60 protein-coding genes, 3 tRNA genes and 3 pseudogenes (2 of these 66 only partly in view) are annotated in these 54,348 nt (G+C 67.2%); 33 read left to right on the top strand and 33 right to left on the bottom strand.

What is annotated here, in order from left to right; all coding sequences use genetic code 11:
* From ASF53_RS26655 to ASF53_RS11520, 8 genes are all read right to left on the bottom strand, one after another.
* Positions 1 to 119 carry the 5' end (the start) of a hypothetical protein gene (locus tag ASF53_RS26655; RefSeq protein WP_056198041.1) on the bottom strand. 604 nt of this gene lie to the left of the window's left edge, so 119 of the gene's 723 nt are visible here — the first part of the coding sequence; its start codon is at positions 117 to 119; the stop codon falls past the left edge of the window.
* Positions 116 to 2,338: a phage tail length tape measure family protein gene (locus tag ASF53_RS11550; protein ID WP_162242228.1), complete on the bottom strand. Its 2,223-nt coding sequence runs from the start codon at positions 2,336 to 2,338 to the stop codon at positions 116 to 118. The genes ASF53_RS26655 and ASF53_RS11550 overlap by 4 nt, the downstream gene beginning before the upstream one ends.
* A 278-nt stretch (positions 2,339 to 2,616) precedes the next feature.
* Complete coding sequence (locus ASF53_RS11545; protein WP_056198037.1) at positions 2,617 to 2,976, bottom strand: hypothetical protein; 360 nt, start codon at positions 2,974 to 2,976, stop codon at positions 2,617 to 2,619.
* Positions 2,970 to 3,626 carry a hypothetical protein gene (locus ASF53_RS11540; protein ID WP_156635506.1) on the bottom strand — a complete coding sequence of 219 codons (657 nt, stop codon included), beginning with the start codon at positions 3,624 to 3,626 and terminating at the stop codon, positions 2,970 to 2,972. Before ASF53_RS11540 ends, ASF53_RS11545 begins: the two co-directional genes overlap by 7 nt.
* Positions 3,627 to 3,740: 114 nt before the next feature.
* Entirely contained in the window at positions 3,741 to 4,154 is a 414-nt protein-coding gene (locus ASF53_RS11535; protein ID WP_156635504.1) for a hypothetical protein, read from the bottom strand.
* Between the two features lie 101 nt (positions 4,155 to 4,255).
* Positions 4,256 to 5,308 carry a hypothetical protein gene (locus ASF53_RS11530; RefSeq protein ID WP_056198030.1) on the bottom strand — a complete coding sequence of 351 codons (1,053 nt, stop codon included), beginning with the start codon at positions 5,306 to 5,308 and terminating at the stop codon, positions 4,256 to 4,258.
* Positions 5,309 to 5,354: 46 nt separating this feature from the next.
* Positions 5,355 to 6,215 carry a hypothetical protein gene (locus ASF53_RS11525; RefSeq protein ID WP_056198028.1) on the bottom strand — a complete coding sequence of 287 codons (861 nt, stop codon included), beginning with the start codon at positions 6,213 to 6,215 and terminating at the stop codon, positions 5,355 to 5,357.
* A gap of 11 nt (positions 6,216 to 6,226) precedes the next feature.
* Positions 6,227 to 6,445, bottom strand: a complete 219-nt coding sequence (locus ASF53_RS11520; RefSeq protein WP_056198027.1) for a ribbon-helix-helix protein, CopG family — start codon at positions 6,443 to 6,445, stop codon at positions 6,227 to 6,229.
* Between the two features lie 47 nt (positions 6,446 to 6,492).
* Here ASF53_RS11520 and ASF53_RS25700 point away from each other — a divergent pair, with 47 nt between their 5' ends.
* Both ASF53_RS25700 and ASF53_RS25695 read left to right on the top strand, forming a co-directional pair.
* Positions 6,493 to 6,873: a hypothetical protein gene (locus ASF53_RS25700; RefSeq protein ID WP_156635502.1), complete on the top strand. Its 381-nt coding sequence runs from the start codon at positions 6,493 to 6,495 to the stop codon at positions 6,871 to 6,873.
* Positions 6,874 to 7,200: 327 nt separating this feature from the next.
* Positions 7,201 to 10,929 (top strand): exonuclease SbcCD subunit D C-terminal domain-containing protein, encoded by a 3,729-nt coding sequence (locus tag ASF53_RS25695; protein ID WP_156635500.1) that lies wholly within the window; start codon positions 7,201 to 7,203, stop codon positions 10,927 to 10,929.
* Positions 10,930 to 11,616: 687 nt separating this feature from the next.
* On the opposite strand, the gene ASF53_RS11515 is transcribed toward ASF53_RS25695, so the two are convergent.
* From ASF53_RS11515 to ASF53_RS11440, 17 genes are all read right to left on the bottom strand, one after another.
* Positions 11,617 to 12,117, bottom strand: coding sequence for a hypothetical protein (locus tag ASF53_RS11515; RefSeq protein WP_056198024.1), 501 nt, complete (start codon positions 12,115 to 12,117; stop codon positions 11,617 to 11,619).
* Entirely contained in the window at positions 12,114 to 12,362 is a 249-nt protein-coding gene (locus ASF53_RS11510) for a DUF6074 family protein (protein ID WP_056198023.1), read from the bottom strand. The genes ASF53_RS11515 and ASF53_RS11510 overlap by 4 nt, the downstream gene beginning before the upstream one ends.
* 169 nt (positions 12,363 to 12,531) lie before the next feature.
* Complete coding sequence (locus ASF53_RS11505; protein WP_056198021.1) at positions 12,532 to 12,801, bottom strand: hypothetical protein; 270 nt, start codon at positions 12,799 to 12,801, stop codon at positions 12,532 to 12,534.
* 25 nt (positions 12,802 to 12,826) lie between these two features.
* Positions 12,827 to 12,967 carry a hypothetical protein gene (locus ASF53_RS25690; protein WP_156635498.1) on the bottom strand — a complete coding sequence of 47 codons (141 nt, stop codon included), beginning with the start codon at positions 12,965 to 12,967 and terminating at the stop codon, positions 12,827 to 12,829.
* Between the two features lie 377 nt (positions 12,968 to 13,344).
* The gene (locus tag ASF53_RS11500) at positions 13,345 to 13,545 is read right to left on the bottom strand and encodes a hypothetical protein (protein ID WP_056198019.1); all 201 of its coding nucleotides are present in this window, start codon (positions 13,543 to 13,545) and stop codon (positions 13,345 to 13,347) included.
* Positions 13,538 to 13,756, bottom strand: coding sequence for a hypothetical protein (locus ASF53_RS11495; protein ID WP_056198017.1), 219 nt, complete (start codon positions 13,754 to 13,756; stop codon positions 13,538 to 13,540). Before ASF53_RS11495 ends, ASF53_RS11500 begins: the two co-directional genes overlap by 8 nt.
* Before the next feature lie 177 nt (positions 13,757 to 13,933).
* The gene (locus tag ASF53_RS11490) at positions 13,934 to 15,187 is read right to left on the bottom strand and encodes a phage portal protein (protein WP_353652176.1); all 1,254 of its coding nucleotides are present in this window, start codon (positions 15,185 to 15,187) and stop codon (positions 13,934 to 13,936) included.
* Positions 15,188 to 15,189: 2 nt separating this feature from the next.
* The gene (locus tag ASF53_RS11485) at positions 15,190 to 15,378 is read right to left on the bottom strand and encodes a hypothetical protein (RefSeq protein ID WP_156635497.1); all 189 of its coding nucleotides are present in this window, start codon (positions 15,376 to 15,378) and stop codon (positions 15,190 to 15,192) included.
* A gap of 90 nt (positions 15,379 to 15,468) precedes the next feature.
* Complete coding sequence (locus ASF53_RS11480) at positions 15,469 to 15,696, bottom strand: hypothetical protein (protein ID WP_056198015.1); 228 nt, start codon at positions 15,694 to 15,696, stop codon at positions 15,469 to 15,471.
* A gap of 15 nt (positions 15,697 to 15,711) precedes the next feature.
* Positions 15,712 to 15,788 (bottom strand) — tRNA-Met (locus tag ASF53_RS11475).
* A 152-nt stretch (positions 15,789 to 15,940) separates the two neighbouring features.
* Complete coding sequence (nusG, locus tag ASF53_RS11470; protein WP_056198014.1) at positions 15,941 to 16,648, bottom strand: transcription termination/antitermination protein NusG; 708 nt, start codon at positions 16,646 to 16,648, stop codon at positions 15,941 to 15,943.
* 28 nt (positions 16,649 to 16,676) lie between these two features.
* Positions 16,677 to 17,018 (bottom strand): hypothetical protein, encoded by a 342-nt coding sequence (locus ASF53_RS11465; protein ID WP_056198013.1) that lies wholly within the window; start codon positions 17,016 to 17,018, stop codon positions 16,677 to 16,679.
* Positions 17,015 to 17,962 (bottom strand): DUF1376 domain-containing protein, encoded by a 948-nt coding sequence (locus ASF53_RS11460; protein WP_056198012.1) that lies wholly within the window; start codon positions 17,960 to 17,962, stop codon positions 17,015 to 17,017. Before ASF53_RS11460 ends, ASF53_RS11465 begins: the two co-directional genes overlap by 4 nt.
* A 25-nt stretch (positions 17,963 to 17,987) precedes the next feature.
* On the bottom strand, positions 17,988 to 18,449 hold the full coding sequence (locus tag ASF53_RS11455; protein WP_156635495.1) for a DnaB-like helicase C-terminal domain-containing protein: 462 nt from the start codon (positions 18,447 to 18,449) through the stop codon (positions 17,988 to 17,990).
* A 32-nt stretch (positions 18,450 to 18,481) separates the two neighbouring features.
* Positions 18,482 to 20,413, bottom strand: coding sequence for a DnaB-like helicase N-terminal domain-containing protein (locus ASF53_RS11450; protein ID WP_056198010.1), 1,932 nt, complete (start codon positions 20,411 to 20,413; stop codon positions 18,482 to 18,484).
* A complete protein-coding gene (locus ASF53_RS25685; protein WP_056198008.1) occupies positions 20,413 to 20,628 on the bottom strand; it encodes a hypothetical protein in 216 nt (71 codons plus the stop codon). Before ASF53_RS25685 ends, ASF53_RS11450 begins: the two co-directional genes overlap by 1 nt.
* Before the next feature lie 168 nt (positions 20,629 to 20,796).
* A complete protein-coding gene (locus ASF53_RS11440; RefSeq protein WP_156635493.1) occupies positions 20,797 to 21,228 on the bottom strand; it encodes a hypothetical protein in 432 nt (143 codons plus the stop codon).
* Between the two features lie 290 nt (positions 21,229 to 21,518).
* Here ASF53_RS11440 and ASF53_RS25680 point away from each other — a divergent pair, with 290 nt between their 5' ends.
* The 4 genes from ASF53_RS25680 (at position 21,519) to ASF53_RS11420 (ending at position 22,726) form a co-directional block, all read left to right on the top strand.
* Positions 21,519 to 21,851, top strand: a complete 333-nt coding sequence (locus ASF53_RS25680) for a hypothetical protein (RefSeq protein WP_156635491.1) — start codon at positions 21,519 to 21,521, stop codon at positions 21,849 to 21,851.
* A 12-nt stretch (positions 21,852 to 21,863) separates the two neighbouring features.
* Positions 21,864 to 22,124 (top strand): hypothetical protein, encoded by a 261-nt coding sequence (locus tag ASF53_RS11425; RefSeq protein WP_056198001.1) that lies wholly within the window; start codon positions 21,864 to 21,866, stop codon positions 22,122 to 22,124.
* 102 nt (positions 22,125 to 22,226) lie between these two features.
* The gene (locus tag ASF53_RS25675) at positions 22,227 to 22,499 is read left to right on the top strand and encodes a hypothetical protein (protein ID WP_156635490.1); all 273 of its coding nucleotides are present in this window, start codon (positions 22,227 to 22,229) and stop codon (positions 22,497 to 22,499) included.
* Complete coding sequence (locus ASF53_RS11420) at positions 22,496 to 22,726, top strand: hypothetical protein (protein WP_056197999.1); 231 nt, start codon at positions 22,496 to 22,498, stop codon at positions 22,724 to 22,726. The genes ASF53_RS25675 and ASF53_RS11420 overlap by 4 nt, the downstream gene beginning before the upstream one ends.
* Before the next feature lie 68 nt (positions 22,727 to 22,794).
* Here ASF53_RS11420 and ASF53_RS27010 read toward each other — a convergent pair whose 3' ends face one another.
* The gene (locus tag ASF53_RS27010) at positions 22,795 to 23,040 is read right to left on the bottom strand and encodes a helix-turn-helix transcriptional regulator (RefSeq protein WP_156635488.1); all 246 of its coding nucleotides are present in this window, start codon (positions 23,038 to 23,040) and stop codon (positions 22,795 to 22,797) included.
* On the opposite strand from ASF53_RS27010, the pseudogene ASF53_RS27005 reads away from it, so the two are divergent.
* Together ASF53_RS27005 and ASF53_RS24935 are read left to right on the top strand one after the other, a co-directional pair.
* A pseudogene (locus tag ASF53_RS27005) lies at positions 23,035 to 23,274 on the top strand (helix-turn-helix domain-containing protein); the annotation flags it as partial. The gene ASF53_RS27010 and the pseudogene ASF53_RS27005 overlap by 6 nt on opposite strands.
* 42 nt (positions 23,275 to 23,316) lie before the next feature.
* On the top strand, positions 23,317 to 23,838 hold the full coding sequence (locus ASF53_RS24935; protein ID WP_286134338.1) for a hypothetical protein: 522 nt from the start codon (positions 23,317 to 23,319) through the stop codon (positions 23,836 to 23,838).
* 190 nt (positions 23,839 to 24,028) lie between these two features.
* Here the strand turns inward: ASF53_RS24935 and ASF53_RS11415 are convergent, their stop codons facing one another.
* Entirely contained in the window at positions 24,029 to 24,931 is a 903-nt protein-coding gene (locus ASF53_RS11415; RefSeq protein WP_056197996.1) for an LAPAL motif-containing putative phage structural protein, read from the bottom strand.
* 149 nt (positions 24,932 to 25,080) lie between these two features.
* On the opposite strand from ASF53_RS11415, the gene ASF53_RS11410 reads away from it, so the two are divergent.
* Positions 25,081 to 25,428, top strand: coding sequence for a hypothetical protein (locus ASF53_RS11410; RefSeq protein WP_056197995.1), 348 nt, complete (start codon positions 25,081 to 25,083; stop codon positions 25,426 to 25,428).
* Positions 25,429 to 25,454: 26 nt separating this feature from the next.
* On the opposite strand, the gene ASF53_RS11405 is transcribed toward ASF53_RS11410, so the two are convergent.
* Both ASF53_RS11405 and ASF53_RS11400 read right to left on the bottom strand, forming a co-directional pair.
* Positions 25,455 to 25,790, bottom strand: a complete 336-nt coding sequence (locus tag ASF53_RS11405) for a BrnA antitoxin family protein (protein WP_056197992.1) — start codon at positions 25,788 to 25,790, stop codon at positions 25,455 to 25,457.
* Entirely contained in the window at positions 25,750 to 26,043 is a 294-nt protein-coding gene (locus ASF53_RS11400; RefSeq protein WP_502690586.1) for a BrnT family toxin, read from the bottom strand. The genes ASF53_RS11405 and ASF53_RS11400 overlap by 41 nt, the downstream gene beginning before the upstream one ends.
* 227 nt (positions 26,044 to 26,270) lie before the next feature.
* On the opposite strand from ASF53_RS11400, the gene ASF53_RS11395 reads away from it, so the two are divergent.
* The 5 genes from ASF53_RS11395 to ASF53_RS11375 are packed head-to-tail and all read left to right on the top strand — an operon-like array spanning position 26,271 to position 29,265.
* The gene (locus tag ASF53_RS11395) at positions 26,271 to 27,788 is read left to right on the top strand and encodes a hypothetical protein (RefSeq protein ID WP_056197991.1); all 1,518 of its coding nucleotides are present in this window, start codon (positions 26,271 to 26,273) and stop codon (positions 27,786 to 27,788) included.
* On the top strand, positions 27,785 to 28,234 hold the full coding sequence (locus ASF53_RS11390; protein ID WP_056197989.1) for a hypothetical protein: 450 nt from the start codon (positions 27,785 to 27,787) through the stop codon (positions 28,232 to 28,234). Before ASF53_RS11395 ends, ASF53_RS11390 begins: the two co-directional genes overlap by 4 nt.
* A 23-nt stretch (positions 28,235 to 28,257) precedes the next feature.
* The gene (locus ASF53_RS11385; RefSeq protein ID WP_056197987.1) at positions 28,258 to 28,536 is read left to right on the top strand and encodes a hypothetical protein; all 279 of its coding nucleotides are present in this window, start codon (positions 28,258 to 28,260) and stop codon (positions 28,534 to 28,536) included.
* Positions 28,533 to 29,084: a hypothetical protein gene (locus ASF53_RS11380; RefSeq protein WP_056197983.1), complete on the top strand. Its 552-nt coding sequence runs from the start codon at positions 28,533 to 28,535 to the stop codon at positions 29,082 to 29,084. The genes ASF53_RS11385 and ASF53_RS11380 overlap by 4 nt, the downstream gene beginning before the upstream one ends.
* A complete protein-coding gene (locus ASF53_RS11375) occupies positions 29,074 to 29,265 on the top strand; it encodes a hypothetical protein (protein WP_056197981.1) in 192 nt (63 codons plus the stop codon). Before ASF53_RS11380 ends, ASF53_RS11375 begins: the two co-directional genes overlap by 11 nt.
* A 119-nt stretch (positions 29,266 to 29,384) precedes the next feature.
* Here ASF53_RS11375 and ASF53_RS26650 read toward each other — a convergent pair whose 3' ends face one another.
* The gene (locus tag ASF53_RS26650; RefSeq protein WP_286134337.1) at positions 29,385 to 29,912 is read right to left on the bottom strand and encodes a hypothetical protein; all 528 of its coding nucleotides are present in this window, start codon (positions 29,910 to 29,912) and stop codon (positions 29,385 to 29,387) included.
* Between ASF53_RS26650 and ASF53_RS26645 the strand changes: the two are divergent.
* A pseudogene (locus ASF53_RS26645) lies at positions 29,856 to 30,176 on the top strand (site-specific integrase); the annotation flags it as partial. The gene ASF53_RS26650 and the pseudogene ASF53_RS26645 overlap by 57 nt on opposite strands.
* A 193-nt stretch (positions 30,177 to 30,369) precedes the next feature.
* Here the strand turns inward: ASF53_RS26645 and ASF53_RS11365 are convergent.
* Positions 30,370 to 30,445 (bottom strand) — tRNA-Asn (locus tag ASF53_RS11365).
* Between the two features lie 243 nt (positions 30,446 to 30,688).
* Here ASF53_RS11365 and ASF53_RS11360 point away from each other — a divergent pair.
* The 14 genes and pseudogenes from ASF53_RS11360 to ASF53_RS11295 all read left to right on the top strand — a co-directional run bounded on the left by ASF53_RS11360 (position 30,689) and on the right by ASF53_RS11295 (position 46,468).
* Positions 30,689 to 30,762 (top strand) — tRNA-Cys (locus tag ASF53_RS11360).
* Positions 30,763 to 30,929: 167 nt separating this feature from the next.
* Complete coding sequence (locus tag ASF53_RS11355) at positions 30,930 to 31,580, top strand: protein-L-isoaspartate O-methyltransferase family protein (RefSeq protein ID WP_056197979.1); 651 nt, start codon at positions 30,930 to 30,932, stop codon at positions 31,578 to 31,580.
* 446 nt (positions 31,581 to 32,026) lie between these two features.
* On the top strand, positions 32,027 to 33,532 hold the full coding sequence (locus tag ASF53_RS11350) for a TolC family outer membrane protein (RefSeq protein WP_286134336.1): 1,506 nt from the start codon (positions 32,027 to 32,029) through the stop codon (positions 33,530 to 33,532).
* Positions 33,533 to 33,658: 126 nt separating this feature from the next.
* The gene (locus tag ASF53_RS11345; RefSeq protein ID WP_200943215.1) at positions 33,659 to 34,261 is read left to right on the top strand and encodes a PopZ family protein; all 603 of its coding nucleotides are present in this window, start codon (positions 33,659 to 33,661) and stop codon (positions 34,259 to 34,261) included.
* 131 nt (positions 34,262 to 34,392) lie between these two features.
* Positions 34,393 to 37,113, top strand: a complete 2,721-nt coding sequence (locus tag ASF53_RS11340) for a valine--tRNA ligase (protein WP_056197973.1) — start codon at positions 34,393 to 34,395, stop codon at positions 37,111 to 37,113.
* Complete coding sequence (locus tag ASF53_RS11335; protein WP_056197971.1) at positions 37,110 to 37,847, top strand: DUF2459 domain-containing protein; 738 nt, start codon at positions 37,110 to 37,112, stop codon at positions 37,845 to 37,847. The genes ASF53_RS11340 and ASF53_RS11335 overlap by 4 nt, the downstream gene beginning before the upstream one ends.
* Positions 37,848 to 37,961: 114 nt before the next feature.
* Positions 37,962 to 38,657, top strand: a pseudogene (locus ASF53_RS11330) (trypsin-like peptidase domain-containing protein); the annotation flags it as partial.
* Between the two features lies 1 nt (position 38,658).
* The coding region (locus ASF53_RS11325; protein ID WP_156635529.1) for a PDZ domain-containing protein at positions 38,659 to 39,607 on the top strand (949 nt) is incomplete at its 5' end.
* Between the two features lie 436 nt (positions 39,608 to 40,043).
* Positions 40,044 to 41,975: a methyl-accepting chemotaxis protein gene (locus ASF53_RS11320; RefSeq protein WP_056197969.1), complete on the top strand. Its 1,932-nt coding sequence runs from the start codon at positions 40,044 to 40,046 to the stop codon at positions 41,973 to 41,975.
* 94 nt (positions 41,976 to 42,069) lie between these two features.
* The gene (locus ASF53_RS11315; RefSeq protein ID WP_286134335.1) at positions 42,070 to 42,894 is read left to right on the top strand and encodes a hypothetical protein; all 825 of its coding nucleotides are present in this window, start codon (positions 42,070 to 42,072) and stop codon (positions 42,892 to 42,894) included.
* A gap of 82 nt (positions 42,895 to 42,976) precedes the next feature.
* The gene (locus ASF53_RS11310; RefSeq protein WP_056197964.1) at positions 42,977 to 43,855 is read left to right on the top strand and encodes an aldo/keto reductase; all 879 of its coding nucleotides are present in this window, start codon (positions 42,977 to 42,979) and stop codon (positions 43,853 to 43,855) included.
* Positions 43,856 to 43,955: 100 nt separating this feature from the next.
* Positions 43,956 to 44,417: a hypothetical protein gene (locus ASF53_RS11305; protein WP_056198457.1), complete on the top strand. Its 462-nt coding sequence runs from the start codon at positions 43,956 to 43,958 to the stop codon at positions 44,415 to 44,417.
* Between the two features lie 139 nt (positions 44,418 to 44,556).
* Positions 44,557 to 45,636, top strand: a complete 1,080-nt coding sequence (locus ASF53_RS11300) for a tartrate dehydrogenase (RefSeq protein WP_056197961.1) — start codon at positions 44,557 to 44,559, stop codon at positions 45,634 to 45,636.
* 7 nt (positions 45,637 to 45,643) lie between these two features.
* Positions 45,644 to 46,468 (top strand): 3-oxoadipate:acetyl-CoA acetyltransferase, encoded by an 825-nt coding sequence (locus ASF53_RS11295; protein ID WP_056197959.1) that lies wholly within the window; start codon positions 45,644 to 45,646, stop codon positions 46,466 to 46,468.
* Between the two features lie 61 nt (positions 46,469 to 46,529).
* On the opposite strand, the gene ASF53_RS11290 is transcribed toward ASF53_RS11295, so the two are convergent.
* A complete protein-coding gene (locus tag ASF53_RS11290) occupies positions 46,530 to 47,885 on the bottom strand; it encodes an MFS family transporter (protein WP_056197957.1) in 1,356 nt (451 codons plus the stop codon).
* 453 nt (positions 47,886 to 48,338) lie between these two features.
* Between ASF53_RS11290 and ASF53_RS11285 the strand changes: the two genes are divergently transcribed.
* Both ASF53_RS11285 and lexA read left to right on the top strand, forming a co-directional pair.
* Positions 48,339 to 49,133: a DUF1236 domain-containing protein gene (locus ASF53_RS11285; protein ID WP_056197955.1), complete on the top strand. Its 795-nt coding sequence runs from the start codon at positions 48,339 to 48,341 to the stop codon at positions 49,131 to 49,133.
* 164 nt (positions 49,134 to 49,297) lie between these two features.
* Positions 49,298 to 50,020, top strand: coding sequence for a transcriptional repressor LexA (gene lexA, locus ASF53_RS11280; RefSeq protein ID WP_056197952.1), 723 nt, complete (start codon positions 49,298 to 49,300; stop codon positions 50,018 to 50,020).
* Here the strand turns inward: lexA and ASF53_RS11275 are convergent.
* A complete protein-coding gene (locus tag ASF53_RS11275) occupies positions 50,014 to 52,272 on the bottom strand; it encodes a ComEC/Rec2 family competence protein (protein ID WP_056197949.1) in 2,259 nt (752 codons plus the stop codon). The genes lexA and ASF53_RS11275 overlap by 7 nt on opposite strands.
* A 171-nt stretch (positions 52,273 to 52,443) precedes the next feature.
* On the opposite strand from ASF53_RS11275, the gene gltX reads away from it, so the two are divergent.
* Both gltX and gltA read left to right on the top strand, forming a co-directional pair.
* Positions 52,444 to 53,868, top strand: a complete 1,425-nt coding sequence (gene gltX, locus ASF53_RS11270) for a glutamate--tRNA ligase (RefSeq protein ID WP_056197947.1) — start codon at positions 52,444 to 52,446, stop codon at positions 53,866 to 53,868.
* 478 nt (positions 53,869 to 54,346) lie between these two features.
* Positions 54,347 to 54,348 carry a 2-nt sliver of a citrate synthase gene (gltA, locus tag ASF53_RS11265; RefSeq protein ID WP_056197945.1) on the top strand. It continues 1,288 nt past the right edge of the window, so a 2-nt sliver of its 1,290-nt coding sequence is all that appears in the window; its start codon straddles the right edge of the window (only 2 of its three bases are visible, at positions 54,347 to 54,348); the stop codon falls past the right edge of the window.

Genomic DNA, 54,348 nt, shown 5'->3' with positions numbered 1-54,348 from the left:
TCCGGCATCAGCACCAGCTTGGAGACCACGGCCGTCAAGGCGCCGTCACGGCCGTACAAGGCGCCGTCCGACGCGGCGACGATGCCGTCCGGCATCCGGGCCATGAAGATCGCCGTCATGCCGGCAACTCCCCACAGCCCTGCGGCGTGCCGCACACGCCACCCGGCGGCATCGACATGCCGACGATGCCGCCATCGGCGTGGCCAAACGGGCCAGTTTTAAAGAAATCGAGCACGGAGGCGGCCGAGCCGCCGCTCGCGCCGGCGCCGGTTGCGCCGAAAAGGCTCGCCAGAAGCCCACCGCCCGTCCCGCGCTTGCCGAACAGCGAGTCCGTCAGGCTGTCGGCCGCGATGTCGAGCACACGCTGCTTCATCCGGTCAAAGCTGTTGTTCAGGATGTCGGCAACGCTCCGGGCCTCGCCGAGGTCCCGCACCAGCGAGCGCACGCCGTCCGAACCGACGTTGCGGAAGTCGTCCACGTCGCGCATGCGCTCGCGGATCTCCTCGTTCCGCTTGGCTGCCTCGCCGGCCCGGTTGGCGTATTCGGTGATCTCCCGCGTCAGCTCGGGCGTCGCGTCCCGGCCGGCGCGCTGGGCGGCGGTCAGTAGCTCCTGCTGGACGCGGAAGCGCTCCACCTCTGCCGCCCCCATGCCGAAGGTCGTCGCCTGCTCCGCGATGCGGCGGGTGCGGTCCTCTGTCGAGCGGATGGCGCGGTCATAGTCGTCCTTGCTCTCGCGCTCCGACTTCCCTCGACCGCCCTTCTTCGACTCCTCCTCGATCCGCGCGAGCACCCCGGCCCGGCTGATCTGCTCTCCGGCATCGAGGGCCGTCAGGGGTTTGCCAGCGAGATCGAACGCCTTCTGCCGTTCGGCCACAGCCGACTTTTGCTCCGCGGTCGTGGCCTTCAGCGCGTCGAGGCGAAGCTGATCCTGGCGGCGGGCAAGCTCGGTGCTGGAAATCAGCTTGCCGTTGGCGTCCGTCATCGTGTCGATGGCGTTCTTGTACGCATCCTTGGCGCGCTCGACTGCGCTCTCATCGAAGAGCTTCGACCGAGCGGCCGGGTCCTTCAGAGCCGCGTCCAGATCGCTGTACTTTTTCCTGATCTCGCTGAGCTGCGCGGCCCGAGGGTCGAGAGCCTTAGCAAGGGCGCCCGCGGTGGCCGATGCCGACTTAGCCGCCTCCTCGGCAGCGTCGCGGGTAGCCTTCTGGGCCTCGTCAGTCAGCCGCTTCCGGGCCGTCGCGAGCTGCTTCGTCAGCTCCTCGGTCTCGAAGCCGAGTGGATCGTTGATCCGGCGGCTGCGGTCGGCCAGCCGAGCCTCCAATCGCTTCACTTCCTTCGCCGCGCCTTCGGGCACGGCGCCGAGCGAGACGCCCGCGATGCGCTTCGCGATCTCCCAATACCCGGCGGCGGCGGTGGCGGCCGTGTTCCAGGCCGCGGCCCATCCGGTCGTGGCCGTCGCGTTGGCGTCGATCGATGCCTTAAGCGCGTCGGCGAGGGTCTGCTGCGCGGCGCTCTTGTCCCCCTGCTCAAGTTGCGTCGCGATCAACTGGCGGGTGCGGTCATCGAGGGCGCCGATCTTACCCGACAGCTCCTCCGCGCCGCGCGCCGGGTCAGCGAACATGCGGGCGAGTTCGGCGGTCGCGGCCGGCACCTCCTGTCCGGTGATGCGGGCATATTCGGAGGTCGCTCGGGTGAGGTCCCCGATCACGGGGAGCGCAATCTGGCCGGTCGAGGCGTAGCCGGCGACGATCTCGCGCGCGGTCGAGGCCGAGACCTTGCCCGCCTCCGCATTCGCGCGGGCGAGCACGTCGAGCTGCGCGGCGCTGGCGCCGGTGGCGCGGCCGATGCCCTGCGTCGCCTTCTCCAGGGCTTCGCGCTCGTCGCCGGCCTGCTTGCCCGCGAGCAGAAAGGCCGCGCCCAGGCCAGCCACGGCCGCAGCGCCGACGCTCATGGGGGTCACGAGGGCCATCGCGCTCTCGCCAAGCGCTTTCAAGCCGCCCTTCAGCCCACCGTCACCGCCCGCGAGACCCTGTAGGATCTGCGGCCCCTGCTGAAACGCGACAGTGCCGATGCCCGCGCCAGAGCCGAGCGAGGCCACGACGTCGCCGCCCTGATACATCAGGTCTCGGCGCTGATAGTCGCTGAGCCCGCGGCGCGGTCCCGCCGGGTCGTTGTCGTTGCCGGTGCCATAGCGGCGCTCGGCCATGTCCCGCAGTCGCGTGGCGTAGGCGGTCGAGAACGATCCCGCCGCCTCACCTCGGCCGATCGCGGCGACGTCGCGCTCGAGTTGGCGGGTGTTCCGATACTCCTCGTCCAGGCGTGCGCGGACGCGCTCCACCTCGCGCAGAGTGGCCGGGCTCGGCGAGGGGCCGGAGGATGTGGGGACGGCGCCGGCCGCCGCGCCCTGTGCCTGCCTTGCAGCAGCGGCGGCTTCCTGCGCTTTCCGGGTGAGCCGGTCGGTGGCCGCGGTCGCCTGATCCGCCGCCGATGTGACGGAGCGGAACGCGGCCTCTCCCGAGCGCCCGGTCTCGTCCAGGGCCTGCTTGATCTCGGCCTTGCCTTCGACGCTCAGGCGGATGGCGATGTTCGCGGGCATGGGGCGGCCCTCCTATCGGCTCAGTCGGTCGGGCCGCACAGGGCGGGGGCGAACACGAGTGTTTCAAAGCGGTCGTAGAGGGCGGGGTGCGCCATAGCGGCGTCGATCGCCTCGGGCGACACGGGCAGCGGCTCGCCGGCCTCGTCGCCGATGCCCTCCCAGGCGACGACGACACGCCTGGCACAGCCGCGCACCATGGCCTCGCCTGCGGTCACCGACACGGCCGGGTCCGGCGCTTCCAACTCGGCGTTGGCGAGATAGATGCCGCGGGCCGCCTCGCGAGCGTGGAGCATGTCGAGCGCCGAGACTGTGCGCACCTCCATGCGGACACCGGGAAGCATCTCGATCCATTCGGTACCGGTGGGCGACAGTCTCAGCATGGTGCGGGCTTCTCACTGGTCTTCGGTTGCAGGGAGGGGAGCGCGTCAATCGCCGCGTCCCAGGCATCGTGGTCCACCACCTCGCCGGCCTCGTCCGCCAGGGCCGCCCAATCGGGATGGACGATGCGGCGATCAACCATGGCCTCGAAGGGCGAGACGCCGGGCCCGTCCGGCAGGCCGATCAAGCGGTCCGCGAGCGCCCAGAGGTGGATGCAGACAGCGGAGTCGAGGATCGCGGCAACCTGCATGGTGGCGCCGGCCTCGATCGCCACCTTGGCGGCGATGGCTCCGGCGTTGCCAACGAGCTCGGCCAACGCCGTGATCTCGACCACCTCGTCAGACCATTCCTCGATCGGCGGCGGCGGGGCCGGGCGCGGCACGGTGACGGGGCGAGCGGGCTTACCAGCCGGCCCGTTGGCCTTCGGGGTCGCTCGCGCCGGTCGATGCGTGGTGCCGCCACGGTAGTTCGCCGGACGCTGATCGAGGCCCCACTCGCTTGCCTCGACATCGACCTTGCCGTCCGCCGTCATCACGAGGTAGCCGGCCTGCTTCCAATCCGTGACGGCGTTCCGCGACACGCCGCGGCGGCGAGCGAAGGCCGCTTGGCTCAGAAATCGAGGCTCAGACTGGCCGGTCGCGTCGATTGTCACCCTGTCACCCTGTCATCTTGTAATCTGTCACCGGGTTCCACGACCCTGGCGCTAGGAAAGCTGGGGGCCCCGACCACCCGTATAGGTTTGGGGGTGCCAGGGTCCCCCGGGCGGTCACGCCGCCCCTCGCGGGGTGAGGCCCATCCGACGGATCTCACGCTCCATGCTGGCCATTGCGGTGGAGGCGGTGCCCTGCGCCGCGGGTGCGAGCCCCTGACGGGCGAGCTCGCGTTGCATGCTGGCGAAGAGCCGAGCGCGCATGTCGTCCGCGAGTAGGGTGGGCGGGCAGGCGCTCATGGCGGGCGCGGGAGAAGACGAAGGGACCGGCGTCGACGGACGAGGCGGTGCAGCCGGCGGCGGAGAGCCGGAGCCGGATGACCGGCTTGCCTCGTATGCCGCGATGCTGGAGGTAAGGCTGTCGAAGGCGCGCTGCTCGTCGTCGGTGAAGGAGCGGCTGCGCATGATGACCCGCTCCTGATCGAGGCGGGCGAGAGCGCTGCGGTATTCGTCGTCGGTACGGATGGTCATCGAAGCCTCGCTGAAGAAGGGGGACACCCGGAGCGCATGCCTGGCGAACCGCGCCCCGGGTGCCGTCGCCGGATGGCCGATCAACATCCGGCGATCTCTGATCAGGCGGCCTGCCGATCCTGCTCGGCCAGCCATGCGGCGCGGCGGCGGGCGGTCTCCCCCTCGACCCAGGCGCCCAGGTCGAACCCGAGGTCCGGCAGGTCGTTGATGTTCAGATTGTTCGACTGCGCTCGACGCCGCTCTCTCAAAGACGCGATGTTGTGCGGCTCGACCTTGGACGCGAAGCCGGCCGTGATCGCCTGCTGCGCGACCGGCGCCGGGATGGTCGACACGACCGAGTTGACGATCTCGGGTAGGTATCCCTCCTTGCGCGTGTAGCGGAACGCCGTGAGGACGAAGATCTCCTCCAGCGGCACCGAGGGGGCGAAGTCGGGCTCGGGGCGCTTGAACCGCGGCAGGTCCGTAGAAGCTTCACCAGCACGGACACGGGCCGCCAGCTCGCGCATCGGGTCAGTGAGTAGAGGCTTGGCGGGGGTCTCGCCGTGTGTCGCCTCGATGGGCTTGGCGCTGAGCCAGCCGAACCGCTCCCGGCGACCCGCCTCTGACACTTCCAGGCCAGGCAGCGTCGTCGCGATCATGTGGCCGGTCAGGTAGGCCGCGAGAGTTTCGGGGGCCTCCTGGTCGCGACGTCCCGGGTACTCGGTCTTGGCGAAATGCGGGGAGGCCGTGACGGTGATGGCTCCCGCGAGCGCTGCCTGCGCTGCTGCCAGGGCGGTCACGGCCTGACGGACCCGCTCGGCCGCAGCGTCGATCGCCTTGCCGTCACGCTCCAGGGCGGCGGCGGCGGCCTCGCGCTCGCCAGCAATGCGAGCGTCCTCGATCTTGTCCTCGGTGGCGCTGATCCGGCGCTCGACCTCGGCCAGGGCGTCAGCGATGCCGGCGGCCGTGCCCTCCACGTCGCGGCAGGCGCGTTCGGCATCGGCGGTGGCGGCGGTGTCGCTGCCCTCGATCAGCACCTCGCGGCGGCGGGCGACGGCCTCCTCCAATTCGACCGCGAGAGCGGTCTGCCGAGCCCGAAGGTTGTCGCGGGTGGTGAAGAGGCCGGACAGCTCGGCTTCGAGTGTGGCGGTGGCGGCGGGCTTCGGCTTCGGCATGGGGATCTCCTTGGCTTTTGAGGCGGGTGGGCGACGCCAGCGGCGGCTAGAAGATGCGGCGCACATGAGGCCGGTCGTCGGCCTTCAGCATGAGGTCGCAGCCCTCCCACGGCGCTGGCTGGCCGACGCGGGCCGGCGGCAGGTTGGTCCGCTTGGCGAGGCAGCCGAGATAGACGCCTGAGTCATGCTGAGCTGGGCGTGTGCGGGTCCGCATCTCGCGGCGGCGAGTCGGCCGATCGGGTGTTCCGTCGGGACCGGTGAGCGACATGCCGGGCGAATAGGGGGCATTAGTCTCCCGGCCCTGCTCATCGAAGTAGACGGCGTAACGCTCTTCCCGCTCGGGCTCGATGATGGCGGGATCACGCTGCCGCGCCACACGATCCGGGCCGTCGATGCCGGCAGCGGTCGCGAGCTCGTCCGCCCGCTTCCAGTCTGCCAAGAAGGCGGCGATGATGCCGGCCGGTGCCTCGTACTCCTCGGCCAACCTCGCGAGGATGCGCTCGACCTCGGTCCGCGCCTCGGCCTGTTGCCGGGCCCGCGCCTCTGCGGCTTCTCGCTCCTCGGCCTGTGCGACAGCCTGAACGAGAGCCGGGCGCTTGAGGTCGAAGCGCTCGATCGCGCGGCGGACCCGCTGCATCTCCGCGTCGTGCGCCTCGGCCTCCGCGTCGTCGTCCGTCAGGAGAACGGCGTTGCGTCCCACCTCCATCTCTACGATGCGGGTTGCGTTCCGCTCCCGCTCGGTATCGAGGGCGGCCAGATCCTCGCGAAGCTGAATGCTCGACTTGCCACCGGTGACGAGGATTGCCGGTGGCAGCGCGACGGTCAGTTCCGGGCGAGCGACCGGAGGACCGTCCCCGACCGGCTGCGCTTCGGGGACACCCGCTCTGGCGAGATTTGACTTCGGCATAGTGGCTCCGCTCAGCGCAGGGCGATGCGGCCCGCCGGGAAGGCGGGTCGATGAAGATTGGGAAGGGGGCGAATGTGCGTGCCGTCCATGAGGAGACGGCCCTGCAACGCACCACGCAGGTAATCGGCGACGCTGATGCCGCGAGCGGCGGCTGTCCGACGGATGGCGTCAGCCATATCCTCGGTCACGGCGGCGCTGACGCGCTCAGCAAGGGTGATGTGGAGCGTCATGCCCGCGAGGTTGGCGCATTTCAGCGCCCGGCGGGACTGTACAAAACATGACGAAAAACATGACAAACATGACAAACGGCGCCGGCAAGACGGATTCCGACCGCGTAACCCTCGCCCCCTATCCTCCAATCCGAGCGCCGTCGAAGTACACCGCCGCAGCGGAGGTGAAGCTGCCGGCTGACCAACGAGGAGCAAAGAGCGTGACCAAGGATGAGGCCGAACGGACTATTCGCCATCTCTGTAGAGTATATGCCAAAAATAACGGCATCATTGTGCCATCGCCAAATTACATAAGCTGGCACGATTTCAAGAACTTGCTATCCGATCATGAATATTCGCATTACCTCAAATTCCGCTGCCGCCTCGGAGCGGATGAGACGGCCGAAAACTGGTTCGACGAGGAGTTCAAGCAGGCGGGTGGGCAGTAGCCGGCCTACACCGCTCACACATCGTCGATCGATCTTGGATTGGCGGACGCGGCAAGACCGGCCACCCCTTCCTCTTGATCTCCCCAAGCGTCCCGACGTCGCGTGCGAGCTCGGCATCATGCGCAACGCGCGTACCAAGGCAACTTCTGTGACCTAAGCTTTTCCAAGCCTTTGGTTGAACTGGAGCGGTGCGACGCGTGTTATGGTTGCATGCGCTAAGACTGTACGGCAGGCATCAATCAAACTATCGCGTTCATCATGTTCGATGCCACTTCCGACGACATAGCGCGCCTCAACGACGTCGACCTACGTGAGCTCGTCGCGCGATTGTGTGAGGCCGAGCTGGCAAGCCGAGACCTATCGCCCGTCCACGTCACATGGGGCGGCAGTCAGACCGCCGCGGATGGCGGCTTAGACGTACGCGTTGCATTGCCGGCGGGCACGAGCATCGATGGCTTCATTCCTAGAACTTCCACCGGCTTCCAAGTCAAAACGCCAGATATGCCGAGAGCCGCTATCATAGCCGAGATGCGCCCAACGGGTGTGGTCCGGCCGGTAATTCAGGAACTCGCTGACGAGGCCGGCGCTTACATCATTGTCAGCTCGCAGGGTTCAACGGCGGATCGGGCTCTTCGAAACCGACAAAGCGCGTTGCAGGAAGCGGTGGCAGATGTTCCCAATGCCAGTCAGCTGCGCACAGACTTCTATGACCGCACTCGCTTGGCAACCTGGGTCCGGCGCCATCCTGGGCTGATCACCTGGGTAAAAGAGAAGATCGGTCAGGCACTCGTAGGCTGGCGCCCCTACGGCCCCTGGAGCGGTGCGGCAGAGGCCGTTGAGGCTGAGTACCTCACCGATGAGAAGCTGCGTCTGCACATAGGCAAACACCGTGACACGCCCGGCCGGCCGGTCGCCGAGGCGATTGATGACTTGCGTGACGAACTCACTTTGCCCGGCAAGATGGTGCGCTTAGTCGGCCTCTCTGGCGTAGGGAAGACACGCCTCGTTCAAGCATTATTCGATCCCCGTATCGGGACACGCCCAATTGACCCGTCGCTCGCCGTTTATACCAACCTTTCAGACAATCCAGATCCACAGCCAACGGGCCTCGCTTCAGACCTAATTGCAAGCCGCACGCGCGCAGTAATTGTCGTCGATAACTGTCCGCCAGACCTTCATAGAAGGCTGTCAGAACTATGCAGCGCTTCCGCGAGTACGGTGAGCGTCGTTACGGTCGAGTACGATGTACGCGATGATCAGCCAGAGGGGACACAGGTTGTCACTCTCGACACAGCTTCACCAGATCTAATCGAAAAACTCATCCGACGTCGCTACTCACACCTCTCAGAAGTTGACGCCCGGACCATTGCCGAGGCGTCTGGAGGAAACGCCCGCATCGCAATAGCCCTTGCCGGGACAGTCGAGAGTTCGGAAACCGTCGCTGGTCTGTCTGATGATGATCTTTTCCAGCGCCTCTTTCGTCAGCGGCATGAGCCAGACAACGTCTTGCTCCGTGCTGCCCAAGCTTGCTCGCTGGTGTACTCCTTTCAAGGTGTAGACGTTGTTGGAGACGATGCAGAGTTACCGCAGCTGGCAATGCTTGCCGACCTCAAGCCGTCGGAGCTTTATCGGCAGATCAGCGAACTGATCCGGCGAGACTTAGTTCAGCAGCGTAGCTCATGGCGGGCGGTGCTGCCGCACGCGGTTGCTAATCGTCTTGCAGCGCGCGCTCTTGAGGAAACCCCTTATGATCTGATCGACAAATTGCTTGTGACTGGCGGAACGCCTCGCCTTGCTCGATCATTTTCCCGGCGACTTTCATTCCTTCACGAGCATCATCAAGCAATTGCCGTTGTGAGTCGATGGCTCGCCGAAGATGGTCTGCTAGGTGATGTAGCTAGCTTGAATACACTCGGACAAGAAATGTTCGAGAATGTCGCCCCAGTCCAACCTACAGCAGCGCTTTCTGCCCTTGCCCGTGTTGATACCGGTGACGTCACGGCCTCCGCTGTAGTATGGCGGAGATACCAATCATTATTGCACTCTCTGGCTTACGACCGAGATTTGTTTGATCTGAGTGCCGATTTGCTAGCGCGAGCAGTGATACACGGCGATCGAGATCATGATACGAAAAGTATTTCAGATACATTTGCTTCGCTGTTCACGATCTATCTCTCAGGGACGCACGCGACTGTTGACCAGAGGGTGAGTGTGTTAGAGCGCCTGCTCCAAACAGGCAAGTCTAAACAGCAATCACTTGCCCTATCTGCTCTGCGAGAGATGTTAAAAACCACGCATTTCAGCTCATGTCACCGCTTCAATTTTGGAGCCCGTCCAAGAAACTACGGATTTAGACCTAAAACGAGGGAAGACATACGGTATTGGTACGGGGCGGCGATATCGCTGATCGAGCGCTTCGCATCAACCGAAAACCCACTCAGCCAAGAACTGCGGGACCTGCTGGCAGTGAACTTCCGTGGTCTATGGTCCTCGGCTGGCATGTTTGATGAACTTGAAAATTTGGCTCGCCGGATCGCAGCAGATGGATTCTGGCGCGAAGGATGGGCGGCGTGCCGCCAGACGATGAGTTTCGACAAAGATCAACTTAGTCCGGCCGCTTATTCCCGATTGTCCAATCTAGAAGATCAGTTAAAACCTTCTAATATTGTAGAACGAGTTCGCGCCGTTGTGCTTGGAGATAGATTTGGGGGTCTAGATCTTGAAGATTTCGACGATACCGCCGACTACATGAGCCGGCACGAACGACGAGAGGCATTAGCCCGCGAGCTTGGCGCAGCGGTCGCGATAGATAATGCGGCGTTTGCAGCCCTACTTCCCGGCCTTCTACGAGGCGGGGTTAGGACGTGGTCATTCGGTTGCGGGCTTGCGAGCGCTGCCGCCGATCATATTGCGATGTGGGCTAGCTTCGTTAGTGGTCTTGATCACGTTCCTCTGGAGCAACGCGATGTGCAAATACTTAAAGGTTACATCTTCGAAATCTGGAATTGCGATCAGTGCTTGGCTCACGAGCTTCTAGAACGGGCACTTTGTCACCCTGCTTTAATGCCATTTGTTCCGTTTCTGCATACAGCCATTCGGATCGATAGCCAGGCTCTCAGCCGACTAAAGCGGATTTTGGGCGAAAGTGCTGTTCCAGTCGGAATGTATCGTTGCCTCGCATTCGCGCAAGCAGTAGATCATCTGGACGGCGGCGATTTTAGAGACCTGATCTTGTTGATAGCTGATAAGCCTGAAGGGTTCGATGTCGCGTTGAAAATTCTTTATATGCGTTTATTTTCAGATCGCTCGGCCGCTAGACACCATGATCCGAAAGTCGTCCAAGCTGGCGCTGAAATGTTGCGTCGCTTAGTATTTCGAAGAAACAACCAACGCGAGGCATACGAGCTTGCTGAGGTTGCCGAGGCTTGTCTCAGCGGAAATGATGGGGCGTCTCTCGCTGCTGATGTTGTGCGCAGGTTGAGACAGGCCGTTTCAGATTATGAAACTTATGAATTTGACAATTCCGATCTTCTGAGGGGCCTTATACGCGCTCAGCCAATAGCTGTTCTTGATGCGCTTTTTGAGGAAAGCGCAGGCGACGACAGGAATAGTATAAGAATTTTCGGCCGGATTCATGAGCATCAGTCGAATCCTGCAGACGAAATCTCGCAGGCCGACTTGATTGGGTGGTGTCGCGTAGAGCAGCAAAGACGCTTCCCAATCGCAGCTTCCTTCGTCACATTTGCATCTCATCCTGACGGAGACAAGCCTCTTGCATGGTCGCCTCAAGCGACTTCTCTGCTGGTGCATTCTCCAAATCCAATGGATGTCCTGAATGTATTCATCCGCCGCTTTAGGCCTAGCAGCTGGAGCGGCTCACTTGCTGCACTCATTGAAGCGAACTCGCTCTTACTCGACATGCTTCCTGCCATTGCTCAATCAAAGGAACTCGATGACTTAGTTTCCGTTGCCAAGAGGCGGCTTGCGGAAGAGGTTGCTGCGGAGCGGCGGCGTGAGACGGCTGAGGATAGGGAGCGAGACGAACGTTTCGAATAATCAACTCCGCTAGTCGGTCGCATCGCCGCCGTAGGTCAGCGGCACCAGCGCCCCAGCGCGGAGCGGGTTGCTTTCAGGCATAGCCAGATCCTCGTCTCGGTGCGTCGGTGGGTGTGTCGCAGGTGCGTCGGCGCCGTTGCGCGCGGCCGGCATTCTCGGGCCGCCTCAGGCGCTTGGCTGGGCCCGAGGTGCGTCGATTTCCAGACGGGGCCGCGTCACGCGCTGTCACACCTGTCACGCGTTACGAAGCGTGACGGGCCCGTCCCCGAATGTCCTCGGGACAAGCGGCGTGTCCTCGGGACAGCGGGGGGACGCGGAAACCGAACGGGTATCCCGGAGGAAACCGATCGCTTTGCTTGCCTCGTGCCTTTCCAGGGACTTGAGGGCGCCGCCCGGCTACCGCCGTTTCGGTGCCTATGAAGCGGCGCTTGGTCCAGGCCCTTACGGATCAGAGGCTTGGCCCGACGGCTTCCCGCAAAACATCGGATTTCCCGAGATTTCCACGACCGCGCCCACGATGGCGCACCCTCGTTGCGAACCTCGACGTTGGGCGTCGCGGTTTCGGCTCAAGCTGAGCCAAAACGCTGCGAGACCGAGCCATCGAAATTCAGAAAGCCGGGCCGCCGGTGGGCCTGTACAAGGCCGCATTTGGGCCTGTTGGTGGGGTTCGTAAGGCCGCCGGTGGGCCTACAGGGTAAGGCCGTATTTGGGCCTACTATCTATATCTCCGAGTTGGTGCCCCTTGGTGGTGCGGGCTCGGGGTGCCTGCGCAGCCTTGGCGACAGCGGCGATCGCGGCCTCATCCGTTCCGATTGCCCGCCATTCGTGCGTCGGCTCCGGGCTGCGGTCGCGGCCGTTGAGGTAGGTGAGCCGGTAGAGGCTCGGACGGCGGAACTCGGCGGCCGACGGGCGACCGGCCTGCGTGACTTCGAGGAACCCGAGAGCGACGCACTCGCGGATCGCGCTGGGGATCGACGTGCGACGCATTCCGTCGGATGTGAAGTCGGCATAGGTGCAGGCGAGAGCCCCGTTGGCCGCGCCGCCGTGCTCCATGTGCTCAAGCTCGAGCCGGGCCAGGATGCGCCGCCCTTCGTCCGATAGAGCCCTCCACGCGGGCGAGCGGCGGAGTTCCAGGGGGTGGGCCACGAAGGCGCCGACGATCGCGCCTTTGCGCGTGGCCCGGCTCATGCTGCGCCCCCGCAGGTGACGAGGTGGCGCGCGATCTCGCACCGGATGGCAGTTTCCAGGGCCGCGACCTGGCGCGCGACCTCGGCGGCCTCGATGCCCTTCTTCGTCAGCGTGTCGCCCTGCAGGCGCAGGAGGTAGGCAAGGTGCTTCTCGGCCTCACGCTTCGGCATGTCGGCGAGCCGGGCACCCTGCTTGCGGATCAACCCGCGGCGGCGCGCGAGGGGATAGGCGAGGATCTGGGACACGGGCTCTCCTCTGTCCGCAGATGTCACGTGACGACACGTGACTTCACGTGACGCGGCGACCGATCGCCGATCGTCAGATTTGGCCGCTGGCGGGCGTTTTCGTCTTCGACGGCGCTCGGTGGCTCCGAGACTCGCGGCGCCCTGTGGCTGCGCCCGTGAGGGGACCGGGCTACGGCAACAGGTCGGCGGCGGCATCGAGGTCCGCGTCGAACCACGCCGCAAGCTCGCAATCCATGGCCCGGTCTATGTCGTCGTCCGTCGCAACCGCGATGGTGGCGCGGGCGCCGTCCTGGCACCGGACCACGGTGAGGATACGGGGGAAGCCGAGGCGGACCAGCCGGAAGGCCGCGGCCTCCTCCGGTGTTGCCGGCCGGATGCGGTGCGTGTCTTCGGGATGCGCGCCGAACCACAGCGCATCGACGGAACCCAGAGTTGGCATAGGATCTCCGCAGGGTTGTCGCAGCTCAAGCGCTCAGCGCGGCGCGCGGGACGTACCAGTGGCCGCGCACCTTGAAGCCGGCGCCGCGGCGGGCGCGTTGGCGCGCGCTGTCCTTCGAGATCGCCCAGGCTTGCGCCGCGACGGCCAAAGGTACGGCGTCAAACACGTTGGGCGCCGGTTCTGGCTCCTCGCCTGTCAGGGCGGCACGAAGGGCCTGCGCGGCCCGCTCGGCTGCATCCAGTGCCGCAAGGCAGGCTGCGCGCTGTTCAGGGGACACGGGAGGCCGGCAGTATGCCGCCAAGGGCCAGAAACCCAGCCGTCGCCACCTCCGTGAGATGCGGGTGCTCTGTCCGGTCTGCGAAGCGGATCGATCCGGACTTGCGCTCGCATCGAGGAAGAACTGCCTGAGGTCGCCCTAGGCCGTCGATCCGCAAGACGCACCCCGTCACGCGAAGGGGACCGATGACGCACGCAAACCGAGCCACGATGCCCGCGCCCCGATCGCCTTCACCCTCGGCGAGACTAAGGCCGGTTATACGGATCTCAGCCATGGGCCCGCCCCTCCGCAATGTCATCGGCGCGCTGGATCTCGATCGCGATCCGAAAGCCGCGCTCGATCTCGTTGGCCGAGATCTCGGGCCAGCGGGTGATGATTGTCTCGACCCACACCTCAGGGCCGTCTTCCTGTTGGATGCCCTCACCCTTGATGAGCATCTGCGCGACGGCTGCGGAAAGATCAGCCATTGGCCTTGTCCTCCCGGCCGGCGGCCTCGCGCTCGGCGAGCCACACGTTGAGGGTCGACTCGCGTGAGCAGATCGTGCCTTCGAGCCGGAAGGCTGGGATGAGGCCGGTATCGATCCGGTGACGACACTGGCGCTCCCGCATCCTCAGAAAGGCAGCGATTGCCGGGACGCCGTAGAGCAGGTCGGATTGGGGCTTCGAGGGTTCAGACATGGCGCAGAGTTCCTGTTGCATCCTTGTCGCAATTTTGTTGCGCGGAGCGGCGGGAAAGGGACGGATGGCTCCCCCTAACGGGTTGGAAGGATTGGTAATTTTCGGAAATGGGTGGCGCCTATAAAAAACCCGCCTTCCGAGCGTGGAAGGCGGGGTAAGTCATTGATTTATAATGATTTATTTGGAGGGCTGGAACACGACGAGGTGATGCTGCCACATCTCAACTGAGCGGCGGAACGAGTTCAGCGCTGCGCGCAGGGTCCGGTCGTTCAGCTGGCCGTAGTCGCCGCTCAGCTCCTCGTAGAGCAGGCCCGCGGCCACCGCGACGCCACGGAGCGCGGTGCGCAGGTAGGCGTCGAAGTTCGGCCCGCTGTCCGGCGGTTCCGCGAAGGTGACATCCTCGTTGTCGGCCAGCACCTGCAAGGTGCCGGGCTTGAGGTCTAGCGGCGCTGCGCCTTCGTCATCCGGGGCGTCGGTTCCGAGCGGCCCGCCGCCGATTGCGCCGTCGGCCCCATCGTCGAGGACGCGCTTGATGAAGCCGACGAAGCGGGCGGCGTTCTTCTTCCGGACAAGCTCAGCGTCGAGGTAGCCGTCGAGGTCGTAGAGGGTGCGCAGGGCCCGGGCGAGCCAGGGCTCCCCGCGGTCCTGCCCGGGCCGCATCGCCCGGTAGAGATGGCAGACGTCGGCTGCCGGGACGAGGGTCGTGTCGAAGCTGTCAGCGTTGAACGCACCGTCGCCGGGGTGCTCCCGGTAGAGGTGGTACCCGATGCGGCGCCCGATCGCGTCGTACTGGATGCCCTGCCGGATCCGGTTCGAGGGCTCGGTCTTGAGGTGCGGGCAGTGGTCGCCCTCGATCGCCTGAAGCTGCAGCGGCACTGTGAAGCCGTCGGAGGCGCGCCGGGTGCGCAGCCGGACGAAGGTCTCGCCGCCCTCGATCATGCCGCGGGCGGCGATCGCCTGCATGCCGTAGAAGTCGTGCGCGCCGGTTGAGTCGGCCTCGTCCGTCCAGGCCAGCCACAGGCGCTGGATCTCGGCACGGAAGGCCGCATCCTCGCGCTTGATCCGCTTCGCCTCTTCCGGCTCAAGTCCGTCGGTCGGACGCTTGGCGATGGAACGGGGCGTAATGCCGGTGCCGATGATGTTCGAGACGAGCTTGTCGACGGCCGCGCCAGCGTAGGGGTTCTTGCGAGCCTGATCGCGCGACTTCCGGCGCAATTCGTCGAGCGCGTAGGTGATCGCCGAGTTCGGCCCCCACGAGCCGACGTGCCAGGAGCGCGAGCGCCGCCCGACACCGCCGGCAACGTCGTAGGGCCCGGCCTCGGCCAGAGCGCCGCTGCCCTCACCTGACAAGCCCATCGCCAGCGGCACCGGGGCACTGCTGCCCTTCAGGGTGACGCCGACGTTGCGGTAGCCGGTGCCGTATCCGCGCACACCTACCACCCGCTGCGGCCCGTCATCACGACCTGCCGCGTGCGGCGGCGGGGGATGCCACCACCCACCTGCGCGTCGAGGGCGTTGATCTGCTGGTTCAGGTCGCCGAGTGCGAGGCGCATCTCGGCATAGCTCCGATACGTCACGCGGCCAGTGCCGTCGGCGCCCTCATGGGCGCTGTTACCTGTCACCGCGTTACCGGGTTCCACGACCCTGGCGCTAGGAAAGCTGGGGGCCCCGACCACCCGTATAGGTTTGGGGGTGCCAGGGTCCCCCGGGGCTCAGCCGGACCGCCCCATCCCAAACGACGACGAGGGGCCAGCCAAGCCGCGACGCAGTCGGGCGCGGCGCCCTTCGAAGTCGGCCCGCTCCTCGTCCACCTGCCGTTTGACCTCGTCGGCGACGCGCCAAACGCGGCGGATAGCGAACGTCATGAGGCCGATGATGATGAGCGCCGAGACAGTGGCAATGGCGATGATGGCCGCGGCACACATCGTCATGATCAGCACCTGCTCTCGGGATAATGGTTGCGGCGGTCGGATTCGAACCGACGACCTTCAGGGTATGAACCTGACGAGCTACCGGACTGCCCTACGCCGTGTCGTGAAAGTTGAGGGCCAATCGTGCCCTTATAGGGCACGGTCTACAGGACCAGCCTACAAAGTGGAGAAGCGGTCTCGCCCGTCCCCGTAGCGGCTCCATTCAATCCCGCCGAGGGGAGAATTAAGCGGCTACTGCGCGTCTGCTCACATATTACACGAGGCGGACCTCGGCAAGACCAAGCTCGATGGGTGTGCACCGTCCAAAGATGCTTACCCCAAGTTTCAGCCGGTCGCCGGGCAAGATTTTCTCGACCACGGCCGGAAAGCTCGCGAAGGGACCGGTGAGCACCACGACGTTCGCCCCCTCGCTCACACCCATCGGCGCTACGATCTCACCCTTGGCGACCGCGTCGGCGAAGCGCTGAAGCGCCTCCGGATCAAGCCGGGCAGGGCGCAGGACCATGCCGGAGACATTCCCCTCGGGTCCGCCTTCCTCCTCAAGCCGCGAGACGATTTCGGCCACGCCCTGCTGCTGACGGGCCTCGTCGAGGTGGACCTCATCGCGCACCCCAATGAAGATCGTGCGCGGCAGCAACTGCGCGCTGTGGACGACCCTGCGCCCTCGGATCACGATCACCCTGTCTGTGCGGGGCTGGAACACCGTTACTTCGGCCTTGGCCAACTCCTTCGTCGCTCGCTCACCCATGCGGGGCAGCAGGCGGGCGATGTGCCAGTGGCGGGCGGGATCGATGACCAGAGGGGCAGAGCCGCGCACCGGGTCGCTGGCGCTGCCCTTCGTCTCGGACTGTGCCGCCGCCTGTGCCGTGCGGTGCCGCTGAGTCACCTTGGCCGCGGCTCGGCGCTGCCGCCGTGTCCGCTCCTTCTCGCGCTTGCCGCGCCGTCTGTGTAGGTTGCCCATGTGGGTTCCTCCCCAATCCTGGGTGCGGTCACTGCATCAATGCGAAGCAGCCGACTGCCTCGCACTGCGCGTGGATGTGTCCGTTGGTGGCGTCCTTCGCCCACCGAACCCGGCCGGCGCACTCCGGGCAGGTCTCGTCGCCCTCAGAGGCCGGGTCCTGTGCAATCCGGGCCACCATGGCGACGGTGCCGTCATCCGGGCGGATCTCGACCCTCAGGCCCTCTGCGAGACCGCGCAGCGCCTCAACGGCGGCACGCTGGCGCAGAGCATCGGCATCGTCCCGCAGTTCGAGCGCCAGGGCGGCGATCAGCGCCATGTCGGCGGCGTGGCGCATGCCGGCATGGAAGGCGGCGAGATCGTGCTTGGTCATCGGTTGCCTCCTGCCACCATAGCGAGCTGCCGCGGCGCGCCGGCCGCGGGGATGCTGAACTCGTCGAGGATGCGTTGCGGCACCAGCGTCCGCGGGTCGTCGGGCGGCGCGGTGCGCTGGGCGAGCAGCCACTGCCCGCCGGTCCGGCGCCAGCCCTGGACGTGCCGTCTCCAATCGTCGTCGGTCAGGCCGGCGAGGTAGGCGCTGTGGTCCGGGGGCTGGCCGCTCAGCGGGCCGGCCTGCCCCGTCGGCGGCTCGAACCGGTCCTGGTTCAGCCATGTCGAGGCCTGGGCGACGAACTCGGTCCCGATCTTGCCGATCTCGGCGAGGTGGGCAGCGTAGCGGCCCACGCCGACCATCATCGCCGCAGGGGTCGCCCCTCGTCCGATCGCCGCAGCATAGGCCTTCAGGGCCGTTTTTCGAGGATTGTCGCCTCGTCGTCGAGGATAGGCTGCCCAGAACTCGGCGAAGCCTTCCGGCTCCGTCCCCTTGGGGACTACAGGGGTATCTTCTCTTCTCTTCTCTTTTAGGCTTCGATCTTTATGAAGCGGCACTTCGCTAGGTTCGTTGTTTTGCAACAGGTTAGCAGTGCCATTCTCCAAGTCAGCCGGATTTTTTCTGCGCTGGCCTGAGATTTTTCCGCCTTTTCCTGCGTTTTCCCGGTTTTTTTGGACGGAATCGAGTTCGCGGGCGGCTCGAGAGTTGCTGATCCGGCCGCCCTCCACGACGAGCTTACCGGCCCTCACGAGCTCGTCGAGATGGCGCAGGAACAGCTTGAGCGTCTGGTTGCAGCGCCCGGCCAAACCTCGCTCGTTCAGCGCGATCGGGCCCTCGTTCAGCATGATGAGCTGCACGATGACGTGGTAGGCGCGGTAGGCGCCGTCGCTCAGCGCCTCGGTCCCGTCCATCCACGCCGGGATGTCGTGCTTGTAGAAGCCGACCATCAGCAGGCCCTCATACGTGCGCCGCTCACAGGTACGCCTCCGCCAGCACGTTGCAGGCGAGATCGGCGAAGCACTCGATGCGGGTTGTCGGTCCGCCGCGCTGTTTCAGGATCTCGATCTCAAGGATGTTCTGCGCCCGCGCGAGACGGTTGATCTCATCGTCGGTCAGGTTCGGCTTGTTCTGCAGGTAGTAGGCCTCGCGGAAGATCCCGAGCACCACGTCCGCATCCTGCTCGATCGAACCCGAGTCGCGCAGATCCGACAGCACCGGGCGCTTATCCTCGCGCCGCTCCACATCACGGCTGAGCTGCGATAGGCCGAGCACCGGCACGCTAAGCTCCTTCGCGAGGCCCTTCAGCCCCGAGGAGATCTCGGTCATCTCCTGCACCCGGTTGCCCGAGTAGCGCTTCGAGGGGCGGATCAGGCCGATGTGATCGACGATGAGCGCCGCGAGCGGCTGCCCCTGCCGCTCAGCCGTCAGCCGCATCTGCCGCGCCCTGGAAGCGATCTGCGACAGCGTCACACCGGCCTGTGGCTGATCCAGAGCGGGATGCGGGCGGCTTCCTTCTGCGCCTCCTCGAGCCGCCACAGGGCCTCGTCGGACAGGCCCTTGGCCTCGGCGATGCCGCGATAGGTGATCGGCTCCCGCGCACGGGGGTCGTAGGCCAGCGCCGACAGGACGCGCTCGGACAGCTCGTCGGCCTCCATCTCCAGCGAGAACATGCCGATGGCGCCGCCAGAGCGGGCCGCGGCCAGTGCGATGTGAAGGGCGACAGTGGTGTTGTGGGTGACGATGTGATCGTCGGTGACGTAGAGTCGACTTGGGTGGGATACCGAGATGCACCGGCAGGCCTCGACGCCGTCGGGCTCGATCGACGCTATCGTCAGTGATCGGAACCACGATCGTTCGCGGAGGCGTTCGGCCTTACGCTCAAGCGTGAAGATCCCCGCGACCATCGGGCCTGATATGCAGACCACATGCGCGTCAAGCTTCCGAGAGCGGCCCTTGTCGATCGAGCCGACGAACGCAGCCTTGGACGAGTATTTGGCCCACAGGCCAAGGGACCGAGCCAGTTCGATAACGTCGTTCGCGAGACCGGCCGAAGCTGACGAGTATCGAGCCGACCCCTGTTTTTCGACCCACCCATCGGTGTCCAGAAGCCCTTGCAGGAGAGCGAGACGCTCCTCCCGGCCCGCATCCATGTACGAACGCGGAACGCGCTTCTCCTCGGACCTACAGCCCATCGCTCCGAGTGAGACCAGGGCGCCTTTGAACAGATTGCGCCGCGCGTCGCCGGTGACGCCGTACTCATCGTGCGCATGGTGGCTGAGCCCATGCCCCGGCGGTAGGAGATCCGCAACACGGTCACGGATCGCGGTCTCGTGCAGGTGCAGGATTACGCTGTCGCCCGTCAGGGTGCCGTGCCCAAGAGCGACGCCAAGCAGCCAGGGGTGAATCGGAAGATCCGCGTGCTGTCCAATTTCGCCAGAATGCGTCGGGATGGACAGGCGGTTGCGGTAGCGGGCCTTATCCAGCATCTCGATCAGCCGCGACGTGTCGATGACCCGAGGACGCGACCATTCGCGATACGACACCTCCCATAGGTGCTCCGCGCAGCAGCGCGTCTCGCGACCATCGGAGAAGGCCACGCGGTAGACGAGCTTCCGCCCTTGCTCGTAAGCGCCGGTGACCTGCGACGCCTGCCCATCGACGGAGCTGATCGTATCGCCGACCGCGAGGTCGCCCATCAGGCGCCAACCCTGCGGGGTATGGACCCGGGACGTCAGTGGCTGAGCCTTGCCCATGGCCGGGCGACCGGCAAGCACGATGAATTGGCCCGGCCGCATGCCGAGGGTCACAGCATCGAGCTTCGGAACTCCGTAGGGGACGCCGCGGCGTTTCTTGCCCTGCCGGGTCTCGGCGACGCGGGCGAGCACGCCGGCCGTGCTCTTACCGAGCGTGATGCGACGCACGTGCTCGGCGAGGCCGGCGCTCGCGACCTCGTCCAGGGCTTCGATCATGTAGGCAGCGTGGGCAGCTGGATCGCGCACCGAGCCGTCCGTCATGGCGGCGACGGCATCCTGAGCGGTTGCCAGCACCTTCCGCATGCGGGCTGCCTGTGCGATGGCGCGGGCGTAGCCCGGCGCGTTGATGACGGTGGTCGCCTCCGTCACCAGTCGCCCGAGATATCCGCCGACGGTGGTGCCCCCGAGATCAGCATTCCCGAGGACGGCGAGCATCATCCTGCGGTCGATCGGTTCCCCGGCATCGCGGCGGGCGCACATCGCCTCGAAGATCTGGCCGTTGACTGCCTCGACAAAGTCCTCGGGCTGGACGTGCTGACGGGCCGTGTCGATCGCGTCGCCGTTGAGGAGGATCGCGCCGAGCAGCGCTTGCTCGGAATCGAGCGCGTGCGGCGGCAGTGCTTCGGTAGGGGGCGGGCCGAACATCAGGTGCGCCGCTCGAACGGCGTGACGGTTCCGCCGAGCCAGCGGATCTGTTCGGCGGTCATGCCCAACTCGACGAAGGCACGCCATGCGCTCGCCGCCTCGCGAGCATCCTCAAACCGGAGCGTTTCGTCGGCACGGTTCTTGGCGGTGACGAAGCGGTCGAAAGCTTCGGCTTCGCGCCGGTCGCGTTCGGCGGCGAGATCCACGATGCCCATGCTGGTGTCCTTCGCAGGCAAAGGGGGAGCGTCGGCGCGGTGCGGGATTGCATCGCGGCCTGGGTTCGGTCGGCGCGCCGGTCGTGGCGCGGTTCGGTCAGGGCCGGGTGAGGGCGCTACGGCCCCGGAGCGGATCCAGGGTCGTGGTGGGAATCGGTGCCGGCCACCTCAGGCTTCTCCCCGAGCCAGGGCGCGATCTTCAGCGCCAGCCACGCGGACCCGGCCATGATCCACCGCGCGAGCAGGGTCCGCTGGCGGAACGCCCAGGGCCGCGTCGCAGGCGGCGATCCGCGAGATGACGGCGCTGTACTCATCACGTGCCAACTCCAACTCACGGGCATCCCGCGCCGCGATCCGCAGGCGGTCCATTTCGTCGGCGCGGATCGACCGCGCCTCGCTGTGCCAGATCCCGCGCACGCGCCGGTCGCCGAGGCCGGTGACCCGTGCGACGCGCGACAGGGCCGCCTTCACGTTCTCGCCCATCCGCAGCGGACCGGCGATGATCTCGACGAGTTCGCGAGCCTCGGCTCGTGCCGTCAGCATGGTCGTTCCTCCGGGCTTGGGTGATTTACCCAAGGTCTCGGGTGACTTGCCCAACATCTCGGGTGCCTCCTGTGGTCGAGTGTCCGTCGAGCACAGGGAGAGGAGACCGGCAGGTGGATCTGAGAGAAGGCAGCGAACCCCCGACCGACCGCAGCGTCTTGGCGGGCGGAAGCGATCGGCAGGGGAGCGGTGCCAGGGAAACGGAAGCTCACCGGGGTGTCTCCGCGAGAGCGGGTGCGCGTCGGGGGCTGGCCGGGACGAGATCGACCGCGCGGACCTCGCCCGAGGTCACCGCCTCGATCCGGGCTGCGAGACCGATGCTGGGCCCGCGCGTCCGGAAGCGAAGCTTGCGCACCGCCTCGGCAGACACCCCGCCGATGCGCTCGGCCATCGCGGAATCGGTGACGCCCTCGCGGCGCATCCAGAGTTTCAGCGAGACCATCGGTTCAGCCCTCGCTTCGGCGGGTGCGGTGCCGGGAGACCTGCCGCCGGTGCGGCTGGCCGAGGCCCTGGCGATCCTGACCGTGGATCTCGTCGGCGTGCTGCCGATCCTCGACCGCGACGCGGTGCTGGAACGGCTCGCCAACCGCCTCGACGAGCACGGGCGCAGCCCCGGCGGCACGGAGGCGGCCGCCATACTCGGCGCGGTCAGCCGCGCCCTGATCCGATTGGGTGCCTGAGGGGAGGGCGGAATGGCCGAGACCGACGAGATGTTCACGATCGATCTGGAAGGCATCGAGCGCGAGATCGACATGGGCGAGCACGGGCCGTGCGAGACCTTCGACGTGCGCTTCTCCTGCACCCGGCCGGACTGCTCCCTGGAGGTGCGGGTGACCTTCGACGTGAAGGACGTGCCGACGCTGGAGGTCGTGCCGCGGGCCATGGCGGAGATGCGCCGGGCCTTCGCCGCCCTGGCGGAGCAGAGCGCGGGCTGGGGCCCGAGCGCTACCTGAGATTTGACGGGGATGGGCAGTCGCGGACCGGGCGTCACGATGGACACCCGATCCGCGCCGCTTCAGCATCGGTGTTGCAACACGACCGATGGAGCTCTGAAGATGACACTGGATGAAGCTGCGACGCGTGGCGGACTGATTGCGTCTCGCGCGATCCTCTCCGCAATTCTGGTCGAGATCCACGATACCAGCGGTGCAGCAGCTGTGCGCCGGATCCGATTGGCCGCCGAAGCGCATTGCGAGGAAGCCCGTCAAAGCATGTTCTCCGATGCGGTGACGATCGATGATCGCGACATGGCCAAGGAGTCTTCGTCCGTGGCGGACGGATTTCTCGACGGCGCTTTCGCCGCTGCATACGCGGCCGAGTTCGATTGAGAACCGAGGTCGATCACCTGACCGCTTTCCAGGCTGACTGCCGGCCGTCCGCCGGAGGCGCGGATTTCGTCCATTTGGCCCGCGCGTCGACGCACAAGGGCACGACCGCGATCGGCTTCCGCGGTTCGCGCGGCATCGATCCGCGCATCGATCCGCCGGTCGAGCCAGCGCAGGAAGGGGGAGAGGATGCGCGCGATCACCCGATGCCCGCGCATCATGGAGGATGAGGGGGGTCGACTGGTCCGATCGGGATTGCTCGTGGCGATCTGATGCGGATGGGAACGAAGATGACGGCTCATAGGCAGTCCCTTGTGGCGAGTTCCAGCGAGGGGCCCGGAGGCGCTTCAAAGAACCAAACGTCACTCCATTCCAGATCACGTTCGAAGGCCGCGTTCCGTATGGCCACCATCTGTTCGCGAGTTGGGTTCAAGGCCCCTGCCTCCCAGCGAGACACGGTGGCCTGAGTCGCGCCCGCGAGTGACGCGAACTGCGTCTGCGTGAGGCGGAAGACGTGCTTCCGTATGCGGGCCAGTGGATGCATGCCCGGAATATATTCGAATGCGAATTATTCCGCAAGGGCATAAAATGCTGGCGTTTGCACAGTACGAACCCTCATATTATTCCGGTAGGTATGTCAGACCTCAGCCGCAAAATCCGCGAGGCACGTAAGCGCCAGGGCCTTAATCAGGTCGAGTTCGCACGTGCCATCGGAGTAACGCAGAGCACAATTTCGAAATGGGAAAGCGGCGCGCAGCGGCCTGACGTCGATGCCGCAATCAAGCTGTCGATTTGGGCCAATGAGCCAGCTGGGTCATTCATGTTCGAAGGGGATGAGCACCCCTTCGTTATATCTGACCTGGACACATTCGTTGATGTTATTGGTTGCGCCGAGGGCGATAAGTGGCTCGAAAAAATCGAATGGGACGAGAACGACCACTTTAAAGTCCAGCTGCCAACTCCTAAAACAATGGACTTCAGTGACTTAAGGGGCTGGCTGGTCAAGGATGAAGGCATATCAAAGCTTTATCCTAGAGATAGCGTAGTTTTCTGCAGGCCAGAGAGTAATCCAGATCTGATAGGAAACTTTGATCGAGTGCTTGTAGTTAGAGAAAATGACAATGGTCTCTTCGAGATAACAATCCGAGAAATTGCTAAATACAAAGACATTGTTATAAATCTTCGCTCTCATGCTAGAGACCCCGATCAGATCCGAAGCTTCGACCTTAAACCGCTACGTCTCGGCCCCGGCATTAAATCAATGCGCATCGTGGGGGTTGTCGTAGCTAGCTTTGCTTTGGAGCCGTACCGAGACCCTGCGCCATCACCGGGCTGGGAGTGATCATTCTGATTCGAATAAAATTCGTTGACGGTCATTCCAATTCGAATATATTCCAGTCCATCGCCCCTCGCGGTGGAGCCCTCCCGTGCTCGAGAACCTGCTTCCCTTCCTGCCGATCCTCGCCTGCGCCAGCCTCTGGCTGATCGGCCATCACGTCTGTGGTCGGGCTTGAGCGATGGGCGGCTCAAAATCAGAGTTCGAGGCGCGTTTGCTGGGGGCGGGAGCCCGCCGGGCGATGCTCCCGGACCTTCACGATGGCGTAGTCGGCGCGCAGCCCCTTCGCCGTCTGCCGTGCGGTCTCACGGACATCGCACACCAGCAGATCGCCTTTGGCGAAAGCGATCTCGCTGTTCTCAATGCGGGCGATGAAGTCGGCGTCTTCGACATCAACCAGGGTCGCCCGGCCGTGACCGTCGGAAAGCCGCCACTTCTTACCGGACTTGAACGACAGATCGATGATCGAGAAGACCTTGGTGTGGTGGGTCTCGAACTCGCTCTCTTCGACCACGGGCGGAGCCAGGAACACTCCTGCCGTCTCCCGAGTAATTTCCTCTTCGACGCCACTTCCCTCCAGCACGATCCTGTCGATGCCCGGCTTGTCCAGGGGCTCGACGGCTACACGCTCCAGCGCGGTGCGGAAGGCCGGGTCGAAGGCAACGCGTGCGGATGCCTCATCAGCCTCGATGGTCTCGCCATCGAACTCAATCATGATGGTCGAGCCTCGGCGCTCCAGCCGTCGAGGTCTGCGCCCACGGATGCGTCGGATCAACGCGATGGCGCCGGTCCCACCGCCACCTACCAAGCCGATGATGGTGATGAGCTTCAGCACAGCATCGACATCAGAACCGGTGACGAAATCGCGTACGACCGCCCAGGCTCCGTGCGCCTGCACGGTCAGATCGACATAGAACGAGCCATCGCCGACCGTGCGGACCTTCACGGCCACATCAAGGGCGTCGCCGTTCACGACGCGATTTGCCGCCTTCACCATTTGCCCCAGCGCAATCAACGCCGGTGCGAGGTCCGCGACGTCGATCTCATGCTCCGCGAGGGCAGGACCGTCGAATTTCAGGCGGAAGGACGGAGCGGTCATCTGATGTGTTCGCGAAATGTTCCGGCGCGAGTCAGGAATATCGCGCGTGCCGACCATTCCACAAGGAGGCTGGGGAGTCGCCTGCGTTTTCCGAGATCTGCCCTGTGAAACTGAACCTACCGAGTGCGAGCGAAGACGGAGGAGACCCCATGAGCAATGTCGTCCAAATCCACGCCGAGCCGGAACCGGACCGCGCCGAACGCCTCATCGACGCAGCGGCCCAGGGCGGCGTCGGGGTCAACGTCCACTTCAGCCCTGTGACCGGAACGAGTCTGTTGTTCAGTCTGGAGGACGGCACGCCTCCGGCCGCCCTGGCGCTGGACGCCGTGGCCGAGATCTCGACCCGCTTCAAGACGAACGCGGCCTTCCGCGAGGCGGTGGAGCGCTACGGCTTCCAGATCGGTGCGGCCGTCCACGCGGTGACCGACCCGGCGTGGCAGACCCGCGATCTGACGCCGGAAGAGACCGCCGCGCTGTATGCCGGGGAGGGGGCTTGAGCGATGGCCGCGACCGAACCCACCGCTCACCCCAGCGTGCCGGCCTTCTCCCGCTCGACCGCTTCGAGCAGCACCGCGTTGATCCGGGTCTGCCAGCCCGGCCCGCCGGCGCGGAAATGCGCCAGCACGGTCGGCGAGAGCCGCAGCGACACGGGCTCCTTGGCGTCGGGCTTGGCCGGGCGCCCGCGCCGCACCAGCTTGCCGCCCACGAGGAAGTCGGCCCGGTCCATCATCTCGTCGGTGAGCTCGGGCAGTTCCTCGTATTCCTCGGCCGTGATGACGTGCGCATCGACCTTGGCGAAGTCGGTCTTTCCGACGGCGTCAGCGGAGAAGCGGGGCGTAGCGGGCCTGTTCGCGGTCATTGGCCTTCCTCATCGAGAAGACGTGGCGATCCGCGCCACGCGGGGTCCAGCCGACGATCACCATGCGCCCGCGCAGGAGGCCGACCGTGATGATGCGGGTCTCGCCGTAATCCGCCCGGGTGTCCTCGAACTCGAAGACCGGGCCGGCGAACACCGCTTCGGCGGCGCGGAAATCGAGGCCGCGCTCGGCCAGCGTCTTGTCCCGCTTGGCCGGGTCGAACGTGATTGCCATCGGCAGGTAGGATGGCAGCACCGCCTGCGCCCGTCAATAAACGTAGATACAGAAATTCCGGCAGTCGCTGACGCGGTACGGACACCCGTCGTCGCAAGATGCACCGACACGAGCTTTCCGGCCGGCTCCCGCCGTTCCGGCCTGAGGACGGCCATGCCCTGAGCGTGCCGCCCTGAACGCAAGCGGCCTCCGCCGGTCTGACCACCAGCGGAGGCCATAGCCCCACCCCACGCACATTGGTGAACGTCATGATGCAGGACCATTCCCGCAATCGCACCCCCATGCCCACTGCGCAACCGCCGGCCGGCGCCGCGCTGCCCGAGCCCGGGCCCGGGCCCGCCCGCGCCGAAGCGGGTATCGCGCAGATGCTGACGAGCGCGCCGTCTCCTGCTCCTCATTCGAAAATCTCGGACGACCTTCGTGCGGCGCTCGACGAGCTCGCCGCAGCCGCCGCGGCGGGCTGGGCCGAAACGAGCGACGATGACGAGGCCTTCGACGTTCACGAGGCTCGCCAGGATGCGGCCGATGACGTGCTCCTCGCCACCCCGTGCCGCTCGCTCGCCGATGTCGGTGCGAAGCTGACATGCCTTATCCCGCGCATTCGTCCGGACCTGCTCAACAAAAGGCATGCCGAGCACTTGGAGGCGATGCGCCTGGACATCGATCGGATGCTGGTGCCTGCGGTGTTCGATGGTGTGGGCGGGATCGATCCCATCTTCGCTGCCCTCGCGACCTACCGCGAGGCTGCGGCGGCCATGGACGCCCTCTCGGACCTGATCCGGGGCAGGCGCCCGTCAGCGGATGAGTTCGCAGAGGAGAACCGGCTGAGTGCGAAGCAGTGCCGCCTTCGCGATGCGGCACTCGCGACAGTCCCGACCACGCCGGCCGGGCGCGCCGCCCTCGCTCAGTTCGTGCGCGACGAAATGGACGCATCCGGCACGGCCGATGGTGGACCGCCGGACGACGATCACCCGATTTGGCGAGATGGGCTGCGGGCGCTTCTCGCGGCGCAGGATGCGGAGATCCGCACCGCCTCCGCAGCAGCGCATCCCGACGCCGCGCTTCTGGCTCAAGGGTCGATCATCGCCGGGATGACCAAGCGCCGCGACGATCTCTACCCTGCCGTGTGCGATTTGGAGTTGGCCGCGCATCACGCGGTCGGCCAACCGCCTGAGATCGACGCCCCGGAGATCCGGGACTGGGGCATGCGCCTGAGAGCCGAGAAGACACGCAACGGCCACGGTGCGGCAGACGCAGCTTGGAGCGAAGCCGACAGCGAATTGCTGGCCAACCTAATTGGTCTGGCCGAGATCCGAGCCACCACCATGGACGGCCTGACCTTCAAAGCCCGCCTCGCCCACGAGCACGAGGTCGAGGAGATCGCGAATGGCATCGTTGCCGATCTGATCGCGATGGCAGAGGCGGGTGAAGGGCGACAGATCAAGCCATCGCTCTCTGACCAGATCATCGCCTGCTGGCGCGAATGGGCGACCCAGCCCGATGGGGATGAGACCGACCAGGGGACGGCGAACTTCGAGCGCCTAAGCGCCCAGCGGTTCGCCCTGTGCGATGCGGCCGAATCCCTTCCGGCCACGCTCAGCAACGCGCCGACCAAGGCACTTGCCCTGGCGTGGGTGGAATACGTCGATCTCTGGCAGAACGGCACAGCCCGTGAAGCCTACAGCATCGACGGCCGGCTCGCCCTCGACATCGACACCGCCATCTGCGGTCGCCTGAAGACGCGCTACTCGGGAGAGGCGGCATGAGCGCGCGTCTCATCGAACGTCCGGTCATCGGCGTCAACGTGATGGTGCTGCGCGACGGGCGCACCGTTGCTTTAGAAGCCATCGCCACCGCCGCCGAGGGGCAGGCCATCCTCGACGATCTGGATGGAGCAATTCTCGGCATCGAGGATCAGCTCGCCTTCGACGACGGCCGCAACGGCCCCGACTGGCGTAAGCGGGCGGAGATCGCCCTGAAGGTGAAGCGCCGCCAGCGGCCGGCTCTGCAACAGCGCATCGGCGAGCTACGGCGGGCTGAGAAACAGGCAGCTCGAACCTGTGCCTCAACGTCCCACAAGGATGCGCAGCGGAAGGCCTTCATCGATGCGGCCGAGGAACTGCTGCCACGCGAGACCTTCGTCGAACTGTGGGCGCGGGCGGCCGAGCGGGAGCCGGTGGTCTTCGTGGATGCGGTTGGGGGTGGAGCATGAGCCGCGCTGCGCGAAGGCCGCCTGTGGTGATCGTAGACCCGTACATCGACACGCTCGGTCAAAGCTGGCCCCGAGAAAAGCTCGACCGCTTGCTGGGCGACCCTACGGTCATGCGCCTCGTCGAGGTGGCGATCCAGGCAGGGTACGCGTCCGATCGCTCGGAGTGGTATCCCGCGCGCACCCTCTCATGGGCCCGCGCTCGCTACCGCCGTGAAGAGTCGGCCGGGCTTCTCTGCGTCTTGGCCCTTCGCTTCCGTGCGATCGGCCTCGACCCCTTCAATGCAGGGGGATTCGCGGAATGATCCCGCCCGACGTCTCCGACAAGCTGACGAAGCTGATCCCGCTGTTGGGCAGCGACAACGACGGCGAAGCGCTGGGCGCCGCCCGCGCGATTGGCCGGACTCTCCAGGCTGCGGGGCTGGATTTCCACGCGCTGGCCGATCGTGTCCGTCCCGGCGCGGCCGAGGTGCCCCGCATCGTCTACCGCGACGTGCCCTACGCCACGCCCCACTACAACTATGCCGACTCCTTCCGGCAGGCACGGCCGCCGGTGAGCCCGCACGAGCCCGCCGACGCTCTGACACGAAGCTTCGGCTTACCGATCTACTGCGAGGAGCGCTTGTCCCCTTGGTGGGACGTCGGCTCGCACTGCCTCACGCTCAATCGCACGATCCCGAAGAAGTACGGTGGCCGCTTCCTGCGCGAGTTCGAGGTGGCAATCATCAGGGACATCGTCCGGGGTGTTCGCACCCCGACCAACGCCCAGGCGTCGTGGCTGGAGACGGTGGTCGCCCGCTGTCATCAGGCGCGCGATGCTCAGCGCCGAGCGGAGACGTCGCATGCCCCGTAGGCCCGCCGCCATAACGCAGGCCGACGTCGCCCGGGCGATCCGCGCCGTTCAAGCGGCCGGCTTGCCGGTTCATCGCGTCGTGGTGCGAGCCGACGGCGTGGCGGTCGAGACGGTACCCGGTCCGGAGGTAGATCGCGCCGGGCCGAAGCTTGCGGGCGAGCGGAAGGTCGTGATCCTATGACACCGATGCCGCGCCCCCGCCCGCCGTACCTCAATCGCGAGACCACCCGCCACGGCACGGTCGTCTGGTACGTTCGCCGCGGCGAAGGTCCGCGGATCCGCATCAGGGGCGAGTACGGCTCACCCGCCTTCCGAGCGGCCTACGATGCCGCCGTTCGCGGGCAGCCGACGCCTCAGGCCAAGCCGGGCACCGTCGGCACCGTCGCATGGCTTGTCGAGCGATACCTGACCTCCCGGCAGTGGAGCGAGGAGCTGTCGGCGGCGACACGGGCGCAGCGCCACGGTCTGCTCAAGGCCATGGTCGAGATCGCCGGCCAGGAACGCGCCGACGCGATCACCCGTCGGGCGATCCAAGAGGGGATGGATCGCCGCAAGGCCAAGCCGCACGGGGCCAACAACTGGCTCAAGACCATGCGGGGCCTGTTCGCCTGGGCGGTCGATGCGGAGATGGTGCCGGCCGACCCGACGCGCGGCGTGAAGCTGATGAGCGGGGCGAATGACCGCAACGGCTTCCACACCTGGACCGAGGAAGAGGTCGCGCGCTTTGAGACGCACTGGCCCGTCGGGACGCGCGAGCGTCTTGCGCTCGACATCCTGCTCTACACCGGCCTGCGCCGGGGCGATGCGGCGCGGCTCGGTCGGCCACACGTCCGCAACGGCATTGCACGCATCGTCACGGAGAAGACCAACCAGGAGGTGACGATCCGCATCCTGCCACCGCTGGCCGATTCGATCGCCGCGAGCCCGACGGGGGATCTCACATTCCTCGCGGGCGAACGCGGCCGCCCGATGACGAAGGAGAGCTTCGGCAACTGGTTCCGGGACGCATGCGTCGCCGCCGGGGTACCGGGGCGGGCACACGGCCTTCGCAAAGCGGGGGCACGCCGCGCAGCCGAGAGCGGCGCGACGGAAGCCGAATTGAACGCGTGGTTCGGGTGGGCGGACGGCAGCCGGGAGAGCGCGACCTACGTGCGCGGCGCCAACCGGGCGAAGCTTGCGGAGCGGATCGCCGGGCGCTGGAACGACGACGCTATCCCCGCACCTTCCGACCCGGTGCGGGGTTCGGCGCCAAAAGCGCTGCATTCACAGAAGCTTGGAAAGTTGTTGGCTCCCCGAGCAGGACTCGAACCTGCGACAAAGCGATTAACAGTCGCTTGCTCTACCAACTGAGCTATCGGGGATCACCGGGCCGCCTCAGCGGCGGTGGCGGGTCATTAGCCTTCGCCGGTTTCGGACGCAAGGGTCCTCTCGCTGCTTTTTGCGCGTTCTGAGCCGACGAGGCACTTTTTCCACCGGCTGGCGGTGCAGCGGCGGTGTTTGTGTCGATCGAGCGACAAGACCGTTGCCGAGCGGGTCAAGCCTCTGCTAGAGACGCCTCGCTCCGGACCGGCCGCTCGGTCCGCAGTGTCGCGCATTCGCGACGAGGCCTCGTGGCGGAGTGGTTACGCAGAGGACTGCAAATCCTTGCACCCCGGTTCGATTCCGGGCGAGGCCTCCAAACTTCCCGATACCCCTGACAATCTGCTCGTTTCTGGTCATGCAAGGCGCTCGTGCGAGCCTTGCAATTCGAGGAACGATCCACGACAACCCGACCCGCTCGGGCCGGCCCCGCTCGACGGGCGGGCGGAGAAACGGTCTGGCGCGGCGGCGAGGGATGGACGGCTCATGCTCGATTATGCTCAGGCACGGCGCCTCATGGTCGATTGTCAGCTCCGAACCTTCGATGTGAACGACGTCGCGGTGCTCGACGCCTTCGACACCGTGCCCCGCGAGCGCTTCGTCCCGCCGGGTCGCGAGGATTTCGCCTATATCGACCAGACGCTGACCTTCGATGCGGGCGAGGACGGGATCCGCGCGATGCCGGCCCCGATGTTGCTGGCGCGCCTGATTCAGGCCCTTAAGATCCGCCCCGGCACCCGCGCCCTCGATGTCGGCACCGGCTACGGCTACGCCGCGGCCATCCTCCGGCAGCTCGGCGCCGAGGTCGTCGCCCTGGAATCCGCCCCGGACCTTGTCGGGGCCGCCCGCGATCGCCTCGGCGACAGCGTCGACCTCATCCAGGGCGCCCTGACCGCTCCGGTTAAGGGCGGGCCTTTCGACGCCATCCTCGTCGAGGGGCGGGTCGAGGTTCGGCCCCAAGCCCTGCTCGATCAATTGCGCGATGACGGGCGCTTGGTCTGCGTGCTCGGTCCGCACCGCAACGCCAAGGCGACCCTGTTCGTACGGGCCGGCGATGCCTTCGGGGCCCGCCCGCTCTTCGATGCCTCGCTGCCGGCCATCAAGAGCTTCGCGGCCGAGCCCGGCTTCGCGTTCTGAAGCGGGCTCTCAAAGCTCCCGGCCACCGATCGTTTTCCTTCGGTCACGGCGGTGCAGCGGGCGTTTCGTGAGAGTTACCGAGGCTCACTGAGCCTGCGCCGGGGCCGTCTGTCGGCCCCTGGCACCCTCGCCATCCGGGCGCATCGCGCCCGGCCGAAAACCCCCATCCATTCCCTCTCGTACCAACTGCCGTGCCCGCTACGGCGACCGCCGCAAGCGGCGCGAAAGCATGCTTTCGTGCCCGCCCATGACCATGATGGATTAGTCCGTTGGGGTGTCGCTTTTTTGAGGCACCCGCCGGCAATCCGACGACGCAGTGCGGTAAGCCCTGTCGTCGGCGGCGCAAGCTCGGCTACTCTCGGGCACGAGGCGGGCTAGCCATTCCATCGCATGGGTGTGCATGCGGCACCCCAGTCGCGACCCTCACGGTGCGGGTCGTCCGGTCGATGTCCCTCGGGACACTGGCCGGGACGACGAACCGGGGTGGACACGGCGGTGCGGCGGGACGGCATATCGAGAAACCGCAAGGGCTGATCGACGTGAATGAACGGAACCCTGCGGCGCGGTCCGCGCTTCGGCTGGCTGGCGCCGTCGTCTCGGCACTCGCCGTCGCAAGTCCGGCTGCTGCCGAGACCCTCGAGAGCGCGCTGTCCCGCGCCTATCAGGCCAACCCGGCGCTGAACGCGGCGCGGGCGAACCTGCGCGCCACCGACGAGGATGTGAATCGCTTCCAGTCCGGCTACCGGCCGAACGCCGCGCTCTCGGCGGATATCGGACTTCAGCAATTCGAGGGATCGATCGGCGGCATCACCAACGCCGCGGGCGGAAACGGCCCGACGCGGTTGACGACGCGCCCCGGCGGCGCCGGCCTGACCATCAACCAGAACGTCTTCGACGGCTTTCAGACCGATAACCGGGTGCGCGCGGCCGAATCGACCGTGCTCAGCACGCGGGAAGGCCTGCGCCAGACCGAGATGAACACGCTGTTCAACGCCGCTCAGGCCTACATGAACGTCCTGAGCGACACGGCGACGTTGGAGCTTCAGCGCAACAACGTCGAGGTGCTCGAAGAGCAGCTTCGCCAGACCCGCGACCGCTTCAATGTCGGCGAGGTGACCCGAACCGACGTCGCCCAGGCCGAAGCGCGTCTGGCCGGCGCCCGCTCTCAGGTGAGCGCGGCGGAGGCGGCCCTGCGTGCCTCGATCGGCATCTTCCGCCAGATCGTCGGCGTCGAACCCCGCCAGCTCGCCCCCGGACGCCCGCTCGACCGCTACGTGCCGGCCTCGCTCGATCAGGCGATTCTCATCGGCCTGAAGGAGCACCCGCAGATCCTCGCCTCGCTGCACGCCGTGGACGTGGCGGAGTTGCAGGTGAAGGTGAACGAGGGCGCGCTCTATCCGCAGGCGCAGATCACCGGTGCGGTGCAGCAGCGGTACGATCAGCAGTTCCCCGGCGATAACGGCGTCACCGCCTCGATCGTCGGACGGGTCAACATTCCGCTCTATCAGGGTGGCGCCGAATACGCCGCGATCCGGCAGGCGAAAGAGAATGCCGGGCGCGCCCGCCTCGTCGCCGACCAGGACCGCGACACCATCCGCGCCTCGATCGTGCGGACCTGGGGCAATCTCGAAGCCTCGAAGGCGCAGGTGATCGCCTCGCAGGCGCAGGTTCAGGCCAACGAGGTGGCGCTGAACGGCGTGCGTGAGGAGGCGCGCGTCGGCCAGCGCACGACCCTCGACGTGCTGAACGCGCAGCAGGAATTGCTCTCCGCGCGCGTCGCCCTGATCCGCGCCCAGCGCGATCGCGTGGTGAACTCCTACGATGTCGTCCAGGCCGTCGGCCGGCTCACCGTCCGCTTCACCAGCCTGCCGGTCACCCCGTACAGCGCCCGCGAACATCTCGATCAGGTGCGCGACCTCTGGTTCGGCCTGCGCACCCCCGACGGGCGCTGACGGCCTCGCCGCGGGCGACGTTTTCCTGTTGGCCGGCGGCGGAGCGTGGTTGATGCCGGGCGAGGCGATGAAATAGTTCATTAACCAAGTCATCGTCTTGTCCAATCGTCACCGAGTATCGTCCCGATGAGCGCAGCGAGCCCTAAGGTTCAGGACAAGACCCAGGAACCCTCCATGGAGGAGATCCTGGCTTCGATCCGCCGCATCATTGCCGACGACCAAGCGCCCAAGCCTGCCGAAGCCGAGGCGCCGCCCGCGCCGGCCCCCGCACCGCCGCCGCCGGACGACGACGTGCTCGATCTCGCCGAGGTCGCGGAGCCGGTGCGCAAGCCGGAGCCCGTCGCCTTCGACATTCCCGAGATCGATTTCCGGATGCCGGATTTCGACCCGGAACCGGAGCCGGATTTCGAGCCCCCGGCGGCCGCCAAGCCCGACCCCTTCGACTTTGCCCCCGAGCCGCCGCCCGCCCCGCGTGTGACCGAGCGGGTCCGCGCGGCGGTCGAGAACGAGGTGACGGAGCGGCTCGTCTCTTCCAGCACCGGCGAGAGCGTCGGGCAGAACTTCCAGCTTCTGGCCCATACGGTGCTGTCGCAGAACGCCCGCACGCTGGAGGATCTCGTCAAGGATATGCTGCGGCCGATGCTCAAGAGCTGGCTCGACGAGAACCTTCCGCACATGGTCGAGCGGCTGGTGCGCCTCGAGATCGAGCGGGTCGCCCGCGGGCGGTGAGCCGTGCGGCCGTCGATCAGGGGGTGATTGCCCTGGGCACGCATGGGCCGACGGTTGACGACGGCCCCGCGGCGGGCCGATAGCGGCGGCGACATCTTCCAGAACGCCGTCTCGAAAAGCCCGCCCCGCCCATGATGGACAAGACCTTCGACCCCGCCGCCGTCGAGGCGCGCGTCTCCGCGGCCTGGGAAGAGGGCGAGGCCTTCCGCGCCGGCCGCCCCGAGCGGGCCGGCGCCGAGCCCTTCAGCATCGTGATCCCGCCGCCGAACGTGACGGGCTCGCTGCATATGGGCCACGCCCTCAACAACACGATCCAGGACATCCTCGTCCGCTTCGAGCGGATGCGGGGCAAGGACGTGCTGTGGCAGCCCGGCACGGATCACGCCGGCATCGCCACGCAGATGGTGGTCGAGCGCAGGCTCATGGAGACGCAGCAGCCGGGCCGCCGGGAGCTCGGACGCGAGGAATTCCTGCGCCGGGTCTGGGCCTGGAAGGAAGAATCCGGCGGCACGATCATCGGCCAGCTCAAGCGGCTCGGCGCCTCCTGCGACTGGTCGCGCGAGCGCTTCACCATGGATGAGGGCCTGAGCCGCGCCGTGCTCAAGACGTTCGTCGACCTGCACGCCCAAGGGCTGATCTACCGCGACAAGCGCCTCGTGAACTGGGACCCGAAGTTCCAGACCGCGATCTCGGATCTCGAAGTCCAGCAGATCGAGGTGAAGGGCCATCTCTGGCACTTCGACTACCCCGTCGTGGACGAGGCCGGCACGCCCACCGGCGCGATCATCACCGTGGCGACCACCCGCCCCGAAACGATGCTCGGCGACACGGCGGTCGCCGTCCATCCGGATGACGAGCGCTACCGCGACCTCGTCGGCAAGCGCCTTCGCCTGCCGCTGGTCAACCGGCTGATCCCGATCGTCGCCGACGCCTATTCTGATCCGGAGAAGGGCACCGGCGCGGTCAAGATCACCCCGGCCCACGACTTCAACGACTTCGAGGTCGGGCGCCGCACCGGTTGCCGCCCGATCAACGTGCTCGATGCCGAGGCGCGGATTCAGATCGCCGGCAATGCCGATTTCCTCGACGGCGCCGAGCCGGAGGAGGCCGCACTGGCGCTCGACGGCCTCGACCGGTTCGAGGCGCGCAAAGCCGTCGTCGCCCTGATGGAGGAGCGCGGCCTGCTGCGTCTGGTCGAGCCCAACACCCATGCGGTGCCGCATGGCGACCGCTCGGGCGTGGTGATCGAGCCCTACCTTACCGACCAGTGGTACGTGAACGTCAAGCCGCTGGCCGAGCGCGCCCTCCAGGCGGTGCGCGACGGGCAGACCCGCTTCGTCCCGGACAATTACGAAAAGATCTTCTTCCAGTGGCTGGAGAACATCGAGCCGTGGTGCGTCTCGCGCCAGCTCTGGTGGGGCCACCAGATCCCGGTCTGGTACGATGCGGAGGGCGGCATCTTCGTCGCCGAGAGCGAGGCGGAGGCGCTCGCGCAGGCCAAGGCCAAGCACGGCACCGAGGTCGCCCTGACCCGCGACCCCGACGTGCTCGACACGTGGTTCTCGTCCGCGCTCTGGCCGTTCTCGACGCTCGGCTGGCCGGACAAGACGCCGGAGCTGGCCCGCTTCTACCCCACCAACACCCTGGTGACGGGCAAGGACATCATCTTCTTCTGGGTCGCCCGGATGATGATGATGGGCCTGCACCTCACCGATCAGGCGCCGTTCGAGACCGTCTACCTGCACACCCTCGTCCGCGACGAGAAGGGTGCGAAGATGTCGAAGTCGAAGGGCAACGTGGTCGATCCGGTCGATCTGATCGACCGCTTCGGTGCCGACGCGCTGCGCTTCACCCTCGCCGCGCTGGCCGCCCCCGGCCGCGACATCAAGCTCGGGCCGCAGCGGGTCGAGGGCTACCGCAACTTCGCGACCAAGCTCTGGAACGCGGCGCGCTTTGCCGAGATGAACGGCTGCGAACTGAAGGCCGATTTTCGGCCCGAGGCTGTGCGCGAGACCCTCAACGCCTGGGCGCTCACGGAGGCCGCCAAGGCGGTGGCGGAGGTGGCGCAGGGCATCACGGTCTACCGCTTCAACGATGCGGCGGCCGCGGCCTACCGCTTCGTCTGGAACGTGTTCTGCGACTGGTATCTGGAACTCGCCAAGCCCGTGCTTCAGGGCGAGGGCGTCGATCCGGCCGCACGCGCCGAGACGCAGGCGACCATCGCCTTCCTGATCGACCAGATCGCCAAGCTGCTGCACCCGTTCATGCCCTTCCTCACGGAGGAGCTGTGGGCGATCAAGGGGCAGGTGCTGCCGACACCGCGCGGCCTGCTCGCGCTCGAATCCTGGCCCGAGCTCTCGGCCTATACGAACAAGCAAGCCGAGGAAGAGATCGGCTGGCTGGTCGATCTGATCTCCGAGGTCCGCTCGGCCCGCTCGGAGACCAACGTGCCCGCCGGCGCCCAGGTGCCGCTGGTGCTGGTGGGCGCCGACGCGGGCGTCCGCGCTCGGGTCGAGCGCTGGAGCGAGACGCTGACCCGCCTCGCCCGCCTCTCCGAGATCGGTTTTGCCGACGCCGCACCGAAGAACGCTGTCCAGCTCCTCGTGCGCGGCAGCGTGGCAGCCCTTCCGCTCGAGGGCATCGTCGATCTGGCGGCCGAGGTCGCGCGGCTGAAAAAGGAGGCGGGCAAGGCGCGAGCGGAGATCGGCAAGATCGACGGCAAGCTCGGCAATGCCGACTTCCTCGCCCGCGCGCCCGAAGAGGTGGTGGACGAGCAGCGCGAGCGCCGCGACGCGGAAGCGGCCCGGCTCGTCAAGATCGAGGAAGCGTTGGTCCGGCTCAGCGAGGCATGAGAACGCTGCGGCGGCTGGCTCTGGCGCTTGCCGGGTTGGCCGCCGCGCTTCTCGCGCTCACGTTTTGGACGGCCCGGCCCGGCGATCCGAGCCTCTACCCGCCCTCCGAGCCGGATAGGCAGATTGTGCTCCTCGTCAGCCACGGCTGGCATTCCGGCCTCGTCCTGCCGCGCGACAGCCTGACGGGGGAGGGGGCGGGCACCGCCCTGCGCAATCTCGCCACGCGCTTTCGCGCCTACGACGCCCTGGAATTCGGCTGGGGCGAGGCCCGCTTCTACCGGGCGACGCCGACGCTCGCCGCCTTCGATTGGCGGCTCGCCCTCTCGGCCTTGTTCACGCCCGGCGGAAGCGACGGCGTGATCCAGGTCGTCGGCCTCGCACGGCCCGCCCGCGTAAGCTTCCCGTACGCCGACATCGTCCCGGTCCCGCTGTCGCGCAAAGGCTTGGCCCGGCTCCTCGCCCACTTGGAGGCGAGCTTCCGCCTCACCGATGGGCAGCCCGCCGATCTCGGCCCGGGGCTCTACGGCCCGAGCCTGTTCTACGAAGCGCATGGCCGCTTCTCATACGGCAACGTCTGCAACCATTGGGCGGCGGGCCTCCTGAACGCGGCCGGGCTGCCGATCACGCCGGTGCTCGACACGCATCCGTCGGGCCTCCTCGCCGATCTGCGCTGGCGATCGGGCCTGACGGCCTCGGTGCCCGATGCGGCGGAACCGGACCTGTCCAAACCGTAATCTTCGCGCCATCCGGCGGTCAGGCACGGGCCTCTAGGAGTCTCCTCACGGATCGCCGCCCCGACGTTCGAACGACGGGGCGGCCGACCGACCCATTTCCCGTCGGAGACTTCCATGACCATGACTGTCCGCCGCCGCGCCTTCGCCTCCGTCGCCGCAGCCGCCCTCGTCGCGGGCGGCGCCGCCGGGTTCGGCCTGACCGAGCCGATGAATCAGGCCTATGCCCAGGCCCTGCCCAAGACCCCGATCGAAGCGCCCGAGCACCCGCCGGGCTCGTTCGCGAACGTCGTCGACAAGGTGAAGCCGGGCGTCGTCGCCGTGAAGGTGAAGCTCGACAGCAGCAGCGACGATGACGACGACAGCGCGGGCGGCCCCAACATGCAGCAGGTGCCGCCGCAGCTGCGCGAGTTCTTCAAGCGCTTCGGCCAGGGCGGTCCGGGTGGTCCGGGCGGGCGCGGCATGCCGCAGCGCGGCGAGCGCGGCGCCGTCGGCTCGGGCTTCATCATCTCGGCGGACGGCTACGTGGTCACCAACAACCACGTCGTCGACAAGGCCAAGACGGTGCAGGTCACGCTCGATGACAGCCGCACCCTCGATGCGAAGGTGATCGGCAAGGACCCCAAGACCGACATCGCCCTCCTCAAGATCACCGAGAGCGGCAGCTATCCCTACGTCCAATTCGGCAAGAGCGCCCCGCGCGTCGGCGACTGGGTGGTGGCCATCGGCAACCCGTTCGGCCTCGGCGGCACGGTGACGGCGGGCATCGTCTCGGCCCGCGGCCGCGACATCGGCGCCGGCCCCTACGACGACNATTCGGCAAGAGCGCCCCGCGCGTCGGCGACTGGGTGGTGGCCATCGGCAACCCGTTCGGCCTCGGCGGCACGGTGACGGCGGGCATCGTCTCGGCCCGCGGCCGCGACATCGGCGCCGGCCCCTACGACGATTTCCTTCAGATCGACGCGCCGATCAACAAGGGCAATTCCGGCGGCCCGACCTTCAACGTCAACGGTGAGGTCGTGGGCGTGAACACGGCGATCGCCTCGCCGTCCGGCGGCTCGGTCGGCCTCGCCTTCGCGATCCCCGCCGAGACGGTGCAGACGGTGGTCGATCAGCTCCGCAGCGACGGCAAGGTGGTGCGCGGCTATCTCGGCGTGCAGGTCCAGCCGGTGACCAAGGACATCGCCGACGGCCTAGGCCTCGACAAGGCCAAGGGCGCGCTGGTCGATCACGCCGAAAACGGCACGCCCGCCGCCAAGGCCGGCCTGAAGTCGGGTGACGTGATCGAGTCGGTCAACGGCGCCCCCGTCAACGACGCCCGCGATCTGTCGCGCCGCATCGCCGGCCTCAAGCCCGGCACCGAGGTGAAGCTCGCCTATCTGCGCAACGGCAAGAGCGACGTCGCCACGGTCGAACTCGGCACCTTGCCGACCGACGCCAAGGTGGCGAGCCGCGGTGACAGCGCATCCGGCGGTCAGCCGCGCCTCGGCCTCAGCCTCGCACCGGCGAACGAGGTCGGCCTCGGCGACGAGGGCGTGGCGGTGATGGAGGTCGATCCCGAGGGCCCGGCCGCGTCCAAGGGCATCACGCAGGGCGACGTGATTCTTGATGTCGCCGGCACCAGCGTTTCGAAGCCCTCCGACGTCCAGGCGCAGATCCGCGCCGCCGAATCGAACGGCCGCAAGGCGGTGCTGATGCGGGTGAAGAGCGCCAAGGGCCAGACCCGGTTCGTCGCCGTGGCCCTCGGCAAGAAGGAGGGCTGATCCCCTCGCACATCGCGGCGGGGCCGCATGGCCCCGCCGATCGCTCTGCATCTCCTCCCGACTTCGCGCCCGCTTCCCGAGCGGGCGTTTTTTACGGTCTCTCGCTCTGCGCTCTGCAGGCGGCATGTCACCGAATGGCCGGAACAACGCGGTCCGCCACACTCGGTCTTACGACAAGCGTCGATCGAATTCGCAGCAGGCTGCACGGCTCTCAAAACGCTCCCTCAGGTTAACTGAGCATCCTTAGGTCAACTGTTTGATATTTATGCACAACTGCCGCCTTTCCAGGCTGCCAACATCGTATGTTAAGAGCCCGGAAAGACATCGCCCGGCACAACGAGACAACATTTGTTTTCTCGACGGCGGCATGATGAAAATCGGTATTCGCACGCGCCTCTACGGCGGTTTTTCTGCATTGGTTGCCTTGTCCTGCGGTATGGGGGCATTCTCCTACACGCAGCTCGACAGTCTCGACGAGATGTTCCGTGCACGGGCTCAGCTCGAATCCGCAGCGAGAACTCTCTACACCATCAACGGCCTGTCCGACCGGCTGATTGGTCAGGCTGCCCAGTACAGGCTGACCCAGGCGCCCGACTACACTACTGGAATGTTCGCATCGCTGGATTCGATCCGGCAGGGCTCCGAGAAACTCATCGCGAGCACACCGAGCGCGGAGCGGCGCGCGGCCTATGAGCGGCTTCGGGATCAGTCCACCGATCTCGGCAAGGCGCTGCCGAAGCTGGTCGAGCTCGGCGCGCAGATCCGCGAGAACCGGGCCGGCGTCTACGCCAACGGCGACGACCTGACCAAGGCCTCGGGCGTCCTCGTCGCCCAGTTGCGCGCCACGGGCCAGGATGAGGTGATCGCTCAAGCCGTGGAAGTCGAGCGCACGCTCCTCCTGTTCCGCATCATGAACTGGCGCTTCCTCGCCACAAAGGATCCGAAGGGCCGTGCTCTCTCGGCCAACGCTTTCGCCAACGCCGAGGCGGCGCTGGCAAAGCTGAAGGCTCTCGATCTCACTGCCGCCGACAAGAAGACGGCACAACTCGTCGGCGAGACCCTGAAGCGCCTCAACACGAGCATCATCGCCGCCTCCCAGGCCATCGTCGAGAGCGAAGCGTTCTTCGAGGAGACGCTGAAGCCGCGGGTGGATGGCATCAACGCGACGGGCCTGTCGGTGCGCAGCAAGCTCGAGACGGCGCTTCAGGACGGTGTCGAGCAGAGCAACGCCCTGATGACGCGGGCGAAGACCGTCCAGCTCATCCTGCTCGGCCTGATCCTGGCCACGGGCGCCGCATTGGCGTTCCAGATCGCCCGCAGCCTGATCCGCCCGATCTCGGGGATGACGACGGCGATGAGCCGCCTCGCGGCGGGTGAGACGGCCATCGACGTGCCGTCTCGGGACGCGGTGGACGAGATGGGCCGGATGGCCGAGGCCGTCGAGGTGTTCCGGCAGAACGCCGTGGCCCGCATCGAACTCGAAGCGGAGCGGGTGGCCCAACAATCCGCTCGCCAGCGCCGGGCCGATCGTGTCGATGGACTGGTGCGCGGTTTCGAGGAAAAAATCGCCGCCTCCATCGCCATCGTGACCTCGGCGGCGACCGAACTGGACAGCACCGCCCGATCGATGACGAAGGTCGCCGACAACACCAACGGGCAGGCGGTCGCCTCCAGCGCCGCGGCCGAGGAAGCCACCGTCAACGTACAGACGGTCGCCGCAGCGGCCGAAGAGATGGTCGCCTCGCTCAGCGAGATCGAGCGGCGCGTCCAGCAATCCAACGACGTGGCGGGTCATGCCAGCCACGAGGCCCGGACGACGACCGACTCGATGAGCCATCTCAGCCGCGCGGCCGAGAAGATCGGCGAGGCGGTGACGATGATCTCCGGGCTCGCGAGCCAGACGAACCTGCTCGCCCTCAACGCCACCATCGAGGCGGCGCGGGCCGGCGAGGCGGGGCGCGGCTTCGCCGTCGTCGCCACGGAGGTCAAGGAACTCGCGGCGCAAACCGCGCGCACCACGGAGGCGATCTCCGATCAGGTCAGCGCGATCCAAACCGCCTCGACCCAGGCACTCGGCGCGATCCAGCAAATTGGCCGGACCATCGTCTCGGTCAACGACATCACCGCCTCGATCGCGGCGACCGTCGTACAGCAGACCGCCGCGACCAACGAGATTGCCCGCAACGCCTCCGAAGCAGCCCGCGGCACCCAGGACGTATCGATGAGCGTCGCGCAGGTACAGGCGCTGTCGAGCGAGACCGGATCGGCCGCGCAGCAGGTGATGATGGCCTCGTCCGAGCTCTCGACGCAGTCCGAGAACGTGCGGCGCGAGGTCGAGGACTTCCTCGCCGCAATCCGGGCCGCCTGACGGCCCCGCCGAGCGGACGGATTAGCGGTTCACCCGTCAGCGTCTACCAACGGCCGGCTCCGCCACGGGGCCGCACGGGGCCGCACGTTGCCAAATGAGACGCACGGACCCTGAAACCGGTGCCGCCCGCTTCCATCACAGCCTCTTCGGTCGGCTCGCCCTCGCGGCGGCCCGGGCTGCGTCGGGTCGCGACCTCAGGGCAGCGATGATCGTGGCTCTGACCGCCTGCGCCGCCCATCCGGCCATCGCCCGTGCCGATTCGCTCGCGGCAGAGAGCCCGCGCATCCCCGAGCCGATGGTGTTCGACCTGCTGCGACCGCTCGGGGCGCGGGCGGGGGAGCGCGAGGTCAACGTGCTGGCAGTGCGGCCGCTGCGCCGGGGATCGACGGATTGGGCCCCGGAATTCGAATACGCCTACGCCGACGGCCAGTCGTTGGAACTGGAGCTTCCGTTCGAGAACGGACGCCTGACGCAGGTGAAGTTCGCGCTTCAAGGTACCTTCGGCACGGGGGCGGGCGGGCGCTGGATCCACGGCTGGCAGTATATCGGCCAGGTCGAGCGCGGCAGCGCGACGTTCCGCAATTCCCTGCTCTACCTCTCCGGATACCGCTTCGACGCGCGCTGGAGCATGCTGAGCATGGCCGGTTTGCGACAGGTCGGCCTGCGCCAATTCGGGCCGACCTCGCTGCTCCTCAACCATTCCGTTTTCTACGATGTCGATCCGGAGACGGTGCTCGGGCTCGAGGTCAACCTGCGGCAGGACATTGCCGGGGACGACCGCACCCGCGCCCTCGTCATCCCGCAGATCCACCGCCGGCTCTCCGAACTGACGAGCCTTCAGGCCGGCCTTGGGGTCGAGTTCCGGACGAACCGTGACGCCGGGCTCGTCGCGGCCCTGCGGCTGATCCGCGAGTTCTGAGGCCACCCCGCGCCGCCAACGGACCCGGCCGCGGCCTTTCGGGTTCTTCCGTCAGCGGGCACGCGGCAAGAGGAACACGGGCATGGCGAGCGTCGAGGCATCGGGCACCTTCGCGATCGGCGGGGATCTCACCGTCCACCGGCTCGGGTTCGGCGCCATGCGCGTGACCGGCGCGGGCATCTGGGGCGATCCGCCCGACCGGGACAAGGCGAAGGCGACCCTGCGGGCGGTGCCCGGCCTCGGGATCGATTTGATCGACACCGCCGACAGCTACGGCCCCTTCGTCAGCGAGGATCTGATCCGCGAGACGCTTCATCCCTACGAGGGCCTCGTCATCGCCACCAAGGGCGGCCTGACGCGGCATGGGCCAGACATCTGGCGGCCGGTGGGCAACCCCGATTACCTGCGCCAATGCGTGCTGATGAGTCTGCGGCGCCTCGGTCTCGAGCGGATCGACCTGTGGCAGCTCCACCGGATCGGCCCGGACTGTCCCCGCGAGGTACAGTTCGAGGCCATCGCACGGATGCGGGAGGAGGGGTTGATCCGCCATGTTGGCCTCTCTGAGGTCTCGGTCGACGACATCGAGGCCGCCGAGACCTTCTTCCCCGTCGCGACCGTGCAGAACCGCTACAATCTCGTCGATCGCACCAGCGAGGCGGTGCTGGCGCATTGCGAGCGGCACGGCATCGGCTTCATTCCCTGGGCGCCCCTCGACAAGGGAGCGCTGGCCGGCCCCCGTTCGGCCCTGGAATCGATCGCCGGGCGTCTCGGCGCGAGCGGCGGCGCGGTGGCGCTGGCATGGCTGCTGAAGCGCTCGCCGGTGATGCTGCCGATCCCCGGCACCGGCGATCCCGGCCACCTTGCCGAGAATGCCGCGGGCGCAACGCTCACCTTGAGCGAGGAGGATTTCGCCATCCTCGACCAAGCGGGCCGCGAGGCCTGGCAGGGCGCCAGCGCGTGACGTGCTGGCGCGCACCTTGCACCGAACTGGCGACGGAACCGGGCAGGGCCTGGGCCTTTCCGTTCCGGGCGCCGACACGGTGCCGGACAGGAAGATCGACATGTCGTCAGCCGGCCACCTCGCACGCCCCGGTTTCCTCGGTGGCTTGGTCGCTGGCGTGGCGCTCGCCGGCCTCGCCTCCCTGCCGGCGGAGGCGCGCACGAGCTGGGTCTCCGGCACCTACGTCTATGCCGACCTCTGCACGATGCCCGCGGATGGCGCGCAGGCCGGCCGGCGCATCACGCTCAAGCGTTGGCCCAAGGGCGACAACCTCGTCTACGAGGGGGCGGGCCTGCCGGCCCCGATCGAAACCGCGGTCTCGATCGACGACAGCACCAAGGATGTCGCCTTCCACCTCGAGACCAGCGCCGGTCTCGTCAGCTTCCGCGGCACGGCCGGATCGGATGCGCTGGTCGGCACGCTGCACGGGGCCGACGGCTCGCAGCCCCTGCGCCTGAAGCGCATCTTGCGCGCCCGGCCTCAGGCGACATGCCCCGGCGAGACGACCGGCTCGATCCACTGAGCCGCCGCGCCCGAGCCTCCCGCTCGAACCCCTTACGCCTCTTGCCCGGCAGCGGCGTCCCCGCTTGTCGCCGCCCGCCATTGACGGCGCGAGACGCTGGCGCAAGTGAGACGCCGGGGGCGGAGACGAGGCGACGACCATGGGCGGGACGAAGCGCAGCTACCGGATCGCGGTGATCCCCGGCGACGGCATCGGCAAGGAAGTCATGCCGGAGGGCGTCCGGGTTCTGGAACGGGCCGCCGCCCGTCACGGCTTCGAGATCGTGCAGGACTGGTTCGATTTCGCGAGCTGCGACTATTACGAGGCGCACGGGCGGATGATGCCCGAGGATTGGAAGGCGCAGATCGGCGGCCACGACGCGATCTTCTTCGGCGCCGTCGGCATGCCCGAACGCGTGCCCGACCACGTCTCGCTCTGGGGCTCGCTGATCCAGTTCCGGCGCGAATTCGACCAATACGTCAACCTGCGCCCGGTGCGCCTGATGCCGGGCGTGCCGTCACCGCTGGCCGGCCGCAAGCCCGGCGACATCGATTTCTGGGTCGTCCGCGAGAACACCGAGGGCGAGTACTCCAATGCGGGCGGACGGATGTTCGCCGGCACCGAGCGGGAATTCGCGGTTCAGGAATCGGTGTTCACCCGCCACGGCGTCGATCGCGTGCTGAAATTCGCCTTCGAGCTGGCGCAGAGCCGGCCCAAGCGTCACCTGACTTCGGCGACCAAATCGAACGGCATCTCGATCACTATGCCGTTCTGGGACGAGCGGGTGCGGGCCGTGGCCGCGGGCTACCCTGATATCCGTTGGGACCAATACCATATCGACATCCTGACCGCGCATTTCGTGCTGAACCCGGACCGGTTCGACGTGGTGGTCGCCTCGAACCTCTTCGGCGACATCCTCTCCGATCTCGGGCCAGCCTGCACCGGCACCATCGGCATCGCGCCCTCGGGCAACATCAATCCGGACCGGCTCTATCCGTCCGTGTTCGAGCCGGTGCACGGCTCGGCCCCCGACATCGCCGGACAGGGGGTCGCCAACCCGATCGGCCAGATCTGGTCGGGGGCGATGATGCTGGAGCATCTCGGCGAGCGGGCGGCGGCCGCCGAGATCGTCGCCGGCATCGAGCGGGTGCTCGCCGAGCAGACATTGCGCACGCGCGACCTCGGCGGCACCGCCGACACGCAGGCCTGCAGCCGCGCGGTCGAACAGGCGCTGGGCTGAGGCTGCGATGAGACCCGTCGTCGTCACCGTCGCGATCACCGGCTCGGTCGCCCGCAAGGCCGACAACCCGACCGTGCCGATCACGCCCGCCGAACAGATCGAATCGACCCACGCCGCCTACGAGGCCGGCGCGGCGCTTGCACATATCCACGTCCGGGGAGACGACGAGAGCCCGTCGCTCGATCCCGAGCGCTTCGGGCGGGTGCAGGAGGGGATCCGCCGGCATTGCCCGGACATGATCGTGCAGTTTTCGACGAGCGGGGCGGGCCCCGATCCAATGGAGCGGGGCGCCTGCTTGATCCATAGGCCGGACATGGCCTCGCTGACCACCGGCTCCGTCAATTTCGGCGACGGGATCTACGAGAACCCGGCCGCCTCGTTCACGGCGCTGGGCTGGCGGATGCGCGAGGAGGGCGTATACCCGGAGATCGAGGTGTTCGACCTCACCCATATCCACAATGCACGCCGCCTAGTGGACGAGGGCGTAATCGGCGCGCAGCCCCATCTGCAGTTCGTCATGGGCATCCGCAACGCGCTGCCGCCCGACCCGCACCTGCTCGACATCCTGCTGGCCGAGACCCGGCGCCTGCTGCCGGGCGCGACCTGGGGCGCCTTCGGCATCGGCCGCTTCCAGAGCCCGGTGATGGGCTGGGCCGTGTCGCGGGGCGCGCAGGGCGTGCGCACGGGCCTGGAGGACAACGTGCGCCTCTCCAAGGAGCGGCTTGCCGACGGCAATGCCGACCTTGTCCGTCTGGCCAGCCGGATCTGTGCCGAGCACGGCGCCCGGCCGGCGACGCCGGCCGAGGCGCGGGCGATTCTGGGCCTTGGCTAAACCCAAGGCGTCGTCCCGAAAGGCGGCTCTCGCCTCTCGGGACGACGCAGTCTCGCGCCGATCAGGCCAAGGCGGGGCTCGTCTTGCGCCCCAGAGCCTCCTCGACGGTGCCGTCGCCGTCGAGATAGCCGTGGCGCTTCGGGTTCGGCATCACCAGCGAGGCTGCGAACGAGATCGCGAGCATCACGGCGACGTACCAGAAGAAGCTGCTCTCCGCGCCGACATGCTTGAGCCAGAGCGCGACCGCCTCCGCCGTGCCGCCGAACAGCGAGTTGGCCAAGGCGTAGGACAAGCCGACACCGAGCGCACGCACCTGGGTCGGGAACAGCTCCGCTTTCACGATGCCGCTGATGCCGGTGTAGAAGCTGATCACCACGAGCCCGATCATGATCAGGCCGAAGGACAGGACGGGGTCGGTGGTGGTGCCGATCGCCGTCATCAGCGGCACGATCATCACCATCCCGATGCCGCTGAACAGCAGCATGTTCGTCTTCCGGCCGATCCGGTCGGAGAGCCAGCCGAAGAAGGGCTGGATCGCCATGTAGGCGAACAAAGCCACCGTCGTGACCTGCGAGGCGGTCACCTTGTCCATACGCGCCGTGTTGAAGAGGTATTTCGGCATGTAGGTCGTGAGCGTGTAAAACGACAGCGACCCACCGGCCGTATAGGCCAGCACCACGGCGAAGGCCCGCCAGTGCTTGAGCAGGCCGGAGAGGGTTCCGGCCTCCTTCGAATCCTTGTTCTCCGCACTCATCGTCTCGGAGAGCGAGCGACGCAGGAACAGGGCGACCACCGCGGCGAGCGCACCGATGACGAAGGGGATGCGCCAGCCCCAGGCCGTGAGTTGCTCGGCCGTGAGCAAGCTCTGGAGCACGACGAGCACCAACGAGGCGAGCAACTGGCCGCCGATCAGCGTAACGTACTGGAACGAGGCGAAGAACCCGCGCTGCCCCTTGGTCGCGACCTCGCTCATGTAAGTTGCGCTGGTGCCGTACTCGCCGCCGACGGAGAGGCCCTGCACCATGCGCGCGATCACGAGGAGGACCGGCGCGAGGTGGCCGACGGTCGCGTAGGTCGGCAGTAGAGCGATGGCGAGCGAGCCGCCGCACATCATCAGCACCGAGATCATCAGCGAGGTCTTGCGCCCGAGACGGTCGGCGATGCGGCCGAACAGCCAGCCGCCGATGGGCCGCATGAAGAAGCCCACCGCGAAGACCGCAGCCGACTTCAGGAGCTGACCGGTGTCGTCGCCCTCCGGGAAAAAGACGGGGGCAAAGTAGAGGGCGAAGAAGGCGTAGCAGTAGAAGTCGTACCACTCGACGAGATTGCCCGACGACGACCCGACGATGGCCATGATGCGTCGGCGGCGGTCGGCGGCCTCGTCGAGCGGCGGCGCCGCGGCGCTGGTTTCCAGCATGCGTTTCCCCTGATGATCCGGCCCTCGAGCGGCCGTGAGCCCTTATAAAGGACTGTATGCAACCGAGACCGGCCAAGCGCCGACGCGATATGCGGCCATTCCATGACAGACCCCAGGGAACGTTGCGCTCTCGCGTCGGATCGTTCGGTTCGATCAGGCCTTCGTCCGGGGATGGCCGCCGCAGCTCGGCCTTCCGGTTTCGGAGGAGAGCGGGCCAGCGCGGCATGATCGTCCGCTCAAGAGCGATATCCTCGCCTTCGTTGCAGTTCTTCCAAACACATGATGGGTTTTCTCGGGAGCGGTTTCGGACTTGACCGTACCCGAACGCGCATTCCCGCGCTTATCCCGAAGAACAACCGGACAGGTCTATACCGGGAACGGTTTTCCGGCGGTTGCCGTTGCGTCCCCGAATTCAGCGCCAATTCGGCGACTGAGAAAAGACGGGGACGGAACATGACGAAATTCTTTCGCAGTACGGCGACGGCAGCGATCCTGATGTTGGGCGCGGCGACCGCACTCGCTCAAGGCGGCGGCGCCGGTGGTGCCGGCGGTGGCGGTGGTGTGGGCGCCGGCGGTGCTGGTGGTGCCGGCGGAGGCGCGGGCGGAGCAGCGGGAGGAGGCGCTGGCGGTGTGGGCGGCGGTGGAGCACGGGGCGGTGCGGGCGAGGCCGGCGGCGCTGGCGGTGCCCGTGGCGGCGCCGATGTCGGCGGTGGTGCCCGTGGCGGCGAGAGCGGCGGGGCGGCACGCGGCGGCGAGGGAGCCGAGCCGGGTGCCCGTGGCGGGCGCGAGGGCGGCCCGGCCCGCGGCGAGCAGCCGAGCGAGCGCGGCAACCGCGAGTCCGGGCAGAATGACCGCGGCGGCGCAGGTGAGCGCGGTGGACGGGACGGGCGTGACGGTCCGGGCGAGCGCGGCGGGCGGGATGCAGCGGGTGAACGCGGTAGCGCCGGCGAGCGAGGCGGTCGCGGGGGTGCCGTCGAGGCGCGCGGCGCTTCGAAGAACCTGAGTTCGACGCAACGCAGCGAGTTCCGCCAGTCGATCACCCGTTCCAGCGTTCGCGCCGTCACGAACGTCAACTTCGCCGTTCGCGTCGGCACGGCGATCCCGCGCTCGGTCTCGCTGCACCCGCTGCCCCCGGCGATCCTCTCGGTGGTGCCCGCCTATCGCGGCCTGCAGTTCATCCTCGTCGGGGACGACATCGTCATCATCGATCCCGACACCTACGAGATCGTGGACGTGATCCCGGCCTGATCCGGATCGACGGCACGACAGGGGAGGCGGCGGAGCGACGGCTCCGCCGCCTCTTGTGCTTGAGGGGAATGCTTGCGGAACAGGAGAGGAACGTCTAGGCTGTTCGTGCTTTGTTTTCAACGAATCTGCGGCGCCCTCGGCCCGCGGTCGACAGCAGGTGCCGCATGCTGACCCGCAAACAACTCGAACTGCTCCAGTTCATCCAGCAGAGGATGCAGGAGAGCGGCGTGCCGCCGTCCTTCGACGAGATGAAAGACGCGCTGGACCTGAAATCCAAATCCGGCATCCACCGCCTGATCATGGCGCTGGAAGAGCGCGGCTTTCTCCGCCGGCTGCCGAACCGGGCGCGGGCGATCGAGATCCTGCGCATGCCCGACATGCCGGCGGCCAAGCCCGCCTCCTCCGAGCCGCGGCGCTTCACGCCGAGCGTGGTCGAGGGCGGCCTTTCGACCAAGCCCGCCGCGCCGAAGCCCCCGATGCTTCAGGCCCATGACGGCAAGGGCCAATCGGTGATGGTGCCGGTGATGGGCCGGATAGCCGCCGGTGTGCCGATCTCGGCCATCGAGAGCCAGAGCCACTCAATTTCGATGTCCCCCGACTTCCTGGCTGGCGGCGAGCATTACGCGCTGGAAGTGCGCGGCGATTCGATGATCGAGGCCGGCATTCTCGATGGCGACCTCGTGGTGATCCACAAACAGGAGACCGCCAATAACGGCGACATCATCGTCGCGCTGATCGACGACGAGGAGGCGACCCTCAAGCGTTTGCGCCGCCGCGGCTCGTCGATCGCGCTGGAAGCCGCCAATCCGGCCTACGAGACCCGCGTGCTCGGGCCCGATCGGGTGCGCATCCAGGGCAAGCTCGTGAGCCTCGTGCGCCGTTACTGAGGGTTCTCGGAGGGCGGCGGGTCTAATGGATCCGCCGCACTTGAATCGTTGAGCGTTTGGGACTCCGGCGGAGTTGCCGGCGTCGCCGCGCTGACAGGCCGAGGCTGCCAGGGCTTCGGCTGACCGGCCCCGCGTGCGGTGACGATGTCAGGTCCTGCCATTCCGAGGCGGATCGCGGTGGCACCCCGCGCCGCCAGGAACGTCCGGTCGGCGATCAGCGGCGCAGCGCAGCCCGGCGGGGCACGCAGGCGACTGATGAGAATGTCGGCCCGGGCGCAATCTTCGGCGAAAGCGCGCTTGTCCGTGACCAGGGCGACGGTGCGCCCGTCCACCGCGGTGAGGGTGCAGCCGATCCGGTCGCAGCGTGGCCCCGCGGCTCCGGTCGCAGCCTCCGGACGGCGCCCGTCGCCATCGGCCTTCAGCCATTGTTCGAGCACGAAGCCGGGCGGGCGCCCGAGGACGACGAGGCGCCCGTCCTTGCCGCGGACCGCGGCGCCGGCTCCGTCGCGGTCGATGTAGATGTCGTACCGGATCGGGCTTGCGGCGAGGGCGACGCCAAAACCCGCCGGCACGAGGGCGAGGAACCGCAGCCGCGAAATCGGAAGCGTCGCCATCAGCAGGGCAATGGCGAGCAGTGCGAAGGCGCCCGTTCCGAATGCGGGGAGCACGACATTGGCCTGCCCGAACCCGGCGATCCAAGCGGAGATTTCGAGCATGCCGCGCACCGCAAGCCCCATCAACCACCAGACTGGACGGTCGAGGGCGAAGGGGTAGGCCAGCATCCCGAGCACCGCTGCGGGCATCACCGCGAGCGAGACGAGCGGCAGGGTCAGCGCATTGCCGACCAGGCCGAAGGGCTGCACGGTCTGAAAGTGGTAGGTCGCGAACGGCGCGGTGGCGAGCTGCGCCACCAGCGTGGTGGCCAGCGTTCCGACCACCGCCTTCGCCACCCAGGATGCGGCCCGCGCGATCCGGGACGGGCTGTCGGTTCGGAACACCCGCCCGTCGATGAGTGGTGCGCAGGCGATGAGGCCGGCCACGGCGCCGAACGACATCTGGAAACTCGGCCCCAGCAGCGCCTCCGGCTCGCGGGCGAGCGCCAGGATGGCCGCCAGGGCGAGGTTGCGCAGGCTGAGCGCCGGGCGATCGACGAGGATCGCGCCGAGCATCACCAACGTCATGATCAGCGCCCGCTCCGCCGCGACGTCCCAGCCCGAAAAGGCGCAATAGGCGGTGACGCCCAGCATCGCCACGCCGGCCGCGATCTTCTTGATGGGCCAAGCGAGGGCCAGCACCGGCACCAGCGCGAGTCCGGCCCGCACCAGCCAGAACACGACGCCGGCCGCGAGCACCATGTGGAGCCCAGAGATCGAAACGACGTGATAAATTCCCGCCGCCCGCAGCACATCGTTGGTCTCGTTCGAGATCAGCCCACGCTTTCCGGTGACGAGGGCCGCCGCCACCGCGCCGGCCTGTCCGCCGATCGCGTCGGTGATGCGGCGGGTGAAGGCATTGCGGGCCGCGTCGATGGCAGCGGTCAACCGCAGCGGCAGGGCCAGCGGCTCGGCCGGGGGGCCGATTTCGACCTTGCCGACCAGCGAGCCCACGGCGCCGATTCCGCGAAAGTAAGCGTCGCGCGCAAAATCGTAGCCGCCCGGTCGCACCGCCTCCGGCGGTGGCAGGAGGCGGGCGGTGGCGCGAATGGCATCACCCGGCTTCACCGCCTGCGCGGCGCGATAGGAGACTCGCACCCGGCGCGGGCGGCGCTCCGCATCGAGATCGCCGAAGCGCTCGACGCGCACGATCAGTCGGGCGCCGCCCTCGCGCTCGTCGAGCCCTTCGACGAGGCCGACGAGCGGCGCGATGGTGACACGGGTCAGGACCGGCCCCGCCACGGAGGCGACCCGCCAGACGCCCGCCGCGAAGCCGAGAAAGAGCGCGGCGAGGGCGAGCATCAGCGCGAGCGCAACCGGGCGCGCCCGCAGCAGCGGTGTCACCGAAAGACACAGCCCCGCCGCGATCAGCGGCGCGGCGAGGGACGGCTCTCCATCCGTCGCCGTGAAGAAGACGAGAATGCCGGCCCCGAAAGCGACGGCGAGCCAGGGGAACAGTCGCCGCTGCTCGGCCTCGCGGGCGATGCTGCCGCGAAACCCCTCGAGCGTGGCCTGCCAGAGCTGCGTGGGGGCGGGGAGGCGACCGGCGAGGAGGGCCGGAACGGCCCCGCGCATCGCCCTGCCGCCGCCCCCCGCCATGCGCCCCCTGCCATGCCCCGCCGCGCTCCGAGACCTGCGATGCCCGCGCGACGGGCAGTCGTGACGAATTCTTAACGCATCCGCTCGCTCGTGCTACACGCCCGCCGAGACCGGCCGCAGCCGCACGCGCGCCATCCCGCACTTTTTCAAGAAGAAGCTTCCCAGCAGCCGATGTCGTCACCGGTCGTCACGCGCTTTGCGCCCTCACCCACGGGCTTCCTGCATATCGGCGGAGCGCGCACGGCTCTGTTCAATTGGCTCTACGCCCGCCGCTTCGGCGGGCGGATGCTGCTGCGCATCGAGGACACCGACCGGGAACGCTCGACGCAAGGGGCGATCGACGCGATCCTCGACGGGATGCGCTGGCTCGGCCTCGATTGGGACGGGGAGGTGATCTACCAATTCGCCCGCGCCGAGCGGCACCGCGAGGTCGCCGAGAGCCTGCTCGCCTCGGGCAACGCCTATCACTGCTACGCCAGCGCCGAAGAGCTGACTCAGATGCGCGAGACCGCCCGCGCCGAGGGCCGCGCCCCGCGCTACGACGGCCGCTGGCGTGACCGCGACCCGTCCGACGCTCCTGCGGGCGTGAAGCCTGTGATCCGGCTGCGTGCACCGAGCGAGGGCGAAACCGTGGTCGAGGACGCCGTGCAGGGCCGCGTCACATGGGCCAACCGCGATCTCGACGATCTCGTGCTGCTGCGCTCCGACGGCACGCCGACCTACATGCTCGCCGTCGTGGTGGACGACCACGATATGGGCGTCACGCAGGTGATCCGCGGCGACGACCACCTCACCAACGCCGCCCGCCAGAGCCAGATCTACCGGGCGCTCGGCTGGGACGTGCCGGCCATGGCGCATATCCCGCTCATCCACGGGGCGGACGGCGCGAAGCTGTCGAAGCGCCACGGCGCGCTGGGCGTCGAGGAGTACCGCGACCGCGGCTACCTCCCGGCGGCGCTTCGCAACTACCTCGTGCGGCTTGGCTGGAGCCACGGCGATCAGGAAGTGTTCTCCACCGAGGAGATGATCGCCGCCTTCGATCTGAAGGCGATTGGCCGCTCGGCAGCGCGGTTCGACTTCACGAAGCTGGAAAGCCTCAACGGGCTCTATATCCGCGGCAGCGCCGATTCGGTTCTGGTGGATGCGATCGACGCGATCCTGCCGGCTCGCGGCCCCGAGCGCGGCCTGCCGAGCAAGTTGACGCCGGATCTGCGCGAAAAGCTCCTGTCGGCGATGCCCGGCCTGAAGGAGCGCGCCAAGACCCTCGTCGAACTCCTCGACAGCGCCTACTACCTCTACGCCCCGCGTCCGCTCGCCCTCGACGCCAAGGCCGAAACCTTGCTCGCAGGCGACGCGCCGGAGCGGCTGCGGGCGCTCCTGCCGGCGCTCGAAGCCCTGCCGGAATGGAACGCGGCGACGACGGAGGCTGCGGTGCGCCAGTTCGCGGACGTTCAGGGGGTCAAGCTGGGCCAAGTCGCCCAGCCCCTGCGGGCGGCGCTGACGGGACGTGCCACCTCGCCGCCGGTCTTCGACGTCCTGGCCGTGCTCGGCCGCGACGAGGCACTGGCTCGCCTCCGGGATCGCCTGCCGGCCTGACGCCGGGCCACGCGACGGATCTCCGCGTCCAACGTCGCGGTGCATGGGCTGAGCTGGTGCGCCGCGGCGCGATATCCGTCTCCTCACGGGCTTCGCGTCGCTCTAAATGACATTTTAGCGCAAATGACAGCCTCGTCCTTCGACGGCGACAGATCGTCCGGTCGAGGGCCGGAAAGTCTTGCCTGAACGTGTCATTCTGCGTCATCTTCGCTCTGTCGGAGCGCCCAAAACGATCGAAAGTTGAAAGAGCCAGCGGGTCGGACTCGTTTTCATCCGGCGCGTACAGTGACAGATCCGGCTCGTTTTTCGCATATGCGAAGAGGCCGGGAGAGACCCACCGTTGCTGGGCGCCGACCGATCCGCTAACCCGGTGCTTCAGTGAGCGGGCGCAGTGCTCTGCTGCGGCGCCACAACGGAGCGGGAGGCCTTGCCTTCCAGTCCCGTGCTGTTCCCGTCGCAAGAGAGGGTCCGCGATCCCAT

The organism is Methylobacterium sp. Leaf123 (assembly GCF_001423405.1).
GTDB lineage: Bacteria > Pseudomonadota > Alphaproteobacteria > Rhizobiales > Beijerinckiaceae > Methylobacterium.
This window is presented reverse-complemented; position numbering and strand designations above follow the sequence as displayed.

Excerpts from the sequence above, each read along its gene's own strand:
- ASF53_RS11320 (WP_056197969.1), top strand. The coding sequence starts at position 40,044 with ATGGGGGCATTCTCCTACACGCAGCTCGACAGTCTCGACGAGATGTTC.
- ASF53_RS11440 (WP_156635493.1), bottom strand. The coding sequence starts at position 21,228 with ATGTTGGGCAAGTCACCCGAGACCTTGGGTAAATCACCCAAGCCCGGA.
- ASF53_RS11425 (WP_056198001.1), top strand. The coding sequence starts at position 21,864 with ATGGCCGAGACCGACGAGATGTTCACGATCGATCTGGAAGGCATCGAG.
- ASF53_RS11275 (WP_056197949.1), bottom strand. The coding sequence starts at position 52,272 with ATGGCGGGGGGCGGCGGCAGGGCGATGCGCGGGGCCGTTCCGGCCCTC.
- ASF53_RS11285 (WP_056197955.1), top strand. The coding sequence starts at position 48,339 with ATGACGAAATTCTTTCGCAGTACGGCGACGGCAGCGATCCTGATGTTG.
- ASF53_RS11465 (WP_056198013.1), bottom strand. The coding sequence starts at position 17,018 with ATGACCAAGCACGATCTCGCCGCCTTCCATGCCGGCATGCGCCACGCC.
- ASF53_RS11535 (WP_156635504.1), bottom strand. The coding sequence starts at position 4,154 with ATGACCATCCGTACCGACGACGAATACCGCAGCGCTCTCGCCCGCCTC.
- ASF53_RS11345 (WP_200943215.1), top strand. The coding sequence starts at position 33,659 with ATGAGCGCAGCGAGCCCTAAGGTTCAGGACAAGACCCAGGAACCCTCC.
- ASF53_RS11300 (WP_056197961.1), top strand. The coding sequence starts at position 44,557 with ATGGGCGGGACGAAGCGCAGCTACCGGATCGCGGTGATCCCCGGCGAC.
- ASF53_RS11450 (WP_056198010.1), bottom strand. The coding sequence starts at position 20,413 with ATGTTCGGCCCGCCCCCTACCGAAGCACTGCCGCCGCACGCGCTCGAT.
- ASF53_RS11290 (WP_056197957.1), bottom strand. The coding sequence starts at position 47,885 with ATGCTGGAAACCAGCGCCGCGGCGCCGCCGCTCGACGAGGCCGCCGAC.
- ASF53_RS11355 (WP_056197979.1), top strand. The coding sequence starts at position 30,930 with ATGCTCGATTATGCTCAGGCACGGCGCCTCATGGTCGATTGTCAGCTC.
- ASF53_RS11415 (WP_056197996.1), bottom strand. The coding sequence starts at position 24,931 with ATGACCGCTCCGTCCTTCCGCCTGAAATTCGACGGTCCTGCCCTCGCG.
- ASF53_RS11390 (WP_056197989.1), top strand. The coding sequence starts at position 27,785 with ATGAGCGCGCGTCTCATCGAACGTCCGGTCATCGGCGTCAACGTGATG.
- ASF53_RS11380 (WP_056197983.1), top strand. The coding sequence starts at position 28,533 with ATGATCCCGCCCGACGTCTCCGACAAGCTGACGAAGCTGATCCCGCTG.
- ASF53_RS11395 (WP_056197991.1), top strand. The coding sequence starts at position 26,271 with ATGATGCAGGACCATTCCCGCAATCGCACCCCCATGCCCACTGCGCAA.
- ASF53_RS11530 (WP_056198030.1), bottom strand. The coding sequence starts at position 5,308 with ATGCCGAAGCCGAAGCCCGCCGCCACCGCCACACTCGAAGCCGAGCTG.
- ASF53_RS11305 (WP_056198457.1), top strand. The coding sequence starts at position 43,956 with ATGTCGTCAGCCGGCCACCTCGCACGCCCCGGTTTCCTCGGTGGCTTG.
- ASF53_RS25700 (WP_156635502.1), top strand. The coding sequence starts at position 6,493 with ATGACGAAAAACATGACAAACATGACAAACGGCGCCGGCAAGACGGAT.
- ASF53_RS11335 (WP_056197971.1), top strand. The coding sequence starts at position 37,110 with ATGAGAACGCTGCGGCGGCTGGCTCTGGCGCTTGCCGGGTTGGCCGCC.
- ASF53_RS11515 (WP_056198024.1), bottom strand. The coding sequence starts at position 12,117 with ATGAGCCGGGCCACGCGCAAAGGCGCGATCGTCGGCGCCTTCGTGGCC.
- ASF53_RS11310 (WP_056197964.1), top strand. The coding sequence starts at position 42,977 with ATGGCGAGCGTCGAGGCATCGGGCACCTTCGCGATCGGCGGGGATCTC.
- ASF53_RS11350 (WP_286134336.1), top strand. The coding sequence starts at position 32,027 with ATGTCCCTCGGGACACTGGCCGGGACGACGAACCGGGGTGGACACGGC.
- ASF53_RS11525 (WP_056198028.1), bottom strand. The coding sequence starts at position 6,215 with ATGCCGAAGTCAAATCTCGCCAGAGCGGGTGTCCCCGAAGCGCAGCCG.
- gltX (WP_056197947.1), top strand. The coding sequence starts at position 52,444 with ATGTCGTCACCGGTCGTCACGCGCTTTGCGCCCTCACCCACGGGCTTC.
- ASF53_RS11495 (WP_056198017.1), bottom strand. The coding sequence starts at position 13,756 with ATGTCTGAACCCTCGAAGCCCCAATCCGACCTGCTCTACGGCGTCCCG.
- ASF53_RS11505 (WP_056198021.1), bottom strand. The coding sequence starts at position 12,801 with ATGCCAACTCTGGGTTCCGTCGATGCGCTGTGGTTCGGCGCGCATCCC.
- ASF53_RS25675 (WP_156635490.1), top strand. The coding sequence starts at position 22,227 with ATGACACTGGATGAAGCTGCGACGCGTGGCGGACTGATTGCGTCTCGC.
- ASF53_RS25685 (WP_056198008.1), bottom strand. The coding sequence starts at position 20,628 with ATGGGCATCGTGGATCTCGCCGCCGAACGCGACCGGCGCGAAGCCGAA.
- ASF53_RS24935 (WP_286134338.1), top strand. The coding sequence starts at position 23,317 with ATGTTCGAAGGGGATGAGCACCCCTTCGTTATATCTGACCTGGACACA.
- nusG (WP_056198014.1), bottom strand. The coding sequence starts at position 16,648 with ATGGGCAACCTACACAGACGGCGCGGCAAGCGCGAGAAGGAGCGGACA.
- ASF53_RS27010 (WP_156635488.1), bottom strand. The coding sequence starts at position 23,040 with ATGCATCCACTGGCCCGCATACGGAAGCACGTCTTCCGCCTCACGCAG.
- ASF53_RS11405 (WP_056197992.1), bottom strand. The coding sequence starts at position 25,790 with ATGACCGCGAACAGGCCCGCTACGCCCCGCTTCTCCGCTGACGCCGTC.
- ASF53_RS11460 (WP_056198012.1), bottom strand. The coding sequence starts at position 17,962 with ATGGTCGGCTTCTACAAGCACGACATCCCGGCGTGGATGGACGGGACC.
- ASF53_RS11375 (WP_056197981.1), top strand. The coding sequence starts at position 29,074 with ATGCCCCGTAGGCCCGCCGCCATAACGCAGGCCGACGTCGCCCGGGCG.
- ASF53_RS11455 (WP_156635495.1), bottom strand. The coding sequence starts at position 18,449 with ATGCGGCTGACGGCTGAGCGGCAGGGGCAGCCGCTCGCGGCGCTCATC.
- ASF53_RS11500 (WP_056198019.1), bottom strand. The coding sequence starts at position 13,545 with ATGGCTGATCTTTCCGCAGCCGTCGCGCAGATGCTCATCAAGGGTGAG.
- lexA (WP_056197952.1), top strand. The coding sequence starts at position 49,298 with ATGCTGACCCGCAAACAACTCGAACTGCTCCAGTTCATCCAGCAGAGG.
- ASF53_RS11520 (WP_056198027.1), bottom strand. The coding sequence starts at position 6,445 with ATGACGCTCCACATCACCCTTGCTGAGCGCGTCAGCGCCGCCGTGACC.
- ASF53_RS11315 (WP_286134335.1), top strand. The coding sequence starts at position 42,070 with ATGAGACGCACGGACCCTGAAACCGGTGCCGCCCGCTTCCATCACAGC.
- ASF53_RS11410 (WP_056197995.1), top strand. The coding sequence starts at position 25,081 with ATGAGCAATGTCGTCCAAATCCACGCCGAGCCGGAACCGGACCGCGCC.
- ASF53_RS11340 (WP_056197973.1), top strand. The coding sequence starts at position 34,393 with ATGATGGACAAGACCTTCGACCCCGCCGCCGTCGAGGCGCGCGTCTCC.
- ASF53_RS11295 (WP_056197959.1), top strand. The coding sequence starts at position 45,644 with ATGAGACCCGTCGTCGTCACCGTCGCGATCACCGGCTCGGTCGCCCGC.
- ASF53_RS11545 (WP_056198037.1), bottom strand. The coding sequence starts at position 2,976 with ATGCTGAGACTGTCGCCCACCGGTACCGAATGGATCGAGATGCTTCCC.